Raw genomic sequence first — 57,671 nt, forward strand, 5'->3', positions numbered from 1 at the left:
TCACCTCGCGTCACGGCCTCGAATATTTCCGCGCCATCGCAAAGGGCTGGACACTTAGAGACGTGTGCATGCCGTAGCGAGGCGCGGGCCGGAGGACGGCATTCCCATTTGCCGCGTCCGGCCAGTGGCTTGCTCGCTTGTCTTCAGCGCTTGATTCAGCCGGTGGCGGCACGCCGGCGTCCGATTGCGCGCTCACGGTTGTCGGACGTGAACGGTCGCCGGCGTCGGCTCCGGCCCGCCGCCACCGCCCGAACCCATGGTGGCGGCGCGGCGGTCAATGACATCGTCGCAGCCGCGCTCGTCGATCATACCAGAACCGCCAGGAGGAAACGCGCGGACGTGGCGCGGGTTCGGCAACCACCGCGCCTTTCGGCGCGGTCCCCCCGCCAGCCCCCTCGCCCGAGCTTCTTGTTCGAAACCCGCATGCCCGATTGCATCGGCATGGCGCTCCGACCGACAATCGGGCGCTTCAGAATCGGACCCGCCCATGGCCATCGACTATGTTCAGATCGGGCAGCGCCTGCGGGCGCACCGCATGGGGCTCAATCTCAGCCCCGAGGAGGCGGCCGAACGGCTCGGCGTGTCGCGGGCCGCGCTGTACAATTACGAAAAGGGCGCAAGCCCGGTCAAAGTCGAGACGCTGGAGCGCATGGCCGTGGTTCTCGGCGTGTCGCTGCCGTCGCTGCTCGGTGTCGGAACCGAATATTTCTCCAGCGCCATCGCCTATTTCGAGCGCCTGCGGCAGATCGAGACGGCGTCCGAGCGGGTACTGGTCTATTACGAGCCGGTGACCTTCCTGATCACCTCGCAGGACTATCCGGCGAGCCTGCACCGCATGCTGATCGAGGGCCTGCCCGCGGAACTTCCCGGCCGGGCCGCGGCTCTGGCCGAGATCGACCGCCTGCTCGCCGTGCTCGCCGAACGGCGCGCCCTGTTCGCACCGCCCGGCCCGAATGTCGCGAGCATCGTCGGCGCCACCCAGGTCCGCCGGCTGCTGCGCACCGGTCTGATCGGCAGCTACGACCTGTCCGAGGCCGATCGCGACGCGCGTCGCAAACTGGCCGCCCGCGAGGTCGCGCTGGTTGCCGCGCTGATGGAGAACGAACCGGTCGGCGTGCAGATCGGCGTGGTCGACGACACCTTGCCGAACCAGACCTTCGAGATCTGCCGGCTGAAGGACGGCGGCTCGCTGGTCGCGGTCAGTCCGTTCCGGCTCGGCGAGCTGCCCAATGTCCGGCTCGGCGTCGCCTCGATCACCGGCGCGCCCGAGGCGGTGGCGCTTTACGAGCGGCTCGCCGCCCAGCTGTGGCAGCGCGCCGCCAAGGGCGCCACCGGCGCGGCCCTGCTCCGGCGCTGCATCGCGGAGGCGCAAATGGATGAGTCTAAAAAAATGGAATCGTATTGATTTTTAGATTTAGCTGTGCAAAGGATCATTGCTCAGTCGTGGCGACTGGGCTCCCCGCCCCTTCGTTTTCGATTGATCTCTTCCCGCGCCGGGTCCATTTCCAGCGCGGCAAGCGGCGCCAATGAAGCGTCCCGAAGAGAGGGTGCGACACCCGAATTGACTGGAACAGCATGATCGGCGGCCGTGCGCAGCAATGCGGCGGTCCTATTGCTATTGATCCCGCAGCTCTCACCTTGCGCGCTCCAAAAAAAGTCTCGACGGAGGGAATTCAGGCCATGACCGCCACCGATAACATCAGCCAGGCAGGATCCGCCCCATCCGGGAGCGACGTCGTCGACTCAAAGGCCATGAAGGCGCTCTGGGGCTCGGCGCTGGGTTATGCCATGGACGGCTTCGACCTGCTGATCCTCGGCTTCATGCTGCGCGCGATTTCCGCCGATCTCGGCCTGAGCGGCGCCCAGGCGGCCTCCCTGGTGACGGCGACCCTGGTCGGCGCGGTCGCCGGCGGCCTGCTGTTCGGCATGCTGTCGGACCGGCTCGGCCGGGTGCGCGTGCTGACCTGGACCATCGTGCTGTTCGCGGTGTTCACCGGCCTTTGCGCCTTCGCCCAGGGGTATTGGGACCTCCTGATCTATCGCACCATTGCCGGCCTCGGCCTCGGCGGCGAGTTCGGCATCGGCATGGCGCTGGTGGCGGAAGCCTGGCCGGCCTCCAAGCGGGCCCGCGCCTCGTCCTATGTCGGACTCGGCTGGCAGCTCGGCGTGCTGGGCGCCGCCCTGCTCACCCCCTTGCTGCTGCCGGCGATCGGCTGGCGCGGCATGTTCGCCATCGGCATCCTGCCGGCGATCGCCGCCTATTTCATTCGCCAGTCGCTGCACGAGCCCGAGGTCTTCGTGCGCCGCAGCGCCGAGCAGAAACAGGCCGGCTCGCCGCTGCGCCTGCTGGTCAAGGACCGCGAGACCGCCAAGCTCAGCCTGGGCATGGTGATCCTCTGTTCCGTGCAGAACTTCGGCTATTACGGCGTGATGATCTGGCTGCCGAACTACCTGTCGTCGCGGTTCGGTTACGGCCTCACCCAGTCGGCTCTGTGGACCGCGGTGACCATTGGCGGCATGGCGGCCGGCATCTGCGTGTTCGGCCATGTCGCAGACCGGATCGGCCGCCGCCCGGCCTTCCTCGCCTATATGCTGGGCGCCGCCATCATGGTGGTCGCCTATTCCAGGCTGACCGATCCGATGGTGCTGCTGGTCGCCGGCGCGGTCATGGGCTTCTTCGTCAACGGCATGCTCGGCGGCTATGGCGCGCTGATCAGCGAGCTCTATCCGACGGCGGCGCGCGCCACCGCCCAGAACGTTCTGTTCAATATCGGCCGCGCGGTCGGCGGTTTCGGGCCTTTGGCGGTCGGCGCGGTGGCCATCGCCTATGGCTTCGAAACCGCGATCGCGCTTCTGGCGGTGCTCTATGTCGTCGACATCATCGCGCTCTGGCTATTGATCCCCGAGCGCCGCGGCGCGGAACTCGCCTGAGACCCTAGGTTCTTCCACCTTCCAGGAGGCCATCATGGCCATCGAGCAATCCGTCTCGATGGCAACGGCGAAGGATTCGTTTTTCATCGCCGCTGCCGATGACGCAAAAGCATCAGGACACTGGACCGAGACCGTCGTCGCCGAGCGCGCCGAAGTGGTTCTCAACCGGGCGGTCAATGCCGAGTACCGGCATCTGGTCGTGCGCTGCGGACCGGTCGCCGCCAAGGCGGTCGCCGGCCAGTTCTTCCAGCTGCTCTGCCCGCATCCGGACGGCGAGCAGCCGTTCCTCAGACGGCCGATGAGCCTCTACGGCGTCGACCCCGCCAAAAACGAGGTCGAGTTCCTCTACAAGGTGACCGGCGCCGGCACGCGCGGCCTCGCCCTGATCCGGGCCGGTGACCGGCTCGACATCATGGGCCCGCTCGGCAAGGGCTTCGCGCTCGACCCGGCCTTACGCCATATCGTGGCGATCGGCCGCGGCGCGGGACTTGCGACGCTCGCGCCGCTCGCCAAGGCGGCGCGGGCCAACGGCACCAAGGTCACCGCCATCTTCAGCGCGCGCCGGCCGGACCTCGTGGTCTCGGTCGCGCTGTTCCGCGGCCAGGGCGCAGATGTCGTCACCGTCACCGACAGCGAGGGCACCAGCGGCCCGGCCAATGTCGAGCGCATCCTGCGCGGACTGATCGCCGAGAACGGGGTCGACGCCTTCTTCACCTGTGGCTCCAGCCGGCTGATGCGGGTGCAGCAGCGGCTCGCCCGCGAATTCGCCATTCCCGGCCAGGTCGCCATGGAGCAGCAAATGGCCTGCGGCCTCGGCCTGTGCTTCTGCTGCGTGCGCGACTTCCATGTCGGCGGCGAGATCGTCCATCGCCGGGTCTGCTGGGACGGCCCGGTCTTCGACCTGATGGAGGCCCTGCCATGACGGTCGACCTCGCGGTGAGCATCGGTGGGCTCAGGCTCGCCAACCCGGTCATGCCGGCCTCCGGCACCTTCGCCGAGGGCCTCGACAAGGCCGTCGACTTCGACCGGCTCGGCGCCTTCGTCACCAAGACGATCACGCGCGAGCTGCGCACCGGCAATCCCTTGCCGCGCGTGGTCGAGCGGCCGGGCGGACTGATCAATTCGATCGGCATCCCGTCCAAGGGCGTGCCCTATTTCCTTGCACACACCTTGCCCTATTACGCGCGCTTCCGGCCGCCGCTGGTGGTGAGCATTTCGGCGCCGACGGCGGAGGGGTTCGCCAGCCTCGCCGCCGAGCTGACGAGGCCGGGCATCGCCGCGATCGAGGCCAATATCTCCTGTCCGAACATCGAAGAGGACGGCAAGGCCTTCGCCATGCGCGCGGCCTCGACCGAAGCGGTGGTCCGGCAGTTGCGCGCCGCAACCGCGCTGCCGCTCTGGGTCAAGCTCACGCCCAATACCGGCGATCTGCCGGAGGTCGCACGCGCGGCGGAAGCCGCCGGCGCCGATGCACTCGTGGTCGCCAACACCATTCTCGCCATGGCGATCGACCTTCAGACCTTCAGGCCGAGCCTGGGCAGCGTCATGGGCGGTCTCTCCGGCCCGGCGGTGAAGCCGATCGTGCTGCGCCAGGTGTTTCAATGCGCCCAGGCCGTCGCCATTCCCGTGATCGGCTGCGGCGGCATTTCGACCGCCGAGGACGCGGTGGAATATCTGCTCGCCGGCGCCAGCGCCGTGCAGGTCGGCACCGCAACCTTCGTCCAGCCGGCGGCGATGACCACGATCATCGACGGTCTCAGGCGCTTCTGCGAGAAGCGCGACATGACCCGTGTCGCCGATCTGATCGGCGCCGTCGTGACCGAGGAAGCCGACCAGCCCGATCTCGCGTGGGTGGCGCCGGCGGAATGAGCATCACCCTCGCCAAGGCGACTGAGACGCCGCGCCTGCTTGCCGACGAGCGCGACCGGCGGCTCGCCGAAGGGCTTTTCACCGCGCTGCGCGCAGCCACGGGCGACGGCGTCGGCATTACCCGCGAGAGCTTCGGACCGGGCGAAAGCCGGGCGCTCGACATCGTCGAGACCAAGGCCCGCGCCCTCGGTCTCGCGACCGAGCGCGACGCCGGTGCCAATCTGGTGGTGACGCTGGAAGGCCGCGAACCGGACCTGCCTTATCTCGCCTGCGGCTCGCATCTGGATTCAGTGCCCCAGGGCGGCAATTTCGACGGCGCCGCCGGCTGCATCGCCGGCCTGGCGATCCTGGCGGGCTTGCGCGCCGACCGCATCCGGCCGCGCCGCACGCTGAAGCTGTTCTGCCTGCGCGGCGAGGAAAGCGCCTGGTTCGGCCGGGCCTATATCGGTTCGAGCGCCTTGTTCGGCCGGCTGACGCCCGAGGACCTGAGGGCGCCGCATGCGGTCACCGGCCGGCCGCTCGCCGATGCCATGGGCGATGTCGGCGCCGACATGGCGCGGATCGCCGGCGGCGAGCCGTTGATCGACGCCGGCCGGATCGGCGCCTGGCTCGAACTGCACATCGAACAGGGCCCGGTGCTGGTGGCGCGCGACCTGCCGGTCGGCATTGTCACCGGCATCCGCGGCAATCGGCGCCACCGGGTGGTGGAATGCGTCGGCGAGGCCGGCCATTCCGGCGCAGTGCCGCGCTGGCTGCGCCGCGACGCGGTCTTCGCCAGCGCCGAACTGATCACCCATCTCGACCGTCATTGGCGCACGCTGCTGGAACGCGGCCGCGACCTGGTGGTGACCGCGGGCATTGTCGGCACCGATGCCGCTGAACATGCCATGGCCCGCATTCCCGGCCTCGTCCGGTTCAGCTTCGAGATCCGCAGCCAGAGCCGCGAGACGCTGGACGCCTTCTACGACCTGTTCATTTCCGAATGCCAAGGCATTGGCGAGGAGCGCGGCGTCGAGTTCCGGCTCGATCGCCTGCTGGAATCGGCGCCCGCCGCCATGGACCAGGGCTGGATCGACCGGCTCAGGGCGGCCGCCCGCGCGCTCGGCCTGCCGGACGAGCCGATTCCGAGCGGAGCCGGCCATGACGCCGCCGTCTTCGCCAATGCCGGCGTACCCAGCGCCATGATCTTCGTGCGCAACGCGCATGGCTCGCACAACCCGCATGAGGCCATGGCGATCGACGATTTCCTGGCCGGCGTCGCAGTGATGCGCCATGCGCTGGCGGAGGCCGCGCTATGACGGCGGACATTGTCTTGCCGCGCGGCGGACGGCAGATCCTGAGGGCGAGCGAGGACAGGTCATGATGGCGGGCAAAACGACGCCTGAAGACATCGGCGAAGCCACCGCCCGGCTGCTGCTGGAGGCCGGCGCCGTGCAGGTGAGCCGCGGCCAGCCCTTCGTGCTGGCAGCCGGCTGGGCAAGCCCGGTCTATGTCGATTGCCGGCTCCTGATCGGCAAACCGCAGTGGCGCCGCACCGCGACCGCGCTCGCGGCGGCGGCCGTCGAACAACGCCTTGCGCCGGGCCGGATCCAGGCCATTGCCGGCGCCGAGACGGCGGGCATCGCCTTTGCCGCCTGGCTCGCCGACCGGCTGGACCTGCCACTGCGTTATGTTCGCAAGCGGCCGCTGGGGATCGGCCACAACGCCCAGGTCGAGGGCGGACCGGTCGAGGGCCTCGACGTGCTGCTGACGGACGACCTGACCACCGATGCCGGCAGCAAGGTGGCCTTTGCCCGCGGCCTGCGCGCCGCCGGCGCCACCGTCACCCAGATCCTGACCATCTTCTACCACCAGGCCTTTCCGGGCGCCGCCGAACGGCTCGCCCGGGACGGCCTGACGCTGCACGTCATGGCGAGCTGGGACGACATCCTGCGCGCCGACCGGGGCGAATGGCTGTCGCCCGGCGACCGGGACACGATCGCGGGGTTCCTTGCCGATCCGATCGCCTGGTCGACCCGCCATGGCGGGCGATCGGCGCCCGGACCACGCCAGGCGCTGCGACGAGAAAGCCCGTGAGCTCACAGCCCTGGGCCAGGCCCAGAGTTGCGAAAGCCCGGGCGCACCCCGGTTTCATCGCCCTGCAACGTCGACGGACCAGGGTTCCCGCCCCTTCTCCCCCTCAGGACACCACATCATGAACGACCTGCTCGCCTGGCTGAAGCTGCAGAACACCGGCATCGGCACCTATATCGAATTCCAGAAGCGGACCCTCAGGCTGGCCGCCGCGAGCGCCGACCAAGCCGCCCTGTTCCAGCTCTTCGCCCAGCTCTCGGCGCGCTTCGTCATGACCTATGAGGACATGCCGATGGATGTCGAGATCGCCGACCACGCGCTGGCACGCCTGACCCGGCTGGTCGAAGCCGCCGCGAACAGCCCCGGCCTGCTCCCGGCCGAGCAGTTGCGCCTGCTGAACGAGATCGCTTCGGCCGATCTCGGTCGCGTCGAAGCGCTTGCCGGCGCCAAAGGCTGAGACGGGCTTTCACCTCGGCCCGGTCACGGCAGGGGAAGCGGCGACCGGCGCGGCGAAATGTCAGGGCACCAGCATGATGAATTGCGTGGCCGTGCCCCTCGGTATTCCGGCCCCGACGAGCGCGTCGATCATCTTCGCCTTGTCGGTCAAGCCGCCGGCGAAGGAGAGCGCCTCGCAGATCTCCGGATAGCGGTAGAAATCGGCGATCGGGTTGTATTCGACGTCCGCCAGCTTGTCGCTCAAGGCTTTGGTGAAAATCGGATTGTCGGCGCAGAACTGCTTGACCAGTCCGAAGGCGGCCTTGGACGAGGTAAAGAGCCCGAAGCGCCGGGCATCCTGGGGCGCCATGGCGCCAAAGCCCTGGTGACCGGCGCGCAGCCCGCTCTTGATCTTGTTGGTGCGGTCCGAGACATAGATATTGGTGCAAAGGACGGCGATGAACTCTTCGTTGTCATCATATTGGCGCATGCCGAATGTCAGCTGGCGCGCCTGGTTCCAGGTGCCCGTCGCCGCGCGGAACACATGCATCAATTCATGGAACAGGATCTCGTCCCAGAGCCGCCCGGCCTTCTCCATGGCATGGTCGACGGCACATGAGCCATGGCTTGAAAAGGTGAAGGGCGTGTAGGTGATGACGCCGCTCAGCGTGGCGGCGCCCGGCTTGAGCTCCGAGCCGCCGACGGCGTTGCATTCGGCGCTCGGATGGGGGCGGATCTCGATCGGGAAATTCGGCCTGCGAATGCTGTTCAGCAGGATCCGGCCGGACGTGGTGCGATGGACCCACTTCAGGTGCTCGTGGACGTCGCGCACATATTTTTCGCGCGCGGGAGACACCAGCCCGACCGGGTTGATGGTGGTGTTGTAATAGCGCAGGTCCATGGATCGCCTCCGAGGTCGGGCCTGGACCGGACGGGTCGCGTGGCCCGGCTTCCGGCATTGATGGCCCTGACGATGCCATGCCGCATCGACCATGCCTGTGCCGGCCAGCACATGACGGCACGGCGCGGCAAGGCTTGGACCAACCCATCGAGACTGCCAATGGCGCGCAAGAGGCAGACGGACCGGATTTGCGGAGCCTGCCCCAGACCAAATCCCGGCGCTACGTCAAATTCAGACCGCCATCCGAAAGCAGGATTTCGCCGGTCAGATAGTCCGAGGCGACCAGCATCGATACGGCCTGGGCGATGTCGTCGGGACTGGCGGCACGATGCATCGGTGAACGATCGCGCCAGAGCGCCTGTGCCGCGGTCCAATCGGCCGTCAACGGCGTGTCCACCAGGCCGGGCGCTACGGCATTGACGCGGATATCCGGCCCGAGGCTCAATGCGAGCAATCGCGTAACGTGATTGAGAGCTGCCTTGGTGGCCGCGTAGGGAATTGATGCGCCCTTGGGTCGAATACCGGCGTGTGAGCTGATGTTCACGACACAGCCCGGCCGCCCCCGGCGGGAGGTGTCGCGAAGCGAGGCCTCTGCCTCGCTCACCAGACGAAACGGGGCAATGACATTGACCTCATACAGCTCCTGCCAAATCGCAGGCGTCGCGGCCGCCAGGTCGGCATGGGCGATCACGCGGCTGATACCGGCATTGTTGATGAGGACATCCAAGCGCCCCCATACGGAAATGGCCTCCCGCACGAGCCTGACCCTGTCAGGGTCGTGGGCCAGATCGGCCTGAATGTAGACGGCCCTGCCGAGTTCGGAAGCCAGCGCATGTCCCACATCGGCCGAGCTGCGCGAATGGAGAATGACCGAAAAGCCGTCCCGGACCAGCCGGCGCGCAATTGCGACGCCGATGCCGGATGTGGAGCCGGTCACGAGGGCGACGGGGGCTGAGTTCTGCATGGAACGAAACCTTACATGAGGAGATCAGGGGAGCCCTCCGGCTTTGCCTTGACCATTCCCGACCATCCGCGCGTGGTTCGGGCAGGGACCACGACGGATTTCGATCATGGCGGGATCTTTTGAGTCTCGCCATTTGGATAAGGGTGGTCGCCGGGCGCCGAGGCCATTGCCGACTTTCACGCTGGTTTCACGCCGGCCCTGGTGCATTCTAGCCCGACGCGGCATCCGACCAGCGGGGAGCTATCGATGGCAGGGCATGGAGCCTATCGCGGGGGCCGTTCGGCCCCGAGACCTCGGTTCGACCTCGACGCACGCGTCAGCACGGCGAACCAGTTTCCGGGATCCGGCGTATCCGTCAAAGCCCCGCAGGGGGCACCACGTGATGCCCGACAGGCGGCCATGGCGGCGACGCTCGACCCCTGCCCGCCGGTCAGCCGGGTCGGCGGCGTTGCCGGCTTCCGCCATTTCATGGCGCGCGCCAAACAGGCCGTGCCGGTTCCGCGTGATGCCGATCTCACCCTGATCGACGGCGAACTGCCGCAGCAGTCCAGCGAAAGCGAAGGCCGGCTCCGGCGCAGAATGGCCCATCTGGCCCGCCGCCTGGCCACCGAGAGGGACTGGCCCAGCGCGCTGGCCAAAAACCTGAAGCCCTGGGAAAACCCGCGAATTCCCGCAGGCTATACCTATTTCCTGCAGCTCATCGCCCATGACCTCATCGAGTCCGCCGTGCCGATCGCGGAATCGGGCGATCCGTCGACCAGCAGCGGCAACCTGCGGCGCGCGCCCCTGGTGCTCGAAACGCTCTATGGCGGCGGCCCGATGCAGAGCCCCCTCGCCTATCGCTCGGAACCGGACCGATCGCCGCGCCGCTATCTCAGGCTCGGCCCGATGACGATGCGCGGCGACGGCATCGCGCCCTATCGCGACATCGCCCGTGTCCCCGCTTTTCCCGACTTCGCGGGCGCGCCGATGTTCCGGCCGAAAGATGCCGGCCAGTGCCCGTTCGGCCGCACCGAGGCGCTGATCGCCGACCCGCGCAACGACGAAAGCGCCAATCTCTCGCAGCTTCTGGTGGCCTTTTCCCTGTTCCATAACTGCATCGTCGCGCGGCTCGAGACGACCGACATGCAGGACCACGCCGCCACGCCCGACGAGGCCGATGTCGACCGGTTCCTCTGCGCCCGCACCATCGTCTCGCTGGTCTATCGGCATATCATTCGCAACGACGTCCTGCCGCGCATCCTCCATCCCGACGTGCTCGGGGCCTATCGGAAGCCGAGCCCGGCCTTCATCGACCGGGAGATGGCGGCAGGCGACCTCAGGCCGACACTCGAATTCGCCCATGCCGCGTTTCGCTTCGGCCATGGCATGGTGCGCGACCAATACGCGTTCAGCCACGGCCGCGCCGCCGAGAACCCGGAAGGCTTCGAACTCGCCCAGATCATCCGCCAGAGTTCGGGCGGCAACGCGCCGCACCTGCCGGCGGACGATCGCTGGATCGCGAGCTGGAGCAAGTTCTTCGCGTTTGAAGGCCTTGACCGTCCGGACTTCAGCCGCCGTATCGGGCCCTGTTCGGCGAGCGGGCTCGCCGACGCCGTGGCCTTTCGAAAGCCCCATCCGGAGGGCGAGAACGGTCTCGACTACCGCGACCTGATCAGCGCCGGACTGGTGCGCCTGTGGAGCCTCGATCCGCTGATCGCGGAACTCGCGCAGGCAGCCCCCGGCTTGATCGGACGATCGGAGCTGCTGTCCAATGCCCGGCTCCGGCGCGAGGCTCTCGACACCTGGCTGAGAAAGGACAATTCCGACCCGACGAGCCCCGAGATCGGCAAGCTCGCCATGGATCCGCCGCTGCCCTTCTTCATTCGCTTCGAGGCCGCCTGGGCCGGCCGGGGCGGTGGCGGCGAAGGCCAGCATCTCGGCCTTCTGGGCTCGATCATCGTCGCCGAAACCATTTACGGCGCCTTGGTCCATGCGCCGCTGAAGGCCGAGAACGGCGCCAAGCGACTGTCGGAAATGATCAAGGACACGATCTGCGCGCAACTCGGCGGCAAGGCGCTCGCGGCCCTGCCGGAACTGACCGGCGAGACGGATATCGACACCATGCCGAAGCTGCTCGCCGCCATTCCGAAACTTTATGGCGGCCGCCTGCCCGGCCCCGCCTTCCTGTAGATTGCATTCGACGGCCAGGCGGCGGGGCCATGATCGCCGGCAAGGGATTATCGATCATGCCGATCAAGCGATTGAAGATCACCGATTACGAAGCCCTGGGCCTGCTGGTGAAAACCTGGGCCACCGGCGAGATCCGGCTCGACAGGCCCGGCAAGTTCCTGCCGGTGCCCGCGACCATCGCCGAGTTCACCACCATGCTCGTCCAGGCGGGCGCGACCACCCAGGCGGCCGTCGACGAATGGCTGGCCTCGTTCGAGGGCACGATGCGCAAGATCAGTTTCGTGCAGTCGACGCCCGAAGAGCTGGTCATCCGCCTGCCGATGCGGCAAATGCTTCTGGACACGGAAAAGCAGCTGGAGACGCCGGGCTTCTATTATCCGTTCCCGCCGTTCTATTCGGTCGATTTTTTTGCCGGCGCGCCGGAGGTCATCACCGACCAGTGGCGTTCCCATGCCGAACGGATCGGCGACTATACCATTGCGCAGTGCGGATAGGCCCGGCGGACAGACCGCCTCACCCGCCGCCGAGCGCGACGTGAGCCGGACGCCGCCCGTCGTGGTGAACGAAGGGCGCGCCGGCGCCGTGAACGCCGTCGCGCAGGCGCTCCCAGTCGTCGCGGCGATGGATCGGGAAATTGTGCAGGAACCAGCGGATGACGGCCTCGTCGCTGGCGGCCTCCGCGCCATGCCAGTTGTTGCGGATCAGCATGAGAAAACGCTGCATCTCGGCCTTGGCCTCGTCGTGGCGGCCGAGGTGATGCAGCGTCGCCGCCCGCCATCCCGGCAGGTTCGAGATGATGTCCTGCGCCGCCTTGGCGGCCTCCAGGCTGCCGGCATAGTCGCCGTGCAGGAAGCGGGTGCCGACCAGATAGGCCCATTGGGTGCGCGACGGCATCTGGACGAGGTCGAGCATCTGCCGCTCGAGGAGCCTCGCCTGGTCCATGTCGCCGAGAAAAGCGAAGCCATGGGCGGCCGAGGTCAATGTCCAGGGATCGCCGTCGTTGAGCGCCACGGCCGACTGAAAGCTCGGATGGGCCGCGTCATACATGCCGGCCATGGCCTGCGACCAGGCAAGGCACAGCTGGGCACGCGAATCGATCGGATCGATCTGCGCGGCGCGCTGGGCGAAAGCCAGCGATTCCGCTTCGATCTCCGGCGAGCGCCATGTGCCCGGCGCGGCGAGGTGGCGGCTGTTCTTCAGCTGGGCGAGGCTGGAAAAGGCCGGCGAGAAGCCGTCGTCACGCTCGGTGATGTTGCGGAAGATTTCCTCCGCCTGGCCGAATTCGTCGGCCCGGTAGCCGTTGAACAAGGCCTGGCCCTGGACCCAGCGATCATGCAGCACCACCGGCAGGTTGGGCCGGTGGGAGAGCCGGGTGACGCGCTCAGCCGAGATGTTGATCCTGAGCGCGGCCGCGATCCGGCGCGCGATCTCACGCTGGACGTCGAACCAGTTGGCCGCCGAGAGGTCGAAACGTTCGCTCCAGACGTAGCTCGAATTGACGAAATCGCGCAGGGTCAGCACCAGATGGGTGCCCGACTGGCTGCCATAGGCCGAGGACTCGACGATGTAGTAGCCGCTGTCGCCGCGCCCGTCCGGATCGAGCGCGGGCTGGGCCACGCGCTGCATGTCCCCGTGGTCGACGATCTGCCACTCGCGGAAACGCACCAGGCAGGCCAGCAATTCGTGGCGGAAGCACAACAGGCGGTCGGTCTGCAGCTCGGCCAGTTCAATCATGCGGACCTGCGGCACCGCGATCTGCGGCCGCTCGGTACCGGTCTGCCGGCTTGCCGCCGCCGCGGCTCCAGCGAGAGGCACGAGATCGTCGCCACGCTTGATCGAGACCACCAGAGCCTGCGTCTCCGCGGCCGGCTCGGTGTCGTAATCGGCTTCCAGCAGGTCCCACAGCGTCTTGTAGATCTTCAGCGCGCCGGCGGTGTCGCCGGCATCGGCCCTGGCGCGGATCAGGTGGCGGCAGGCGACCTCGTGGGTCGGATCGAGATTCAGCAGCGCCTGCGCGGCGTCGCGCGCGATGCGCGGCGGGACCGCGCCCTCCATCATGGCTTCGAGATTGCGGATGAGGCGGTCGGTGCTGGTCTGCCGATAGGCCAGGAGCCAGATGCGAAAACCCGGGTCGAGCTCCTCATAGCCGGCCAGCACCGTCTCTCCCAGCCGTTGCTGGTCGAGCAGGGAGGCCGGAATGACGCCCGCCTCGAGGCTGCGGAAGAGGTCGGTCGCATCCACCTTGACCTCGGCGCCCTGGATCTCGAGCCCGAGCCGCTCGGCATTGAAACCCGTGAACCCGACGGCTTCGAACGCGTCGCGCAATTCCCGGATCGTCTGCCTGAGCGAGGCGCGCGCCTTCTCCTCGCCGGTTTCGCTCCACAACAGGCCGACGAGCCGCTCCCGCGACATGGGCTGGCCGTGATGCAGCGCGAGATAGGCCATGCAGGCCTTGGCCTTGCGACCGCGGACATCGACCGGGCGATCGCCGTAGAGCAGAGAGCAACCGCCGAGCATGTTGATTGACAGCATTGCCTCGGGGCCACCCACCTGTTGTCGTCCGAACTGTTCCGTCGCGCTGCCCGCCCGTCCGAACCCCATAAGCCAGCCCCGGTTCGCCGCCAGTTGATCGTTCGTGTCGTCTTGCCGCGACCTATGCGCAGTTCCCACGTGTAGGATTTGCCGCGGTGGCGGGAAAAAGCAATCCGAATCTGGACGGGTGGGGTGCGGCGTGGTCGCCGGCCTCGCCCGCCCTGGGGAAGCGCGGTCGCTGCACAGCGGTAATTTGCTGTAAATATTTAACTTTCCTGGAAAAAGACCGGCGCCGCGCCGGGCGCCCGACGGCTCAAAGCAGCGGCGCGCCGGGCACCGCCTTTGTCGCTTCGCACCAGGCCCGGAGGCGCGGCGTGACCAGGGCCGAGGGCTCGGGCTGAAGCGCCGGCGCGACGACGCGGAAAGCCGGAATTTCGAAGCGCGGGCGCGTCAGATCGATGGCAAAGGCATCGATCCCGCGGGCCGCGAGCCGCACCGCAAGCCTCCGGACGGTCTCCGCCTGGGCTCGACCCGCATTCAAAGGCGCTTCGTCCGGCACGATCGGGGCGGAGGCGCGCCGGACCGGGCCGAGCGCCGCGGCCGGTGGGCCGGCGCGCTTCGCCAGGTGGGCATGATCGAGCGGGTTCAGGCAGGCATCCCCGCCTTGCGCCCGCTTGGCTTCGGCCAGATCCTGGGCGAGCTCCATCTGCAGCATTTCAAGCACGGCCGAGCGGATCGCCTGATCGCGCGTCAGGCGGGCCGCGAGGCCACAGGCGAAGCCGCGGCCATCGGCGCCGGTGGACAGCGCCGCCACCACCGCCACGCCGAATTCACCGGCGATCTCGATCAGCGTCAGCGGCCGTGCCGCTGCACCTTGCCGGGCGTCATGGAGCATCCGCGCGACGGCGGACATAGTGGCATCCCCCGCCCCGATCAGACGCGCCGGATAGCCGCCGCGCCACCACAGCGCCACGGCGTCGCGCTCGATCAGTTCCAGAAGTCCGTGCAGGACGGCCTCCTCGGCGGTCGCGCCGGCGCCACCGCCCAGGCCCAGGGGGAAGGCCGGTTCTCCGTAGGCGAAGGGCGCGGCCGGCCTGACGCAGAGCCCGAGCGGCACCCGGCAGGACGCGTCGTCCCGCAGGCGCCGGCCGGCCATGCTCAGCCCGGTCTCGTCGCCAGCGAGGAAATCACCCGCCGGGACGACGGCCTCGGTCCGGCGCTCGGCCGCCTCGGCGCCGGTTTCGAATTGCGAGAGCAGCTCGACCGCCTCGCCGAGACATTTGACCAGCGCCTCGGCCGGAGAAAACCCCATGCCGGACAGGCTGATGCGCGGGCGGGGCCGGGCGTGCCAGAGCGCGCCATCGGGCCCACCCTCGGCACCGAAAAAACAGGCGCCGGGAGCCCCGGGAGGGCGGATCAGGAAGATCCGGTCGAGCTTGGCGGCGACGCCGAGGAACCGGCCGGCCATGGCCGGGCCCAGGTCGGCGCCAGCGAGTTGGCGCGCCACGTCGTCGAGCGAGACCGGTTCGAGCACGTCACGCAGCTCTCTTGCAAATGGCCGAGGTGGAAGCGCGGTACCGGCCCCGTTCCGGCAGGATCGGAGAATAGCGGGATGGGCGCAAGGTCAGATGGCGCTGGTACCGGGCAGCCGGGGCGATGCACCGCTTCAGTTGACGGCGGACAGCAACAGCCGCGCATTGGCCCGGGCCTGCTCTTCGTCCTGGGCGCAGGAGTTCAAGGTGTAGTTGATCCGGTGAGTCATGACGATCAGGATCAGCGGCGTGCATCGCCCGACCTTGTCGGACAACCGTTCCAGACCGACGATCTCCAGGGCCGAATGGCCGGCCAGGAACAATTCGACCGGTAGCCGGGCGGGGTCGATGACCCGTTGCGCGACATAAGCCTGGGCGGCGAAGAAGGCGTTGAACTGAGCGTCCGCCATGGGCTGGTCACTGGGGTAGCGCCGGGAGCGGGAATTGTCCTGGATCATCAGGTCGAGCGAGGCCGGCCCGCCGCAGTGAGGGTCCGAGCAGGCAAGGCTCGCCCCGCCGGCCATCTCGGCGGTGAGCACCCAGCCGCGCGCCAGGAGAGCATCGAGCCGGAGGTCCTGGGCGGTCGCCACAGAACCGTACCCCGCCGCGGCCAGGAACAAGACGATCGCAGAAAGTCGACGCATCACGGCTCACTCCTCTGGATCGCGACCAGCCATCCGGCGGTCGCCGGATCAGCCGGCATGCATCACCGTCACCAATCGCCGAGCTGGCCCGCCGTATCGATGTGCAGGAAATCGGCATGGCAACCGATGCTGCCGCGGAAGCGCGGATCGCCGGCGCGGACCGCCCGGGCGACCCGGCGCCAATCGGCGACCTTGCCCTTGGCGCAGCGGAAGTCGATGGCATTGAACCAGCGATGCGGGCTGGCGCGCCCGCCGCCGACCCGGGTGTTGTACGGGCCGCAGCGGTAGGTCGACAAAATCTCGCAACGTGCGGCGAGCCGGTGGCCGATTTCATCCAGCATGCGGGCAGTATCGGCGATATTGGGCCAGAGCGCCCGCGGCGGCAGGCAGCCGAGCCAGGCCTGGATGGTCGCCGACGTATCACCGGGGTTGAGGCACAAGAGATCCTCGGCGGTAAAATAACGCAGATCCAGCCCGAGCGCGAAAGCACGGAAGGCCTGGAGATCGAAGCCGGACCGCGCCTCGGCCGCCAACGCCCGGCGGCCGAACTGCCCGTCGACCGGGATCTCGGCAAATTCGCCGGCATCCGTCGCATCGTCGGCGGCCTGCCCCGGCATCTTGCAGGATCGGGGCTGCCTGGTTCGCGCCTTGACCACGGGGCCGTGCTCGACCCGCACCGTGATCAGCGGCACGACCTTGGGCGAGCCGTGGTCCGGGGTACCGGAGCGCATGGTGCCACTGAACGGCCGTGGGTTCGGGCGAAAGGAAAGAAATACGACATTCGTCATTTCCGCCTCCTCGTTCAGGTCACACCAGCATGGCCCATGCCGCGCCTTGCAGCGCAAAAGCACCGGCAACTGTCCCAGGCCTGGGCACCGGGACGACAGGATGCAAGGCCGGCTGCGCCATCCGGGGACGGGACAGCCCGGCAGGCGCGCCGCGAGCCGCCGGAAAGGGTCGGACCGAGGCCCCGCACAGCGTTTCGGTCGGGCAACCCATCCGGCCAAGACCGCCCTCCTCCACGACGGCGGCGGCCGCAGGCACCGGGTCGACGAGATCGAGCAGCGACATGGTCATTGCCTTTCGAACGCAGGGCATCGGCACACCGGACCGAAACGGCGCCGAGCCCTTAACGGCCCCGCTGAGCGCCATCGCGGTGCCGGTATGGCCGGAGCCTCGTCAGGATAGCGTGAAACCACCGTGAAATAGCCGGCTTCTCCGGTGGACGCAGGCGTATTGCACCGAGGCGCGCGCCGTCGACGCCACACTCTGCGCGTGTATTTTCGGATTTCGAAGACCGGCAAGTCTGACCCGGGCTACGCATTCGCGCCAAGCAATACATCAAACGGATGCATATCTGCGCGTCGCGACCAATCAGCGGATGAAAACGACACCGTGAAATCTGGCGCGAGGATATTCTCGCGAAGACCGTTCGAGACCACGATCAGGGCCGTTCGCCATCACGCGCGCGTCCCGGACATAAGCGGAACCCGCGACTGGTCAATCGCATGCACGTCCCTCGACGGCCGTCTCGTCTTGGCCGCGCCTGGCCCTGATGCCTGGCTGGTCATGCGGATCGGAGCGATCCGGGGTGTCCGCGAGGAGCCACCGGCCCAAGGCGTGGATATCGGCGCCGAGCCCGGCCAAGACAAGTGGAAACCGCAGTGAAATCAGCTCTGAAGCGATCTCTCATGCCCCGCCGGCATTTTCGAACGCCCCCAGGGCCGGACGGGCCCGGGCGCCGGCGAGCCCCGCCAATTGCTGCGCCACCGCGCCTCGCACCCGTGTGACCGCCTCGTCCTTGACCGGGCCGAAACCACGGATTTCCATGGGCGCCCTGGCGATCGCCACGGCCAGCTCCAGCGTCTCGGGGCCGAGCTCCTGGACCAGCCGGTCGATGATCGCCTCGAACCAGGGGATCAGCGCGCGTTCGGTACGCCGTTCGGCGAGATAGCCGAAGGGGTCGAACCGGGTGCCGCGCAGGCGCTTCAGCCGGGCGAGCGCGCGCAGGGGATAGGCGATCCAGGCGCCGAATTCGTGTTTGCGCGGCCGGCCACGGGCGTCGCGCCCGAGCGGCAGCAGCGGTGGCGCGAGGTGATAATGCACCTTGAAGTCGCCGTCGAAATCCCGGCGCAGCCGGTCGTGGAAGCCGGCCTGCATGTGAAGGCGTGCCACCTCATATTCGTCCTTGTAGGCCATCAGCTTGAAGAGCGAGCGTGCCGCGGCCTGGGTCAGCGCTTGGGACCCCAGCGGCGCTTCGGCGCGACGTATCGCGTCGATGCGGGCCCGGTAGCGCTCGGCATAGGCCACATCCTGATAGTCGGCGAGGAAAGCGACACGCCTCGCGACCATCTCGTCGAGGGTTTCGGCGGCCGGCGGCCCGTCGCCCAGCGCCCGCGCGACCCGTGCCGGACTGGCGCTGGCCAGCCGCCCCCAGGCGAGGGCCTGCAGGTTCAGCGCCACCGCGACGCCGTTGAGCTCGATCGCGCGGATCAGCGCGCCGAGCGAAACCGGCACCAGGCCCTGCTGAAAGGCAAAACCAAGCATGATCATATTGGCGTAGACACTGTCGCCGATCAGCATTTCGGCCGCCTTGTTGGCGTCGAGCCTGGCGACATTGTCGCGCCCGAGCCGCTGGTCGATCGCACCGAGCCGAAGTGCGGCGCTCAGATCGGCATCGCGCGAGCGCACCACATCACCGGTCGGCATTTCCGCGGTGTTGATCACCGCCCGGGTGCCGTGCCGATAACAGCCGGAGGCCTTGGGCGATGAACTGACCACCATGTCGCAACCGATCAGCGCGTCGGCTGCGCCCTGGTCGATCCTGACCTGGTTGATCGCATCGGGGGTTCCGGCGAGCCGGATGAAGCTCAGCACCGGCCCGAATTTCTGGGCGAACCCGGTGAAGTCGAGCACCGAGGCGCCCTTTCCCTCCAGATGCGCGGCCATGGCGATGAGCGCGCCGACGGTGATGACGCCGGTGCCGCCGACGCCGGTGACGAGCAGGTTATAGGGCCGGTCGAGGGCGACGGGTCGTGGCTCGGCCAGGCCGGCGGCTTCGGCGACCGCGTCGACGCCGGCGCCGGTCTTCTTCGCCCGGACCGCCCCCTCCACCGTGACGAAACTCGGGCAGAAGCCGTTGAGGCAGGAAAAATCCTTGTTGCAGGTCGAGAGGTTGATCTGACGCTTGCGGCCGAAGGGGGTCTCCTTCGGCTCGACGCTGAGGCAGTTGGATTCGACCGAGCAGTCGCCGCAGCCTTCGCAGACGAGGTCGTTGATGACGGCGAAACGGGCCGGGTCGACAGCCTCGCCGCGCTTGCGCCGGCGCCGCGTCTCGGTGGCGCAGGCCTGATCATAGATCATCACTGAGACACCGGGCACCGCGCGCAGTTCGCGCTGGACCGGATCGAGGTCGCGGCGGTGATGCAGTGTCACGCCCTTGGGCAGGTCGACGCCGGCGAACTTGCCGGGATCGTCGGAGACCAGCGCGATGCGGTCGATGCCTTCGGCGCGGACCCCATAAGCGATGGCGGGGACGCTGATGGGCCCGTCGACCGGCTGGCCGCCGGTCATCGCCACGGCGTCGTTGTAGAGGATCTTGTAGGTGATGTTGGTGCCGGCCGCGATCGCCTGGCGGATCGCCATCGACCCGGAATGGTAATAGGTGCCCTCGCCGAGGTTCTGGAAGATGTGGCCCTTGCCGGTGAAACGCGAGGAAGCCGCCCAGTTGACGCCCTCGCCGCCCATCTGGATCAGGGAGGTGGTCTCGCGGTCCATCCAGCTCGCCATGAAATGGCAGCCGATGCCGGCGAGCGCCTTGGATCCCTCCGGCACCTTGGTCGAGCTGTTGTGCGGACAGCCCGAGCAGAAATAGGGCGTGCGGGTGGCGCCCGTGACCGTGATGATCCGATCCGATCGTGGCAGCAGTCCTTGCGCCCGCGCGGTCAGGCCGAGGCCGGGGAAGACCGCGTCGAGGCGCCTGGCGACGATCGGCGCCAGCAGGCGCGGCGACAATTCGCCGATCCAGGACACCAGCCGCTCGCCGGTCTCGTCATGCTTGCCGACCATGCGGTCTGGCTTGGTGCCTGGATAGTCATAGAAATATTCCTTGAACTGGCTCTCGATGATGCCGCGCTTTTCCTCGATCACCAGGATCTCGCGCTTGCCCCGGACGAAATCGAGGGCGTCGTGGAGCGCCAGGGGCCAGACCATGCCGACCTTGTAGATGTCGATGCCGATGCGCCGGCATTCCGCTTCGTCGAGGCCGAGCAGGCGCAGCGCCTCCATCAGGTCGAGATGGCCCTTGCCTGTCGTGACGATGCCGAAGGCGGCGCCCGGGATCTCATAGATGTGCCGGTCGATCGGATTGGCCCTGGCGAAGGCATAGACGGCGTGTTTCTTCGCCTCCATGCGCTCCTCGATCTGCGGCCCGGGCAGGTCCGGCCAGCGATAATGCAGGCCGCCCGGCGGACTTTTGAAATCCGGCGTGCTGAACCGGCGCGGTGGCGCGAGGTTCACCGAGGCGCCGGATTCCACCGTCTCGGAAATCGCCTTGAAGCCGACCCACATGCCGGAGAACCGGCTGAGCGCATAACCATAGGCTCCGAATTCGGCATATTCGGCGACGCTGGCCGGATTGAGCGTCGGCATGAACCAACTCATGAAGGCGACATCCGATTGGTGCGGCATGGACGACGAGACGCAGCCGTGGTCGTCGCCGGCGACCACCAGCACGCCGCCATGAGGCGATGAGCCATAGGCATTGCCGTGCTTGAGGGCATCGCCCGAGCGGTCGACGCCCGGCCCCTTGCCGTACCAGAGGCCGAAGACGCCATCGACCTGGCGATCCGGATGGCCCTCGACCTGCTGCGAGCCGAGCACCGCTGTCGCGGCGAGGTCCTCGTTGACCGCCGGCAGGAATTCGATCCGGTGCTGGTTCAGCAGGTCTTTCGCGCGCCAGAGTTCGAGATCGAGCCCGCCGAGCGGTGACCCGCGATAGCCCGATACGAAACCGGCGGTGTTGAGCCCGGCGGAACGGTCGCGCCGCGCCTGGTCGACGACCACGCGGACCAGGGCCTGGGTGCCGGTGAGAAAGACGCGCCCCTCATCCCTGAGGTAGCGGTCGGCCAGTCGATAGTCGTCGAGCCCGATAGCCATGGCGAAGCCCCCAACAGGATGCGGCTCAAGGTCATGTCACCATCATCTGCCGGTTCATCTGGAAATTCCGTCCAATCCTGCGGCACGGACCGGCACAATCGGAAATTCCTTTCAGCTTTCTAGGAATTGTGGATGATCTGACCGAAGAATTGGGGAAGGGCGTGACCGATGCTGGAACATCAGGACGAGAAGATTCTCCTGCACCTGCAAAAGGATGCGCGCGCCACCAACCAGCAGCTCGCCGATGCCGTGGGCATGTCGGCCTCCGCCTGCTGGCGCCGGGTCCGGAGCCTGGAGGAAACCGGGGTGGTGCAGCGCTACGCCGCGCTGGTCGATCGCCAGAAAGCCGGCTTCACCATGTCGGCGATCATTCATGTCTCGCTGGAGCGGCACGATACGACCTTCGTCGAGCAATTCGTTTCGCGCGTGAAGGCGAGACCCGATGTGCTCGAATGTTTCGCGACGACCGGCGACGCGGATTATCACCTGCGCGTCGTGGCGCGCGACATGGACGCCTATAACCGTTTCCTCGACGAGTTCATGTTCCGCCTGCCGGGCATCCGGCACGTCCGGTCGAACGTGATCCTCAAGGAGATCAAGACCGAGGTGGCGCTGCCGTTCTGAGGGACGAGCGGCAATGCGCAACCGTAGACATCCCTGACCGCGAACCAACCCTCTCCCGGAGGGCTAGCATCCGCACACATCTTTCAGATGAGCCTGAATCCGTCGCCCGTCGAAATCTCAGGCCGGAACCACCCTCCTCACCTCTCCCCGGCGGGGCGAGGTCGGCCGAAGGCCGGAAGAGGGGGAATTGCGGTTTCAGAACAAAGCTTGACGCGTTTCGTATGGTGACATCTCGTCTCGCGCCTCGCCCCCTCTCCCGACCGCTCGCTACGCTCACAGTCGACCTCTCCCCGCCGGGGAGAGGTGAGGAGTGCTGGTTCCAGCCCGAGTCTTGGAGGTCGGAAAAGCGTCACGTAGCTCACTGAAAAGGCGCACATTTTTGAGATGTTCGAACGTTAGCTCCCAGAGGGAGAGGGTGGCGCCGTCAGGCGCCGGGTGAGGGGTCGTCCATATCCGGATGGGGTGGCATGCGGCGCGAGCGGCGGCACCAGTTCTCGGCACTTGCGCCCCTCACCCGCCGGCTGACGCGGGCACCCGCTCCCTCTGGGAGAGGGTTGATTGGGCGGCGCTTTCCGCACCAGAGCCTTGTCATCACCGCCCGGCGCGATCGAAGAATGCGCTCGCTCCGGCTTTCAGACATGCTCTGCATCCGCAGCCCTTTACTTTGGCACGCTCCGCTGTAAGATTTTTTGTGAAATATCAGATTGCTCGGCAGCATTGGACGGACAAGGCATGAGCGACGAAACCCTGGGCCAGATCGGCGACGAGATCATCTTCGAGAACGAATTCGTCCGGGTCTGGGGCCTGCGGCTGGAGCCGGGCGAGCGCCAGGCCTGGCATATCCACCAGCTGCCCTATCTCGTGATCCCGCTGACCGAGGGCAAGAACGAGATGCACTGGAAGGACGGCCGCGTGGTCAACACCGCCGAGGTGCCTGGCCAGGCGCTATGGCGCATGCCGGGGGCCGCCCACGAACTGATCAACACCAGCGACTGGACCTATCGCAACATCCTGGTCGAGCTGAAGACCGCCGGCGGAGCTGCCTGATGAGCGGGATCTCGCGCCGGCATGTCGTTCACGGCCTGGCGCTCGGCGGTTTCGCCGCGGCCGGACGCCCCGCCCGCGCCCAGGCCTTTCCGTCACGCGCCGTCACCATCGTCTCGCCCTACCAGGCCGGCGGCACCAGCGACATCATCGCACGCATGATCGCCCAGAAGCTCGGCGAAACCTGGCACCAGCCGGTGATCGTCGAGAACCGGCCCGGCGCCAATGGCGGCGTCGGCGCGACCGCCGTCGCCCGCGCCGCGGCCGATGGCCATACGCTGCTCGCCACCGCCTCCAGCGCGCTGACGCTCAATCCCCTGCTCTACCGTTCGCTCGGATATGACGTGGCGCGCGACCTGGCGCCCGTGACCCGCACCGGCAGCGTGCCCAATGTCGTGGTGGTCAACCCGGCCGTGCCGGCGGCCACGCTCGCCGAGCTGATCGCGCTGGCCAAGGCGAAGCCCGACGGGCTCACCTATGGCTCTCAGGGCAACGGCTCCAACGGCCACCTGAACGGCGAATTGTTCAAGCAGATGACCGGCACCAGCATGGTGCATGTGCCTTATCGCGGCTCGGCGCCGGCGGTGTCCGACCTGATCGGCGGCCAGATCCAGCTCCTGTTCGACAACCTGCCTTCGGTCATCGAACAGATCCGCGCCGGCAAGCTCCGGGCGCTCGCCGTCACCACCGCCGGCCGCTCGCCCTTCCTGCCCGATGTCCCCGGCATGGCCGAGGCCGGGCTCCCGGGCTTCGACACCAGCGCCTGGTTCGCCGTCATGCTGCCCAAGGAGACGCCGGCCGATATCCGCAACGCCATCGAGACGGCCGTCGTCGCGGCGCTCACCGATCCGGAAGCGCGCCAGAAGCTCGGCAATGTCGGGGTAACCGTCATGGCCGACGGCGCCGCGGCGCTCAGCCGGCAGATCCTGGCCGAGGCGGCGCTGTGGCGCGAGGTGATCGCCAAGGCGCGGATCAGCATCGACTGACCGGCCTGCCGAAGACCCATGAGGCGCCCTTCGCGGCGCCTCTTTTTTTGTCGGATGCACAAAGATATCTCTTGAGAAATATCACGCAGCGCAGCACAGTTCCGCAGCGACAAACCAGACCCACAGAGGGGCACGCATGACGCTCTCGAAGATCAGGACTTTCGCGCTTCTCGGCGCCCTCCTGGCCCCGGTCTTGCCGGCTCCGGCCAAGGCCCAGGCACCCGCGCAGGCTCCGGCATTGACGCCGGTCACTTTCTCGCTCGACTTCCGGGCGCTCGGCCGTCACGCCGCCTGGTATGTGGCACTGGACAAGGGTTATTACCGCGAGGCCGGCCTGAACGTGTCGATCATCGCCGGCCAGGGCACGGCCCAGGCGATCCAGGCGCTCGAATCCGGCATCGTCCAGTTCGCCTTCTCGGATGTCGCCGGCCTGGTCGCCGCGCGCGCCAACAGCAACGCCACCGCCAAGATGGTGGCGGTGATCTACCAGAAGGCGCCCTATGCCATCTTCTCCTGGCGCAGCGGCGTCAACGTCACCCGTCCCGAGCAACTCGAGGGCCTGGAGATCGGCAGCGGCGCCGGCAGCTTCACCCAGAAGGTGATCGAAGCCTTCATGACCGAGCGCGGCCTGAGGCGGCCGGCGACCTATACCAATGTCGACCCCTCCGCGCGCATCGGCATGCTGGCGGCCAAGCGCATTCCGGCGATCGAAACCTTCGTCATGTCGCAGCCGGGCATCAACCGCGCCATCGGCGCCGGCGAAACCAGCACCTTCCTGCTCGCCGACCACGGGCTGATGCTCTATTCCAACGGCATCCTGGTGCGCGAAGACTATCTCAAGGCCAATCCGGCGCTGGTGCGCGGCTTCATCGCCGCCTCGCTGCGCGGCTGGCGCGACACCATCGCCAACCCCGCCGAAGCCGCCGACATCGTCGTCAAGCTCAACCGTGGGCTGGAGCGCGAAGTGGCGCTGGAAGAGATCGCCATCGTCAACAACCTGGTGGTGACGCCATTGTCGCGGCGCGGCGGCCTCGGGGTCATCGATCCCGACCAGATGCAGCACAGCGTGGACCTCATCCTGAAAACCACCGGCGGCGCGCGGGTGACCGCGGCCCAGGTCTATGACGCGAGCTTCCTCCCGCAGCCGCCCATGACCCCGTGACGGTGCACAGCATGATCGATCACGCCCGGGCCCTGCCCGTCGACGCGCCTTTCGGCCTGATCACCAATGCCGGCAAGAGCTTCGGCGCCGACAAGCGCGGCCAGGGCGGCATGGTGGCGCTGCAACAGGTGAACTACCGCCTGGAGCAGGGCTCGCTCGTCGCCCTGCTCGGCCCGTCCGGCTGCGGCAAGACCACGCTGCTGCGCATGGTCGCCGGCATGACCAAGGCCTCGACCGGCAAGATCGAGATCCGCGGCCGCGAGGTCGACGGGCCGCAGGACGATTTCGGCTTCGTGTTCCAGACGCCGAACCTGCTGCCCTGGCGCAGCGTGCTCAGCAATGTGCTGTTCCCGATGGAGATCAAGCACCGGCTGGACAAGGCGGCGCGCGCCCGCGCCATGGAGCTGCTGGCCCTTGTCGGCCTCGACGGCTTCGCCGCGAGCCGGCCGCATGAGCTCTCCGGCGGCATGAAGCAGCGGGTGGCGCTCTGCCGCGCGCTGATCCATCAGCCCTCGCTCCTCTTGATGGACGAGCCGTTCGGCGCGCTCGACGAACTCACCCGCATGGAGATGCACGATCTCTTGCTGAACATCCGCAAGGTCACCGGCGCGACCGTCATGTTCGTCACCCACAGCGTGTCCGAAGCGGTTTATCTCGCCGACGACATCCTGGTGTTCAGCCGCCGCCCCGGCCGGGTCATCGACCAGATCAAGATCGACATCGCTTATCCGCGCCACCACGAGGTTCGCTTCTCACCCGAATTCAACGATTACGAGCGGCGTGCCAGCGCCGGGCTCGGGGTGCTGCACAGCCATGGATAAGATCACCCGCTTCGTCTATCCGCTCGTCGGCCTCGTCGGGCTGCTGGCCGCCTGGCACTTCTATGTCGTCTGGTTCAACGTGCCCATGGCGGTGCTGCCCAAGCCCCTCGCCGTATGGGAGGCCACCCTGAAGAACTGGCCGCTGCTCGTCGACGAGGGCAAGGTGACGCTGATGGAAAGCGTCTACGGCTTCCTGCTCGCCTTTGCCTTCGGCGTGCCCCTGGCGGTGGCGATCTCCTCGTCGCGGGTCCTGAACCTGATGTTCTATCCGCTCCTGATCGCCACCCAGTCGCTGCCGAAAGTGGCGCTGGCGCCGCTGCTGCTGATCTGGCTCGGCACCGGCATCGAATCCAAGCTCGCCATTGCCTGGCTCGTCGCCTTCTTCCCGATCGTCGTCGATACCGCCACGGGCCTGCGCGGCACGCCGGCGGAGTTCCTCGATCTCGCCACGTCGGTGCGTGCCAACGGCTGGCAGACCTTCTGGAAGATCCGTTTTCCGGCCGCCCTGCCCTTCGTCATTTCCGGCTCGAAAGTGGCGATCACGCTCGCCGTCATCGGCGCCGTCATCGGCGAATTCATCGGCTCCAACGAAGGGCTCGGCAACCTGCTTCTGGTGGCCAATTCCCAGGTCAATACGCCGCTGGCCTTCGCCGCCCTGTTCGGCCTCGCCGTGCTCGGCATCGTGCTCTACGCGGTGGTCGCCGGCGTCGAGCTGGCGCTGAAACCCTGGTTCGGTGAGATGCGCCATGGCTGAGACCGGCATGACCTTTGCGAAAGATCCGATCGCCCTCGACGTGCACGCCCACCTGATCCCGGTGGCCGATGACCGGCTCGCCGGCTTTACCGGCGTCACCTGGGACGCAGCCACCGAAAAGCTCGTCGTCGACGGCCATGGCATCGGGTTGAAGAGCCTGTTCCGGCCGGAGGCCCTGATCCGGTGGATGGCCGAAAACGTCGTCGACCACGCCTGGATCTCGGCGCCGCCGCCGACCTACCGGCCGACGCTCGGCGCGGACGAGGCGCTGCGCTGGAGCGACGCGCTGAATGCCGGGCTGCAAGCCATCGCCGAAGCCCATCCGGACAAGTTCTCGGTGCTGTTCCATTTGCCGGTCGAGCATCCCGAGGTCGCCGCCGTGATCGCCTCGGAGTGGATCGCGCGCGGCCACAAGCGCTTCGCCATGCCGGCGGGCGGTGCCGGCATCATGCTGTCGGCCCCATCCTATGCGCCGCTCTGGCAGGTGCTGGACGGCGCCGCGGCCTTCCTGTTCCTGCATCCGGGCGAGAGCTGCGACGCCCGTCTCGACCCGTTCTATCTCGCCAATCTCCTGGGCAATCCGACAGAAACTGCGGTCGCCAGCGCCCACTTGGTGTTTGGCGGCATCTTGCAGCGGCATCCGCGGCTGACGGTCTGCCTCGCCCATGCCGGCGGCACCACGGCCGCGCTCGCCGGGCGCTTCGAACGGGGTTTTGAGACGGATCGACCGGGTCTCGACAAGGAGCTGGAACCACCGCGCCGGACGCTGAAGCGTCTTTGCGTCGACTGCATCGCCCATGACGCGGCGGGGCTGATGCTGGCGGCCGAGGTGTTCGGTCCGGACCGCATCCTGTTCGGCTCGGACTGGCCGTTCCCGATGGGCCTGCCCAAGCCGCATGAACAGATGGCGGGGGTCGAGGCAGGGTTGCGAAAGGCGATCTTCTGCGACAATGCGAGGATGTTGGTGGACGAAGGTTAGACCCTGCGTCATCTACTCCGAAGACGAAAAAGCACCGACATATCAACCCTCTCCCATAGGGAGAGGGTGGCGCCGTCAGGCGCCGGGTGAGGGTCGTGAGCGTACAGGACTGATGCAATGCGCGTCGCGCATGCCGCCTTGTCCGGAGAGGGACGTCCCCTCATCCGGCGCCTGACGGCGCCACCTTCTCCCCATGGGAGAAGGTTGGTTCAGAGGGCGGTGCCGTCAACTGCCGGGGATAGGTCGCAAGCTCTCAGAACTCACGCCAATGCGCGTCGCGCATGCCGCCCTCTCCGGAGATGGACATCCCCTCATCCGGCGCCTGACGGCGCCACCTTCTCCCTATGGGAGAAGGTTAGATCAAGGGCGCCGCCCTTCCCTCACGCGTCCGGCAGGACCGCGATGGCGTTGATCTCGATGAGATAGTCGGGCGAGGTCATCTTGGTGATCTCGACCATGGTGGAGGCCGGCGCGATGCCGGTGAAATATTCGCGGCGAACCTTATGGATCGCATCGAAATGCTCCATGTTGCGGACGTAGACATCGACCCGGCAGATGTCGTCGAGCGTGCCGCCGGCCTCCTCGACCGCCGCCTTCAGGTTCTCGCAGACCTGGCGGGTCTGTTCCGAGACGTCGCCGACGCCGGCGATCGAGCCGTCGGCGCGACGTGCCGTCATGCCCGACAGGAAGACGAGCTTGCCGCGCGCCTCGATGGTGGTGGCCTGGGAGAAATGGCCGTTCGGCTGGCGCAGCTTGGCGCTGGTGATCTTTTGCTTGGGCATGAGAAACTCCGGATTAGCGGGACAGGGATGAGGGCAGCGCGACGCCGAGCTTGGCGGCGGCGGCGGCAAGGGCCGCGGCGGTCGCCGAGGCGAGCGCGCAGGTGCCGGTGAAGGTTTGGTGCGCCTTGATCGCCCGGTCGCCCGGCATGCGCACGGGCACCGCGCCAGGCGCGAGCCGCGAGGCCCTGACCTGGTCGGCGAAACCGCTCGCGGCGGCGGCGAAATCGGCGACCGGCCGGAAACCCGCTATGTCGATCGCCAGGAACAGGTTGGACGAGGCGTACGGCTTGGCGAGGTCGCCATAAAGCGGCTGCACCGCCTGGCCGATGGCGCCGGATGCCAGTCCGCCGGTCATCAGGTCGATCATCACCGCCAAGCCGAATCCCTTGGCGCCGGCGGCCGGCAGCAGCATGCCCTTGATCGCCTCGGCGGGATCGGTGGTCGGCACGCCCGCGGCATCGGTCGCCCAGCTCGGCGGGATCGCGTCGCCCCGGCTTTCGGCCAGCCGGATCTTGCCCATGGCGCCGGCGCTGAGCGCCAGATCGAGCACCATGGGCTCGCCATCGGTCGGCACGGCAATGGCGATCGGATTGTTGCCGACCACCCGCTCCGCGCCCCCCGGCGCCGGCATCAGCGGCCGGGTATTGGCCATGACCATGCCGATGCAGCCCTGCTGCGCCATGCTGCGGGCAAAGCGCCCGGCCGCGCCGAAATGGAAGGCATTGCGCACGGCAATCGCCGCCAGGCCGTGACCGCGGGCACGCGCCACCGCGAGTGCGGCAGCCCGTTCGGCGGTGACGTGACCCAGGCCGTTTTCGGCGTCGAGCACCACCTGGGCGCCGGTGTCCGAGACGATGCGACCTTCGGCGGCCGGCGCCACCGAGCCGGCGGCGATCCGGTCGAGATACATCGGCAGCAGCATCAGGCCGTGCGAGCCGAGGCCTTCGATATCGGCGTCGACAAGCGCTTCGGCGACTATGACGGCATGGGCCTCGGGCGTACCGGAGGCGACCAGCAGGCGCCGGGCGAGATCGACCAGATCGGCGGCGGGAAGCGAGAGTTGGCCGCTCATGCGACGCGGCCTTGAACAGCGGGCGCCATCAATGTGCGTCCCGCTCGTCGGTGTACCAGGCCGGCTTCTCCGGATAATGCGGGCCGTCATACATCTCGACGACCACGGTTTCCTCGTGCGCCAGGGTCGGCCCGTGCACATTGCCCTTGGGGTTGCAGTAGAAGCTGCCGGCCTTCAGCGTCACGCCCGTCGCGGTATATTCGTAATGGCCCGACAGGCAGAACATGAACTGGTTCGAGGCATGCAGGTGCGGCAGCGGAATGCTCGCGCCCTTGTCGAACTTGATCAGCGCAATGGTGGCACCGGTGGCCTCGTCGCGCCACAGCATCTTCTCGTGCACGCCCTTCAGCGACTTCTCGCGCCAGGGCATGGATGCTGTCTGGAGCAGAATCTCCTCCAGCTTGGGGGCACCTTCGGGGAGCTGCATCTTGGGCCTTTCTGCCGCGGAAAACCGCCGTGTTGGTCGCGATGCTCCACATGATATTTCACGTGATGTGTTTTGCAAGCGACATTCGTTCCGGCCAACCGGCGGCGGGGCGCGAAAGGCCGTTGGCAACAGGGCATCGCGCCGACGCAATCGTTTGAAAACTCGGGCTAAAGGCGAAACGCCTCTTGCCTGGACGGCGGCTTTGCGGCGACATCGCCAAAGCGGCGGCGCAAGCCGCGAACCGCCCCACCGGAGTCCATGGATTCGACGATGCCCGGAGCCTCGAAGCGGCCCTCGACCACCCCCGCCGTCCGCGCCGTCGCCGCCGACCTGATCGCCGTGCTGGTGGCGGTGACCGGGGGCGAGCCGCGGGTGGCGACCATTGGCGAGGCCAATGCCCTGCCCTCGGGTCCGTTCGAGCTCAGCCACCGCTCGCTGCAATCCGGCCTGCGGGCCTGGGTCGAGGCGCAGACCGCCCACCCGCTCGGCTATGTCGAGCAGCTCTATACTTTCGCCGACCGCGACCGCAGCGGCGAGGACCCCGAGCAGCGCGTCATTTCGATCAGCTATCTCGGCCTGACCCGCGAGGAGCCGGCGGGAGCCGCCGCATCGGGCTGGCGCAGCTGGTATGATTATTTCCCCTGGGAGGACTTCCGCGCCGGCACGCCGGCCTTATGCGACGCGGTGCTGGCGCCGCGCCTCAAGGCCTGGGCCGATGCCGCAGCCGACACCAAGGCGGCCCGCGATCGCTGGCAGCGCGCGGCGATCACCTTCGGCTTCGACGGCCGCGGCTGGAACGAGGAACTGGTGCTGCAGCGCTACGAGCTGCTGTTCGAAGCCGGCCTCGTTCCCGAGGCCGCCCGCGACCGGCCGGCCAGCAAGACAGCACTGTTGCCCGGCCGCCCGATGCTGTCGGACCATCGGCGGATCCTGGCGACCGGCATTGCGCGGCTGCGCGCCAAGATCAAGTACCGGCCGGTCGTGTTCGAACTGATGCCGCCGACTTTCACGCTTCTGCAACTGCAGCGCAGCGTCGAGGCGCTGGCCGGCCACCTCCTGCACAAGCAGAATTTCCGCCGGCTGATCGAGCAGCAGGACCTGGTCGAGGAGACCGGCGCGATCAGCCAGGACACCGGCGGACGCCCGGCCAAGCTGTTCCGCTTCCGTCACGAGGTGCTGGCCGAACGCGCCGTCGCCGGCACGAAACTGCCCCTTTCCAGGCCTTGACATTCTTTATGCTCAGGATCAGCATAAGCCATCATATGCTCACTGAGAGTATAACAAGATGGCAACGACCTCCTCGGTTCTCGAACGCACGGCTCCCCTCTACGAGCGGGTCAGGCGGGTCATCCCGCCAATGGAATGGCCAGCCTTTGCCGGCGACGTCGACGCCATCCTGGAGCTGAAGCGACGGCGCAACGCGGTGATCCTGGCGCATAATTACCAGACGCCCGAGATCTTCCACTGCGTCGCCGACCTGGTCGGCGACAGCCTGGCTCTGGCACGCAAGGCAATGACCGTCGAGGCCGACGTGATCGTGCTGGCCGGCGTGCATTTCATGGCCGAGACGGCCAAGCTGCTGAACCCTGAGAAGACCGTGCTGATCCCGGATCTCGGCGCCGGCTGCTCGCTGGCGGATTCGATCACCCCGGCCGATGTCCGCCTGATGCGCCAGCGTTATCCCGGCGTGCCCATCGTCACCTATGTCAACACGTCGGCCGCGGTGAAGGCGGAATCGGACATTTGCTGCACATCCGGCAATGCCAGGGCAATCGTCGAATCGCTCGGCGTCGACAGGGTGATCATGCTGCCCGACGAATATCTGGCGCAGAACATCGCAGCCGAAACCGCTGTCGAGATCATCGCCTGGAAGGGCCATTGCGAGGTGCATGAGCGCTTCTCGCCCGCGGATATCAGGCAATTGCGCGAGGACAATCCCGGCGTCACCGTGCTCGCCCACCCGGAATGCCCGCCTGACGTGGTGGCCGAAGCCGACTTTTCCGGCTCGACCGCCGCCATGTCCGACTATGTCGAGACGAAAAAGCCGCCGCGCGTCGTGCTGATGACCGAATGCTCGATGAGCGACAATGTCGCGGTCCAGCATCCCGAGGTCGAGTTCATTCGCCCCTGCAATCTCTGCCCGCATATGAAGCGGATCACGCTCGGCAATATCAGGCAGGCGCTGGAGCTGAACCGTCATGAGGTGACGATCGATCCGGCGCTGGCCGGCCGGGCGCGCCTGGCGGTGGAAAGGATGCTGGCGATATGACCCCCGACATCGCAGACCTTCAGGGCCGGCCGGTGATCATCGGCGGCGGCATGGCCGGCCTGATGACGGCGCTGGCGCTGGCGCCGGAGCCGGTCGTGGTGCTGAGCAAGGCGCCGCTCGGGCAGGACGCTTCGAGCGCCTGGGCACAGGGCGGCCTGGCCGCGAGCCTCGGGCCCGACGACGGCCCGGCGCTGCACGCGGCCGACACGATCGCCGCCGGCGACGGACTTTGCGACGCGCAGGTCGTCGCGCGGATAACCGATGCCGGCCCCCGGGCCATCGAGACGCTGGCGAGGCTCGGCGTCGGCTTCGACCGCGAACCGGACGGCGGCCTGTGCCTGGGCCTCGAGGCAGCCCATGGCCGGAACCGGATCGTCCATGCGCTCGGCGACGGCACCGGCCGTGAGATCATGCGGGCACTGACCGCCGCGGTCGGCCGGACGCCATCGATCACCGTCATGGCGGGTTTCGAGGCACGCCGCCTGCTGGTCGAGGACAATGCCGTTCGTGGCGTGCTGGCCGCCGGCCCGTCGGGGCCGGTGACACTCGCAACGACCCGGGTCGTCATCGCCACCGGCGGCATTGGCGGCCTGTTTCTCGACAGCACCAATCCCCTCGGCTGTTTCGGGCAGGGCCTGGCACTCGCCGCCCGTGCCGGCGCGCGGCTCGCCGATCTCGAATTCATCCAGTTCCACCCGACGGCTTTCGACGGACCGGATCGGCCGATGCCGCTGATCAGCGAAGCGGTGCGCGGCGAAGGCGCCCTTCTGGTCGACGAGACCGGCCGGCGTTTCATGGCCGATCAGCCGGGCGCGGAACTCGCGCCTCGCGATGTCGTGGCCCGCGCCGTCTGGCGCCATCTCGGCAAGGGCCACCGGGCATTCCTGGATGCCCGACAGAAACCCGGCGCGGACTTCGCCCGCCGTTTCCCCGCCATCGCGGCCGTCTGCCGGGCCGCTGGCATCGACCCGGCTGTCGATCCGATCCCGATCCGCCCGGCCGAGCACTATCATATGGGCGGCATCGCGGTGGACGAGGCCGGACGGAGTTCGGTCGGCGGATTATGGGCGCTGGGCGAAGCCGCTTCGACCGGGCTGCACGGCGCCAACCGGCTCGCCAGCAATTCGCTGACCGAGGCCGCCGTGACGGCGGGCTGGGTCGCCGAGAGCGTGGCTGCGACAGCCGAACGACGCATGCCGCCGCCGCGACCGATCGCGCCGCCGCCACCGCCTGATCCCGCCACGGTCAGGCCGATCCTGTCGCGCGCCGTCGGCGTGCTGCGCGACCGGCAAAGCCTGGAGGCGGCGGTGCGCGCCCTTCTGCCGCTCGCCTCCAGTTCCGGCCCGGCCAGCGATCCCGCCGCCGTCGGACTGATGATGGCGGTCGCCGCCCTCGCCCGGGAAGAAAGCCGCGGCGGGCATTGGCGTACCGATTTTCCGCAGACCGGCGCGCTCGCGCGCCACTCCATGCTGACGCTCGACCAGGCCTTCGCGGCGGCATGGGACCACGCACCCGCGGCCCGGAGGTTCGGCTGATGGCCCCTTCCCCTCATCTCGCTCCCCTGGCTTCGGTCCTGTTCGACCCCCTGGTGCGCGCCGCTCTCCTCGAGGATCTCGGCCGGGCCGGCGACATCACCACCGACGCCATCGTGTCGCCGGGGCTCGCTGCGACCCTGACGCTGACGGCCCGCCAGCCCGGCACCGTCGCGGGCCTCGACCCCGCCAGTCTCGCCTTCCGGCTGGTCGAGCCGCGGATCGAGATCGCTGTCGAGAGGCCCGACGGCAGCGCCGTTGCCGCCGGGCAGGTCATCGCCACCGTCAGGGGCCCGGCGCGCGGCCTGCTGACCGCCGAACGCACCGCGCTCAACCTGCTCTGCCATCTCAGCGGCGTCGCCAGCGCCACCGCCTCCGTGGTCGCGGCCGTGTCGGGCCACAAGGCGCGGATCGTCTGCACGCGCAAGACGACACCGGGGCTGCGCGCATTGGAGAAATATGCGGTCCGGGCCGGCGGCGGTTCCAATCATCGCTTCGGCCTCGACGATGCCGTGCTGATCAAGGACAACCATGTCGCGCTGGCCGGCGGCATCCGGCCCGCCATCGAAAGGGCGCGGGCGGGCGTTGGCCATCTCGTCAAGATCGAGGTCGAGGTCGATACGCTCGCCCAGCTCGACGAAGCCCTGGCGATCGGCGTCGATGCGGTGCTGCTCGACAACATGAGCACGGACGACCTGACACGCGCCGTCGCCATGGTCGGCGGCCGCGCCGTCACCGAGGCGTCCGGCCGGGTCACGCCCGTGACCGCGCCGGCGATTGCCGCGACCGGCGTCGACCTGATCTCGATCGGCTGGCTGACCCATAGCGCGCCGGTGCTCGATATCGGGCTCGACTACCACGCGTGAGGCGCCTGACCAAGGATATCCCGGACACGGCACTAGGCCTTGGCGCGAGCTGCGCCCGTCGCAGCAGGCTCAGGTCACGTCGGAGCGCCGGTCTTCAGCTCCTCGACGATGGCCTGACGGAGCTTGTATTTCTCCACCTTGTTGGTCGGCGTCCGCGGAATGTCGGCGACAACCCGCACGTGTCGAGGCCGCATATATTTGGGCATGTTCTCGGACGCGAAAGCGTGAACGGATTGTTCGGTCAGCGGTTCGCCGGCGACAGCGACGACGAAGGCGACGACCTGATCTTCATCGCCCTCGCTGCTGGGTATGGCGACCGCAGCACTCATCTGGATCATCGGATGCTGATTGAGCACATCCTCGACCTGGAAGGATGAGAGATTCTCACCTCGCACCCTGATCCGGTCACCCAATCGATCGACATAGTAGAACATGCCGTCGCTGCCCCGGACCGCCGCATCCCCGGTGTGGAACCAGAGATTGCGATAGGCCTTCACGGTCGCTTCCGGCTTGCGAAGGTAGGAGTGCAGGAAAATCCCGGGCAGCCGCGGCCGCAGCGTGAGGTGGCCGACGACCTCGTCGTCGCACTCCTCGTCCAGTTCGTCGCGAACCGCCACGTCGACGAAGGCGGTCGGGATGCCCATCAGGCCCTTGCGGGTCACGCTCGCTCCGGGGAGCATCGGCATGCCGTAGCGCTGGACGATGTCCGCCACCTCGGCATGGGAGAACCCGCGGTAGAGATCGTCAGGCGTGCCCTCCCCCGGTTTCGTTTCCTCGAGGACGACCGTCAGCCCGGCGCCGGATTCGGTCTGGCCGAAACCGGCGCTGACGAAATCAATGCCGAACCGCTGGGAGAATTCGTGATGCTGCAGCGGCAGCGGCTGCATATGGACCTTGTTCAGGGTGTTCCGCCGGTCATGGTCGGACGGCGGCGCCTTGTTCAGCCAGGGGATCATGACATCGAGCAGGATCGCCGTCGTCACGCGCCGAGCCGCGATCCGGGACCAGAAACTGTCGGGGCTGAACCGGTTCCACGTCGCAACCTCGCAGCCGGCCCAGGCCGCCCGGCAGACGTTCGCGATGGCTCCCCCGACATGATACATGGGAAGATCATTGTAGATCACGTCGTCCTGGTGAATGAACGCGCGGAGACTGAACGTATATTGCGTCATCCACCGGTATGGCAGAACCACACCTTTGGACGGCCCGGTGGTGCCGGATGTGTAGATCAGATTGGCGGGATCGTCGAAGGACACCGCAATGCCGGGGGCCTGCGCCGGCCTGGTCAATTCGGACCAGGCGATTTCCGTGAAGCCGGCGCGAAGGACAGGTGGTTCCGCGATGTAGTCATGCGCTCCGGGCTCGGGGCTGTAGACGATGATGGTCGGCTTGACCTCGACGGCATCCAGGACGTCGTTGAGCACCGGCAGGAGCTGCCCATCCGTGACGACCAGCGTCGGAGCCGTGTCGTTGAGCTGGTAGGTCAGGAGCCGCCCGGTATAGGCGAAATTCACGGGGCAATAGACCGCCCCCGCCTTCCAGATGCCGAACATCATGAGCGCGCTGGTGAGCGCGTTCCGGCAGAAGACGCTGACGCGATCGCCCTTCACGATGCCGAGGCGGACGAGGTTGCCGGCAATGGCATCCGCCCTGCGGACAAAGTCGGCATAGGTCAGCGTCTCATCGTCCTCGCCATAATAGAAGAACGTGCGGTCGCCCGCGACGGCGGCCCAATGATCGAGCCGCGCGGTAATGATCTCGCCGTCCGCCGTCAGCAGTTCCGTCAGTTCCCGCTCGTTCACTGCGTCATCCTCCCATCACGTGTTTTTGGTGTCGTCGCGGTTGCGACCGGCTGTTTCGTTCAAGGCCGCGTTCCGAATTTGGGCCGCCCGAGCACTTCAGGCAGAAGGCGATAGGCGTCCTTGACCCAGTCGCAGAGCAGCGACCGGCTTTCGCGGGGATCGATGACATCCTGCACGCCGAAGCGCTCGGCGGTCCGGAATGGCGAGCCGATGCGTTCGAGCTGGCGGGCGATGCGCGCGATGGCGGCGTCACGGTCCGGAGCCGTCGCGAGTTCCGCGCGAAACGCCGCCTCGATGCCGCCCTGCTGCGGCAATGACCCCCAGGCGCTCGATGGCCAGGCCCAGCTCCGGTTCGCGCGGTGCCGGTTGACGGCTCCGGCGCCGCCGACCCCGAACACGCGTCGCAGGACGAGCTCCGCCTGGGGCACCCGGGCCTGGTAGATGGCCGTGATGGCACGCGCGCCGTAACGGATGGTTCCCTGCTGCTCGGCCACGGTGCCGATCGACATGCCGGCCTGATCGGTCAAGCTCACGATCGGAAGATGAAACGTCTCGCAGAGGTCGACGAGGCGAATTGCGGCCATGGCCCCTTCGGCCGTCATGGTCGCGCCTTTCGAGAGATCGGTGGTGATGACGCCGACCGGATGGCCGTCGAGCCGGGCCAGGGCGGTAAACGTCGACCCGCCATATTCGGCATAGGGAAATACCGAGCCCTGATCGAACACCGCGTCCAGGATCGGGGCGATGGCATAGGGGCGGCGCTCGTTGCGCGGGATCGCGGCCAGAAGCGCCTCTTCGCTCCGCTCGCACGGATCGTCACAGGCCACCACCGGGGGCATTTCGAAGACGCTGCCCGGCAAGTAGGACAGGAAGCGGCGCAGGACGTCATAGGCTTCGCGCTCGCTGCCGACGAAACGCTCGACCATGCCGTTGTTCCGGTGCACGGCCGCGCCCCCCAACTCCTCCTTCGTCAGATTTTCCCGGGTGGCGGACAAGACGATGGGCGGGCCCGCGGTGAAGATCTGGCCGATCCCTTCGACCATGATCGCAAGGTGGGACATGACCAGCCTCGCGGCACCGAGGCCAACCGTCGGTCCGAGACAGGCGGCCACCACGGGAACCAGCGAGAGATTGTCGGTGACGGCCTCCCAGCCGGGATTCACCGGCAGGTAGTGGAAGCCCTGTTCCTGCGCCATCTTGACGCTGCCGCCGCCGCTCGCGCCATCGAGCAGCCGCACGACGGGCAGCCGCATCTGGTTGGCATAGAGTTCGGCGAAGATCTGCTTCTCGTGGATCGCCGCATCGCCCGAACCGGCGCGAAGGGTGAAGTCGTCGGCGCCGATGACAATCTTGCGACCATCGAGCCGCCCCGTGCCGGCAACGAAATTGGCCGGCACCACCGCGGTCAGCTCGCCGTCCTCGTCATAGGTGGCAAACCCCGTCAGCGCACCGATTTCGCGGAAGCTGTCGGGATCGATCAGCGCATCGATCCGATCGCGAACCGTCAGTTTGCCTTCCGAGCGCTGGCGCGCGACCTTTGCCGGCCCGCCCATGGCGCGGGCGAACGCCTTGCGGCGCTCGATCTCCGCGACCTCCTTGGCCCAACCCGCATCCTCTTCGGCCGCCCGGGTTTCTTGCCTTGGCGCGGCGGAAGCGCCTTCGCCCTGGCGGATCCGAACGAGCGCGGCCCCCTCCGCAGCGGCCTCGCCCACTTTGACCGACACGGCGAGAACCGTGCCTCCCGCCGCGGCCCGCACGACGTGTTCCATTTTCATGGCCTCCAGGACCATGAGGCCGTCTCCGGCCCCGACAACGTCGCCCGGTTTGACGGAGACCGTGACGACCATGCCGTGCATCGGAGCCGGTACGAGAACCACCCCCTCCTCCGGCTCGCCGATATCGGCCTCGCCCACGCCGCCCGCCGGCGTCGCCGGCAGGTCCGGGACCGCAGACGCCGGCGGCGCGAACATGACCTGCGTCGCCGCCGCCGCGAGGAGCTCGGGCAGATGCTCGCCGACCAGGGCCGTGTCGAACTCTCCGGACAGGACGGCGGGATGCTGGAGAATGCTGAGAAGAAGCGGGATATTGGTGGGAACGCCGCCGATATGGAATTCCCGCAGGGCGTTGCCCGCATTGATCGCGGCGCTCTTGAACGAGCGCCCGCGCACCACGACCTTCGCCAGCAGGGGATCGTAGCGCAGGCTGGTCGTGTATCCGGCATAACCGTAGCCATCGACGCGCACATGCGGCCCGGAAGGCGGCGTGTAGGCGGTCAATCGTCCCGCCCGCGGAATCGGCGTCCCATTGGGAAGCAGCGTCTCGAGATTGACCCGCGCCTGGATCGCGAAGCCGTCCACCGGCGGCGGCCGCAGAAGACCAAGGTCGGCCAGCGTGGCGCCGAGGGCGATCCTGATCTGGGTCTGGACCAGATCGACGCCGGTCACCTCCTCGGTGATGGTATGCTCGACCTGCAGGCGCGGATTGGCCTCCATGAACCAGAAATCGTCGGCTCGCACGAGGAACTCGAAGGTTCCAAGGCTGCGGTATTCGACGTGTTGCGCGAGTTTCACGGCAACCGCCAGGATCTGCTCGCGAAGCTTCGGTCGCAGCGACGGAGCCGGCGCGATTTCGACGAGCTTCTGGTGACGCCTCTGGATGGTACAGTCGCGCTCCCAGAGATGGCACACGGCGCCTGTCCCGTCGCCAACCACCTGCACCTCGATGTGCCGGGCGGCGGGCAGGAGCGTCTCGACATACAGATTGCCGTTGCCGAAGGCCTGCTGGGCTTCCGAACGGCACCGTTCGAAAGCCTCGTCGAGTTCGCGCGGGTTCCGCACGGCGCGCATGCCCCTGCCCCCGCCGCCGGCAATGGCTTTCAGCATCACCGCGCCATGGGCCTGTGCGAAGGCCCGCGCCTCATCCAGTGTCGTCGGCCGACTGGTCCCGGGGACGACGGGCACGCCGATGCTCTCGGCCAGCCTGCGGGCGCTGATCTTGTCGCCGAACTGCTCGAGCACCTCGCTCGACGGGCCGATGAACCGCAAACCGGCGGCAACGCATCGACGGGCAAAGTCCGCGTTCTCGCTGAGGAACCCATAGCCCGGATGAACCGCGGTGCAGCCGGTTTCCCGCGCGATCGCGATGATCGCATCCTGGGCGAGATAGGCAGCAGCACCCTCGCCGGGCAGTTGGCGCGATTGATCGACATAGCTCTTGTGCAGCGAGGCAGCATCGTCCGCCGCATAGATGCCGACCGTCGACAGCCCGATCTCCCGGGCCGCGCGCGCGATCCGAATGGCGATCTCGCCTCTGTTTGCCACCAATATCGTACTCAAGAAAACCTCCTGGCCTGGCCGCCCGCCATCGGCGGCCGTACCGCATCCGAAAAAGTGTCAGACCGGCCGATCGCCGCCGGTCACAGTCCGCGCATCAGCATGTCGGCCACGACGTCCATGGCCTCCTCCCGTGTCACGCCACCGCCCTCGCGGTACCAGATGGCCAGCGACAGGCAGGTCTGAATGACGGTGAAGGCAGTCGCCTTGGCGTTTCGTCTGACGAAGACGCCCTCCGTCATCCCCTGCTCCAGGAGGCCGATCAGAAGCTTCTCGTAATCGCGCTCGATCGACCGCACCTGCGCCGCGTGCGCCTCGTCCAAGCCGATTGTCGTGGGGGTGAGAATGACGTGCCGGGAGAATTCGTCGAAGCTGGTCGCGCTGAGATCGCGTATGGCCATCTCCACACGCTCTCGGACCGGAATGGGACGCTTCGCGATCACTTCCAGCCGCGTCGCCGCGCCTCCGGACGCCACGCGCCGCGTTTCGACGATCAGATCCTGTTTGCTCTGGAACTGATAGTAGAGGATCCCCTTGCTGCAGCCCATCTCGGCGGCGATGTCATCCATCGTCGCGCCGCCATAGCCATTACGCGCAAACACCTTGCCTGCTGCCGCGAGGATCTGACGGCGCTGCTCCTCCCGTTGCTCTGGATTTCTGACAACGCTTCCGCGAAGCCCAATTCTGGTCATGACCTCACACCTTTTCCACCCGCCACCCGTGCCAGCTGGCCGTCGCGCCCGGCATGATGGCGACCGCATGGGCTCCTGCAAGGTCGGCGGCCGCCGACGCCACCGGATCGAGGCGCGCGCAGATTAGACCAACCGGTTTATTTCTATTGGTATGATTTGCTTTCAAGGCGGTGGCTGCTTTTTCCGGATAAACGAATGTGCTGCGATCTGCGTGACGCCCGGCGTGTCGGCCACGCCTGCCCCACGCCTTGTTCAACTTCGCCGGAAGGTCGGATCGAGTGCCTCGCGCATGGACTCGCCGAGCATGTTGAAGGCCAAGGCCGTGACGAGAATGGCAATCCCCGGCGGATACATGAGTTCCGGCGCGATCTCCATGTTCTGATAGGCACGGGCCAGCATGGAACCCCAGCTGGCATCGGGCGGCTGAATCCCCAGCCCGAGAAAACTCAGACTGGCTTCCGCCAGAAGAGCGGCGGCAAGCAGCAACGTCACCTGGACGATCACCGGCTGTACGGTATTGGGCAGAACGTGCCGCCAGAGGATATGCGCGGTATGGGCTCCGAAGCACCGCGCGCTGTCGACATAGAGTTCGTTGCGAACCACCAGTGTGCGGGCACGCACGAGGCGCGCGAGCTGGGGCGCGAACACGATGCCAACGGCGATCATCCCGGTCGTGAGACCTATTCCAAGAGCCCCCGTGACGGCAATTGCGAGAACGATGGCGGGAAACGAGAGAAAGCTGTCGATGACACGACTGATGACCTCGTCGATCCAGCCGCCGAGATAGCCCGCAACGAGCCCGGTCGGGACACCTATGAGAACGGCGACCGCGACGGCGAGGAAGCTCGCATAAAGCGAGGCCGCGCCGCCGTGGAGCAAACGACTGAACGTGTCTCTGCCGAGATCGTCGGTACCGAGCCAGTGCTGCCCCGACATCGCGGAGAAGGTCGCGTCGAGATCCTGCTGCGTCGGCGAGTATGGCGCGAGCCAGGGCGCCAGAACCGACAGAAGCATGAGCGCCAGGAGGAACATCAGGCTGAGCGCGCCACGAAGGTCGGCGCAAAGCCAGCGCAAGAAGGCGCGTCCCGGCGCGGGCGGTTCAGCTTGCAGGGCAATATCCGCCATCACGCCACCCTCGGATCCAGAACCTTGTAGAGAATGTCGGTGAGCAGATTGATCGCGACGACAACCAGGACCATGGCGAAGACCACCCCTTGCACCACGGGAAAATCCCGATTGAGGGCGGCATTGACCACGATGCCCCCCATGCCGGGGATCGCGAACACCGCCTCCACGACCACGGTTGCGGCGAGCAGACGATTGAACAGAAGACTGGTGACGGTCAGCAAATTGACGCTGACGTTCTTCAGTCCATGCCGCCACAGGATCGCGGATGGCGTCAGCCCCTTGGCGTGAAGCGTCCGGACGTGCTGCGACGAGAGAATTTCGACAAGCGACGAGCGAAGCTGTCGCGTGACTTCGGCCACGCTCCCGGCGGCCAGCGCCAGGGCCGGCAGGATTGCGTGAGTCAGGGCGCCGCCGACGCTCGTGCCCAGTGGCACGGCTCCCGTCGCCGGCAGCCAGTTCATCTGCAGGGCGAAGAACGACACCAGGAGCATGCCGAGCCAGAAATTCGGCACCGCGACCCCGACCGAGGCGACCGACATGACCAGATTGTCCAGCCAGGTCCCCTGCCGGCTGGCGGCCAGGACTCCGAGGGGGATGCCGACCAGCAAGGCGATCGACATGGCCAGCGCCACGATCAGCAAAGTATTCGGGAAGCAACGCAGGATGGTGTCGAGAACCGCCTCGCCCGACAGCAGCGAGCGCGAGAGGTCGCCCTGCAGGGCCTTCCCGATCCAGCTGGCGTACTGGACGAAAAACGAGCGATCGAGACCGTAGAGCGTGCGGATCTCGGCGATCCGCTCCTCCGTTGCGTTCTCCCCGGCAAGTGTCACGGCAACATCGCCCGGAACCAGCTTGAGCAGCGAAAACACGATGAACGTCGCCAGCACGACGACCGGGATCGTCTGTGCCAGCCGACGAAGGATCGCCATCTGCTTGGGTCGAATGGTCATGCGCGCTCCCCGCAAGGAAGCATCGGCGCCATCGCGTGACGGCGCCGATGCCGGCCGTTACCCGATGTGCATATGTTCGAACTTCGGCTTGCCGAGCAGATCCGGCTTATAGCCCTTGGCGCGCGGCGCGATCGCGTCGAGCTCGTACTGGAAGGCGATCGGCACCACCAGCGCGTTCTCCATGACGAACCGCTGGATCCTGCCGAACACCGCCGCACGCGTGGTCATGTCTTCGTTCTGCCGGCTCTCCTGCAGCATGGCGGTCAGTTGCGCATCCGCCTCGCGGCCGGCGTTGTAATAGGATCCTTCGGCGAACAGGGCGCTGTAGGTCATGCTCGGGTCGGGACGGCCGGTCCAGGCCGACAGCAGCGCGTCGAACCGCTTCTCGCTGCCGAAGAACTGCGCGGTGATCTCCGGCAGCGTGCCACGGGTGAATTTGACGCGGATCCCGACCTCTTTCAGTTGCGCCTGAATCACCTCGCTGCGCTGCACCGAATCCTGGTCGTTGTAGGCGCCCATATGCACTTCCAGGCCGTCCTTGAAGCCAGCCTCCGCCAGCAGCGCGCGCGCTTTCTCCGGATTGTACGGGTAGAGGGTGGAGACCGACTTGTCGTAGGCCCAGTGGGGCTTCGGCAGCGACATGGTCGCGACCTCGCCGAGCCCGCCCATGGCGGCGCGCACGAAGGTCTCGCGGTTGATGGCGAAATTGATCGCCTGCCTGACCTTGAGGTTGGCGAGCGTGCCGCGCGCATAGTTGACGTAGAGCTGGACGCAGTAGAGCGTCGGAGCCGCGACGGTCTGCAGTGTCCGCGAACGCTCGATGACGGGCTTCAGCCGGGCCGGCAGCTGATAGGCCATATCCAGTTGCCCCGCGGACACCGCACGCAAGGCGGTCGCCGCCTCGGGGATGATGCTGAACTCGATGCCGTCGAGGTAAGGCCGGCCGGGACGCCAGTAGGTTTCGTTCCTTGTCACGACGACCTTCTCGTTGTCGGTCCAGCTCACGAATTTCCAGGGACCGGCGCCTACCGGCTTGCGGTTGGTATCCGGCCCCAGGGCCGTGACGCTGGCGGGCGAGGCCATCATGCCGGCGCGGTCCGAGAGGATCGCCGGCAGCGAGGCATCGGCCACCTTGAGCTTCAGCACGAGCTGGTGCGATCCGGTGACCTCCACCGTTTCGATACTAACCAGGTCCGCCTTGATGTTGGAGCGCTCGTTCTGGCGGCCGCGGTCGAGATTGAATTTGACCGCTTCGGCGTCCAGATCGGTGCCGTCATGGAACTTCACGCCCTTCTCGATGTCCAGCACCATCCGGGTCGGCTCGGGGAAAGACCATTTGGCGAGCCCCGGCTTGGGCGCCAGCGTCTCGTAATCCCATTCGACCAGCGTGTCGTACATGGACCAGAGAATGCTGTGATCGAAGCCCGAGCCGCCGGTCGCCGGATCCAGCGACGACGGGTTGGAGGGAACGGCGACCTTGAGGACGCCGCCCTTCTTGATGGCTTCCTGGGCGAAGGCCGGCAGCCCCTGGACCGCCGTGAGCGTCGCCGCGCCGGCGAAGCATAGGATGTCGCGCCGCGACAGTCCGGGATCGCTGGCCTGCCTGTTGTCCGTCATCTGATCCTCCCTCTTGTTGAGCCGCCGAGGCCTATGCCTGTTCGAAATGCGGCGGCCCTTGTGGCGTCGCGTAATGGCAGGCCACGGAGTGGCCCGGCCTGAGTTCGCGCCAGCCCGGAGCGGTTGCCGCGCATTGCTGCTGCGCGGCCGGGCAGCGCGTGCGGAAGCGGCAGCCCGATGGGGGCGCGATCGGGTTCGGGATCTCGCCCTGAAGGGCAATTCGCCGCGCGGGTCGCATCGCGGCCGGAAGCGGCAGCGGCTCGGCCGAGAGCAGCGCCCGCGTATAGGGATGCAGCGGGCGCTCGATCACATCCTCGGCCGGCCCAAGTTCCATGAGCTTGCCGAGATAGGTCACCGCGATGCGATCCGAGATGTGCGATACGACCGAGATGTCGTGCGTGATGAACACGTAGGTGAGATCGAACTCTCGCTGCAGGTCCGCGAACAGGTTGAGGATGTTGCCCCGGACCGAAACGTCGAGGGCGGCGACGACCTCATCGCAGACAATGACCCGCGGGCGCAGCATGAGCACACGGGCGATGTTGACGCGCTGCTTCTGGCCGCCGGAGAGCTGATGCGGATACCGGTCCGCGAATTCGGGCGAGAGCCCGACATGGCCCAGCATCGCCAATCCATCCTGGCGACGGGATCCGGCATTGCCGAGGCCAGCGATCTCCGCGGGCTCGACGATGCTGTCCAGGATCGTCATGCGCGGGTTCAGGGCGGCATTCGGATCCTGGAAAATGATCTGATAGTCACGCCGCTGCATCCGCAGGCTCTTGCCGCGCATGGTCGACAGGTCCGCGCCGTCATGCCGGATGCTGCCCGCAGTCGGCTTGACCAGCGAGACCAACGCCCGGCCAAGCGTGGTCTTGCCTGATCCCGACTCCCCGATGATCCCCAGTGTTTCGCCCTTGTGGACATCGAAATCGATGCCATCGACCGCCTTGACCGTGTGCAGGCCATCGCGAGTCGGGAATTCGATCCGCAGTCCCCTCACCGAAATCACCGGGCCGGCCGCGCCGGCGCCGGTGTCGGGCAAGCCACGAGCGACATTCATTGGGCGACAGCCCCCGAGAGCGCGAGCTCGTTCGACCGGCAGCAGCGCGCCGAATGGCAAGCGCCGACGGGGCTCATTCGCTGGGGCCGCCGGCACTGGGCGGAGGCATGGGAGCAACGCGGCTCGAAGCGGCAACCGGTCGGCATCGCCGCCGGAGATGGAACACGCCCCGGGATGGACGGAAGCCTTGCCCGGCGCGGGCTCAATCCCGGCAGCGAACGGAGCAGGCCGGAGGTGTAGGGATGACGCGGCGCCATCAGCACGTCGTCGACGGGCGCGTCTTCGACCACCTCGCCGGCATACATTGTGAGAACGCGCGTGCAGGTCTCCGCGACAACGCCGAGATCATGGGTGATGAACAGCAGCGCCGTGCCCAGGCGCTCGCTCATATCCTGGAGCAGATCCGTGATCTGGGCCTGCACGGTGACATCGAGCGCCGTCGTCGGTTCATCGGCGATGAGCAGCTTCGGCGCGCAGATGAGCGCCATGGCGATCATGGCGCGCTGGCGCATGCCGCCTGAAAGCTGGTGCGGATAGTCGTCGCAACGGCGCTCGGGAGCGGGAATGCCAACCTGCGCCAGGGCTTCGATCGCGCGCTCGCGCCCTTCCTTGCGAGCAACCGGAAAGTGGGTGCGGTAGGCTTCGCTGATCTGATCGCCAATGGTGAACACAGGGTCCAAGGCGCTCATCGGCTCCTGGAAGATCATCGCGATGTCACGTCCCCGGACATCGCGCATGTCTTTCTCCGTCAGGGACAGAAGGTCCCGCCCCTGAAACAGGATCTGGCCGGAGACCCTGACCTTGGCAAAGCCGTGCAGGCGCAGGACCGATAAACCGGTCATGGTCTTCCCGCAGCCACTTTCCCCAACGATTCCAACCCTCTCCCCCTCGGCCACGGAGAAGCTGACATCACGGATCAGCGCAGGAACATCAGGGGGGCCAATAGCCAGCGAGAGGCCGAGCACTTCGAGCAAGGGGCCCCCCGGCGCCGCTTGATGAGAGACGGCCGCCCCGGCGGGACACTGACGGGCGCCCAGCACATTGTCCGTCATCGGGCACCGCGCCGCGGCGGCCGAAGCGCCGCTGACCGGTCGCCGCTGATGGGACCAAAAATTCTCCGCGAGACGGCGTCGTCAGGACACCTCCCCGCCGACCTGCAGCACGACGCCACGATCGCCTCTCCCAAAACGCCAGTCTTATTTTGACCAACTGGTTTATACCGTACCGTATGAAAGCGCCCAACCGCTGTCAAGTCGATGTCTGGGAGCAGGTCATGGAAGACGGAGCACCGCCCGGGGCATGGCGGGCGCGCACCAGTCCGGCGCCGCGGCATCAGAGCAAGCGGCGTTCTCCGGGCTCATCGCGTCATGGATGCCCTTCGGGATTTAGGCGTCGCGGCGCGCCAGGCCGGGGCCGCTCGGCAAGCCTGTCGATGGTTGGCGAAATGTCGTCGCCATCACAGGGAAAGCGCCGCGCCATCAGCAAATGCGTTTGCGTGGAGTTCCATGATCTGCCTCCATCGCGTTGATGACGCGGCCGAAGGCAGGAGGACGCTCGCGGGCGGAGCCACGATCTCCCACACGATCCCCCCGCAAGCGCCGCGGTGCGAGCCGATCAGTGCCCGTGGCCGAGGCCCCGGCGCGGCGCCGTCTGCTGGAGATGGGCGACCCGTTCGCGCAGGCTCATCAGGTGCTCGCGCATGGCGCCCGCCGCCGCCTCCCCGTCGCGCGCCCGGATCGCCGACAGCACGCCGCGGTGCTGTCGATCGGAGGCGGTTGTGTCGAGCGTCTGCCACAGGTGCAGATACCAGGACCGGGTCGAGCGCTCATGCAGCACCTTGGCGAAATCGCCGAGCACATGGTTGCGGGACATCTCGCTGATCTTGACGTGGAAGGCGCGGTCGCATTCGACGAAGGCATCGATGGCACCGCCGCCATGCTGGCCGCTGGAATGATGGTCGAGGATCGCCTCGAGCGCCGCGACATCGAGATCTTCGGCCTTCTCGGCGGCCTTGCGCGCGATCTCGGTCTCCACCACCAGGCGCGCGTCGAGGATTTCGATGATCTGGCCGATCGAATCCGGCTGGATGATCACACCCTTGCGCGGCACGATGTCGACGAGACCCTCGACCTGCAGCCGCTGCAGCGCCTGGTGCACCGGCGTCCGGCCGAGATTGAGCAATTCGCAGATCGCCTGCTCGTTCAGATATTGCCCGGGCAGGAAGTAGAGCGTGATGACCTTTTCCTTGATCGCTTCATAGGCCTGTTCGGTGAGCGAGGCGGCGGCCGGGCGCGCGCGTACCGTCCTGCCCGGCGCCTTCGTCGCGCCGGCCTTGCTCTCGCCGGCCCTGGTGCCGCTGCTCCTGGTGGTTTTTCTGGCCATGATCCCGAGGCTGTCGCGCGGCCCGCCCCCTTGGCGGAGATCCGATAAGGCTCGGTTCTATCAGACCTTATTGCCGCTGGTCGAGGATCAAGCGGGGATGTGGAGATCGGCTCGTCCACCTCAGCGCAGCGCGCCGAACGGCACCGACAAGAGCCGTACCAGATCGACCTGCCGGTGCGTTCCGGTCTTCGACATCAAGGCCTTCACATGCGAGCGGATCGTCTCACGCGACAGGTTCGTGGCGGTCGCCAGACCTCCCACGGTCTCGCCGGCGAGCAAGGCGGTCGCGACCCGCGCTTCGGCCGGCGTGAGGTCGAACAGCCCCTCGATCAGGGCCGCGCTCGCCTGCCCCTTCAGCGACACGGGAACCATGACCAGCAGCCAGTCGAGGCCGGAAAAGACATCATGGCCGGCACCGCTGACCGGCACGAGATGAGCGATGAAGGGCGGCCGGCTTTCGTTCCCGGCGATGGGGAACGATGCGCCGGCGCGGGTCCGCGCATCGCGAAACGGTGCATGCAGCGCCGTTTCCAACAGGCCATCGGCCTTGTCCTGAGCCAATTGGACCCGCGCGCGGCGGTCCAGGACGACGTCGGGAACCAGATGCTGGAACTGGGTATTGGCGACCCGCAGCGCGCCGGTGGTCGTCAGTGCGGCCGCAGGCAGGCCGAGCGCATCCAGCGCCTGAACGGCAGCGCGCGCCTGTTGCAGCTTGAGCTGCCCCGAGATGAAGGCCGACCGGGCGAGATGAGGCCTGATGTCGGTCAACTGGTCCACCGCCGCCCGCGAAACCGGTCCCATTTCATAGGCGCGGTGGATCGACACGATGATCTGGATGTCGAATGGGCCCGATATCAGCGTACCGGTGCCCCAGGACATGCCCTGGGGGCGGAGGAACTCGAGATAATAGGGATCCTGCTCGATCTCCTCGCGCGTGAAGATGTCGAGATCATTGGTGAAGCGCGGCTCGCGGCGGGCCAGTGTGCGTGCACCTTGCGGATTGCGCGCCATCCAGCCGTCCTCGACGAAGACACGCAGCGGCTCCTGGATCGCCTGATTGCCGATCGCGCCAGTGACATTGGCGCCGTCGGTGGTGAACAGGAGCGCGGGGCCGCAGCCGGCAAGCGCGGCAAGCTCGTCAAGCACGCCAGGCCAGAGTTCAGGCAGCGCGGCGGCCTCGTAGATCCGCTCCAGCAGCAGCTCGCTCATCTCGCTTTGCCCATCCGCCGCCTCGCCTGTCCCGCAGCCGACCGGCGACGTGTGTTATCCAACGGACAGCTTTCTCCGGGTCCGATCAATAGCCGGCTTGGCCCATGCCGGCGATGTCAATTGACATGGCTCGCCATGTCTCTCCGGCGCGAATTATCTTTATTTCAGAGCCATATGACGCCCGGAAAATTCGGCGACATGATAGCGCATCGCGACGCGCCGGCCATCCGTCGCTCATCGTGAGGCCGGCGGCCGCGTGATCCTCGATCCGGCCGAGCCGCTGAGCATTGCCTGGAACAGCGGCGACGCCAGCCCTTGGCGACGGTGATCGCCGGGTCAAAAATGCTCGAAGCGGCCGGAACCGAGCGACAATGGCTGCCCGGCCGCATCGACGATGACGCCCCCCTCGCCTTGCTCGACCTTGCCGATCACCGCGACCGGGATGCCGGCAGCCCGTGCGGCGGCCTCGAATGCCGCGAAATCTCCGGGCGGGATCGTTGCCAGGATCTCGTAGTCGTCACCGCCGGTCAGCATCGTCGTCACCAGCGCGGCGTCGCGTTCGAGCGCGGCTCTTGCCGCTTCGGAAACCGGAATATCCGCCAGCCGAGCCCGGCCTGCGACGCCGGAGACCTTCAGCAATTTGGCGAGATCGCCGGCAAGCCCGTCGGAAATGTCCATCGCGGCCGAAGCATGGGCGGCAACAGCCTCGGCGAGCCCGGTTCGCGGCTCCGGCAGCAAATAGCGGCCGGCCAGCACCCGGCGGTGGTCCGGCGCCAGCAGTTTCAGCCAGTCGGGCGCCGAACCCGGCTCCCGCTCGGCGAGACGCGCCCTGAGCCCGAGCGCACCGTCGCCGATCGTGCCGCTCACCACGATCAGATCGCCCGGTTGCGCACCGTTGCGGCGCACGGTCCGGGACGCCCGGCCGAAGGCCGATACCGACAGCGTCAGCGGCCCCGGCATCTTGACGGTGTCGCCGCCGTAGAGCGGGCAGCCGAAGGTCGCGATATCAAGCGCCAGCCCAGCCGAGAAGTCCGCCAGGAAATCCTCGGTCCAATCCGGCGGCAGGCCGAGCCCGAGCAGGAAGCCGACCGGCCGGGCCCCCTTGGCGGCGAGATCCGACAGGTTCACCCGCAAGGCCTTCCGCGCCACCATGCCCGGCGGATCGTCGGCGAAGAAGTGAACGCCGGCGATCAGCATGTCCTTGGTGACGACGAGATCGCCCGCCCCCTCCGGCAGCACGGCCGCGTCATCGGTCAGGCCATCGGCACCCGGCGCGGTCGCCAGCGGTGCGAGATAGCGAGCGATGAGCTGGTCTTCGGAGGGACGGCTCATGACGGGTGAATCCGGAGGGCGAATGGCGAATGGCGAATGGCGAATGGAGGACGGCGAATGGAGGATGAATCGCGACCGCGCCGCGCGCAAGCCTCGCCCGCTTGCGGGAGAGGGTGGCGCCGTCAGGCGCCGGGTGAGGGTTTGAAGAGGGCCGGCCCATCAATGCGAGCGAGAATGCGCGGTACGGGGCCAACGCAACCACCCTCACCTGGCCACTGCCGTGGCCACCCTCTCCCGCGAAGGCGCGGGCGAGGGTCTACGCGCTGCAATGTCTCGGCGAATACTGGCCGGCTGCGCGGCGAACCCCATTCGCCACTCGCTATTCGCCACTCGCACCTCAGCCCTGCGGCGCCTCGCCCATTTCGGCGGGGCGCATGCGCTTGGCGATGCGGTCGAGCACGGCATTGGCCATGCCGACCTCTTCACGGTCGACGAAGGCATCGGCGACATCGACATATTCGGCGATGATGACCTTGGCCGGAATGTCCGGGCGCTCGAACAGCTCGTAGCAGCCGGCGCGCAGCACGGCGCGCAGCACCGCCTCGATCCGCTTCAGCGGCCAGCCGTCGGCAAGGATCGTGTCGACCGCCACGTCGATGCGCTGCTGCTCGCGGACGACCCCCTGGATGATGTCACGGAAGAACTGGTGGTCGGCCGGCAGATAGGTCTCGCCCTCGACCTCGCGGCCCATCCAGAACACCTGGAAGGCGCCGATCACCTCGTTGATGTCGGTATGGGCGACATCCATCTGGTAAAGCGCCTGGACGGCGGCGAGCCTCGCCGTGCCGCGCTTGTTGGCCTGCTTGACCGGGGTGGTCATCGGCGGGTCTCCGCCAGGCGTTTCAGCCGGATCATGGCGAGGCAGGCTTCCGCCGCGCCGCCGCCCTTGTCCATCTCGGAGCGGCGCGCGCGCGCCCAGGCCTGGGCATCGTTCTCGACGGTGAGAATGCCGTTGCCGAGCGGCAGCTTGCGGGTCACCGCCAGATCCATCAGCGCCCGCGAACTCTCGATCGAGACGATCTCGTAATGGGTGGTCTCGCCGCGAATGACCGTGCCGAGCGCCACCGCCCCGTCGAACGGCATGCCGCTGGCGGCCGCGCCATCGACCAGCATGGCGATCGCCGCCGGGATCTCCAGCGCGCCGGGCACGGTGTGAACCTCGCAGGTCGCTCCTGCTGCCGCGATCGCCGTCTTTGCGCCATCGAGCAGCGCATCGGCGAGATCGTCGTAGAAGCGGGCCTCGACCACAAGCACCCGGGCATGGGTCTTGATCGTCTCGGCGGGCGCGGAGCGCGGGGCGGCCATGGCGGATCCTTTGAAATTCGGAGGCGCTTAGTACCCCTCGGCCTTCGCCTCCGCAAGGCGCGCGGAGTAACGGGCCATCATGTCGACTTCGAGATTGACCCGGTCGCCGGCCTTGGCAGCGCCCCAGGTGGTCACCGACAGGGTATGCGGGATCAAGGTGACGGTGAAGGTGTCGTCCTTGACGCCATTGACCGTCAGCGACGTGCCGTCGAGCCCGACCGAGCCTTTTTCGGCGATGAACTTGGCGAGCGCCCGCGGGGCCCGGAAGACGAACCAGGCGGTGCCGTCCTTGTCCTCGCGCGAGACGATCTCGGCGACGCCGTCGACATGGCCGGTGACGATATGGCCGCCGAGCTCGTCGCCGATGCGCAGCGAGCGCTCCAGATTGACCTTGGTGCCCGGCTGCCAGGAGCCGATCGTGGTGCGCGCCAGCGTCTCGCCCGAGGCGTCGACGGTAATCAGCGTGTGGTTGGAGCCGGACTTGAGCGAGGTGACGGTCAGGCAGACGCCCATATGGCAGACCGAGGCGCCGAGCGGGATGGTTTCGGCCGGATAGGCGCAGGCCACCGTCAGATGACGGGCCGAGCCCTCGTCCTGGACGGCGACGACTTCGCCCACGTCGGTAATGATGCCGGTGAACATGGGCTCTCCTAGCGATAGCTCTCGATGATGTCTTGGCCGGACGGCCGGGCTTCCGCAAGGCGGAAGCGGCCGGGCATGGCTTCGGTGAACGCTGGAACGCCCGATCCGAGCACCAGCGGCGCGCGGATGAGCGTGATCTCGTCAGCGAGATCGGTGTCGACAAGCGCTTTCGCAAGGGTCGGGCCGCCCTCGGCGAGCACCCGGGTGATGCCGCGGGTGGCGATCAGCCGCAGTGCCTCGCTGAGATCGAGCACGCCGCCGGGGGTGCGGCCGACACGCATGACCTCGGCGCCGGCCGCCCTCAGCCAGCGCTCGGCCTCGGGCGCGGCATCGACGGCGCCGATGATCCAGGTCGGCACCTCGCGGGCGGTGGCCACCACCCTGGCATCGACGGGGGTGCGCAGGCGCGGATCCATGATCACGCGGATCGGCGAACGGTCGGCCATGCCGGGCAGCCGGCAGGTGAGCATCGGATCGTCCGCCAGCACCGTGCCGATGCCGACCATGATGGCATCGGCCATGGCGCGCATGACATGCACGGCCTCGCTCGCCCGCGGGCCGGAGATCTGCGCCGGCTGACCGCCCTCGCCCGCGACGAAACCATCTGACGTCAGCGCCATCTTGAGCTGAACGAAGGGCCGGCCGAGCCGGATCCGGGTGAAATGGCCGCGATGGTCGAGCGCCGCCTCGGCCTCGCCGAGCCCGGTCTCGACCGCGATGCCATAGGCGCGCAGCATGTTGAAACCCCGGCCATGGACACGCGGATCCGGATCGCCGATCGCGCAGACGACCCTGACGATGCCGGCGCGCGCCAGGGCATCCGAACAGGGCGCGGTGCGGCCGTAATGGGAACAGGGCTCGAGCGTGACATAAGCGGTCGCGCCGCGCGCCGCCGCGCCGGCATGGGCAATTGCGGTGGTCTCGCCATGCGGCCTGCCGCCGGCCCGGGTGGCGCCGCGACCGACGACGACGCCGTCCTTCGCCAGGACGCAGCCCACCGCCGGATTGGGGAATGTCAGCCCCAGCTGGCGCCGGCCAAGCCGCAGGGCATGGTCCATGAAGGCGTGGTCGGCGGCCGAGAATGTCGGATCATTCATGGCTATGCGTTCTTGGCGGGCATTTCCGGCGTCGCATTTGCGCCGGCCTAGAGCCGTTTCGGCACGACGGGCGGTTCTTCGTCCTCGGCCATCTCACCGATCAACTGTTCGAAGTCCTTCGGTTCGCGGAAATTGCGATAGACCGAGGCGAAACGCACATAGGCGACGTCATCGAGCGCCTTCAGCGCCTCCATGACGATACGGCCGATATTCTCGGCGGGTATCTCGCTTTCGCCCGAGGCTTCCAGCTGCCGGACGATGCCGGAGACCAGGCGCTCGACCCGGTCGGGATCGACCGGCCGCTTTCTCAGCGCGATCTGGATCGAGCGCATCAGCTTGTCGCGGTCGAACGGCACGCGCTTGTTGTTGCGCTTGACCACGGTGAGCTCGCGCAATTGCACGCGCTCGAAGGTGGTGAAGCGGCCGTTGCATTCCGTGCAGACACGCCGGCGCCGGATCGCCGAGCCGTCCTCGGTCGGACGCGAGTCCTTCACCTGAGTATCGGCGAAACCGCAAAAGGGACAGCGCACGGCTCGCCCCGCTGATCAGGAATAAATCGGGAAGCGCGCGGTGAGATCCTTCACCTTGTCGCGTACGGCGGCTTCGACGGAGGCGTTGCCCTCTTCCGAATTCGCCTTGGAAAGACCGTCCAGCGTCTCGACGATGAGATCGCCGATGCGCTTGAACTCGGCGACGCCGAAGCCGCGGGTGGTGCCGGCCGGCGTGCCCAGGCGGACGCCCGAGGTGACGAAAGGCTTCTGCGGATCGAACGGAATGCCGTTCTTGTTGCAGGTGATATAGGCGCGGCCGAGCGCGGCCTCGGAGGCCTTGCCGGTCAGGTTCTTCGGGCGGAGATCGACCAGCATCAGGTGGTTGTCGGTGCCGTCGGTGACCAAGTCGTAGCCGGCCGCCTTCAGCGTTTCGGCCAGCGCCTTGGCATTGGCGACCACGGCATGGGCATAGGTCTTGAAGTCGGGCCGCAGGGCCTCGGCGAAGGCCACCGCCTTGGCGGCGATGACATGCATCAAGGGACCGCCCTGGATGCCCGGGAAGATCGCCGAATTGATCTTCTTGGCGATCGCCTCGTCGTCGGTGAGGATCAGGCCGCCGCGCGGGCCGCGCAGGGTCTTGTGGGTGGTGGTGGTCACCACATGGGCATGCGGGAACGGAGAGGGATGGGCGCCACCGGCGACCAGGCCGGCGAAATGCGCCATGTCGACGAACAGGTAGGCACCGACCTCGTCGGCAATCGCACGGAACCGGGCGAAGTCCCAGAAGCGGGCATAGGCCGAGCCGCCGGCGATGATGATCTTGGGCCTGGCCTCACGCGCGATCCGGGCGACCTCGTCCATGTCGATGCGCTGGTCGTCCTGGCGCACGGTATAGGGCGCGACCTTGAACCACTTGCCGGAGACATTGACCGGCGAACCATGGGTGAGATGGCCGCCGGCGGCCAGATCCAGACCCATGAAGGTCTCGCCCGGCTGCATCAGCGCCATGAACACGGCCTGGTTGGCCTGGCTGCCGGAGTTCGGCTGGACATTGGCGAATTTGCAGCCGAACAGGCGGGTCGCCCGCTCGATGGCGACCTCCTCGGCGATGTCGACGAACTGGCAGCCGCCGTAGTAGCGCTTGCCCGGATAGCCCTCGGCATATTTGTTGGTCATCACCGAGCCCTGCGCCTCCATGACGGCGCGCGAGACGATGTTTTCCGAAGCGATCAGCTCGATCTCATGCTGCTGGCGACCGAGTTCTTTTTGAATGGCATCGAAAATGACCGGATCGGAATCGGCGAGCGACGCCGAAAAGAAACCATCAAAGGGCTGATAAGACCGAGAGGTCGAGGCTGACATCGGGCTGTCTCCATCGGATCGCGGCGCATCGCGACGCTGTTTCATGAGCTGCGTTGCCGGTAGCACGGAAGGTTGGTTGAGTCCAAGCCGGACGCGTGGCTGTCCAAGCCGAGTGAACGCCATTGGACCACGAGCGGCCAGATGGCAGCGCCGCGCCTTGAGCGACGTCCGCTTGACGTGTGAAAGCCTTGGGAGCAATGCAAAGGTCTGCGATGCATCGGGCCGAGCGGCGGGACGTCCCTGCCGCGCTCGTACCGATAAGTGCAGCGGGCTATGCGCCCTTTTCCGCCGATACCGAATCTTCATGGGCACCACGCTGATCACGACCATTGGAACTCCGCCAACGATGCTTTTCGTTGCTCATCCTGGACACGAGCTGCGCATTCATGGCTGGCTGCACAAGGCAAGACCCGTACTGTCGATCCTGACCGCCGGGTCGCGATCAACCGGGAACCCGGAACGGATCGAGGCCACCGTAGCCTCGACGACCCGGGATGGCCTGTACCTGGATGCACTGGGTGGCCAGGTCCTTGATCGGGATTTTTACCGACTCGTCGAAGCCGGCGACGTCGCACCTTTCCATACCTGGGTCGATCAACTCGCAAGCCAGTTGACGCATCGGCAAGTGCGCCGGCTCGTCATCGACGGCTACCAGCTCTATTCCATCACGCACGATATCGCCCATGTCATCGGTCGCGTGGCTGCTGCCGAAGCTTCGAAAGCGCTGGGCTGGACCATCGAAGTACTACATTACCCCGTCGTCCCCCTTGAACTCGGCGGTGCGATCGACTTCGGACAACCAAGCTTTGCAGTGGCCCTCTCCGAAGCGGAGTTCCAAACGAAGCTCGCGGCGATCGAGGCCTATCCCGATATCAAGGCCGAGTTCGACGAAGTCGTCAGAATCGAAGGCCTGAACGCCTCACGGACGGAGACCTTCTTTCGTCCGCCACCGATCAGCGTCTTGGTCAGGAGCCCACAATCCAAGCCAGTCTATGAACATTTCGGCGAATTGCGAGTCGCCAAAAAGCTCTACGAGGTCGTCTTGCGCTGGCACCATGTCGAAGCAATCCTTCGGCCGCTTCAGGATCGCCTGAACGACTCGGGCAATCGCTAGGTCGCGGCCCCGATGCGCATTCTGATCACCAATATCCGGATGGCGATGCGCAGCGGAACCGAGATCGTCGTCCGCGACCTGGCACTTCGCCTGTCCGAGCGCGGCCATCAGCCGATGCTTTACACGCCCGATATCGGCGCCCTGGCAGGCGAGTTGATCGCTGCGGGAATTCCTGTGCTCGACGATCTCGGACGCGTCGAGCAGGAACCGGACATCATACACGGCCACCACACCATCCCTGCGGCAGAGGCCATCATGGCCTTCCCGCGCCGGCCTGCGATCTGGCTATGTCACGATGCAACAGCCTGGTTCGACGCAGCACCGCGCTTTGCCCAGGTCAGACGCTATTTCGCCGTGGACGAAACCTGTCGGGAACGGCTGGTCGCTGGCGACGGCCTGGCGCGGGAAGCGGTCGGGATCCTGCCGAATGCCGTCGATCTGCGGCGTATTCCACCTCGCACGCAACCTTTGCCGTCAGCACCGCGTCGGGCCGTTTCGCTGGTCAAGCACTCCGCCCCTATCGCCCTGATCCGTGAGGCGTGCCTGCGTCTCGGCTTGGCCATGGAAGCCCATGGTCAGGGGGTTGGCCAGGAAACGTCTGAGGTGGAGGACCTCTGCGCCAAGGCCGATCTCGTCTTTGCAACGGCGCGCACGGCCCTGGAGGCCATGGCGACGGGCGCGGCCGTCATCCTGGTCGATGGCCGCGGTTTCGGCGGTCTCGTCACGTCGGCCAATTTCGACCTGTTCCGCCGGCTGAACTTCGGCCTCGGCGTGTTGCGGGCGGAGGTGTCGGTCGAGGCGCTGGTTCAGTCCATCGGCTCCTATGACCCGGTCGACGCGGCACGAGTCGGCGCGCGCGTTCGCGCCGAGGCCGACCTCGACAAGGCTGTCGATCGTCTGGAGCAGATCTATGCGGAGGTTATCCAGGCGCATCAGGCCAAGGGCAGTTTCGACGCGGAGCGCATGCGTCAGGAGGTCGTCGCCTTCAACAAACGATGGCTACCGAGCCTGCGTGCGCCGCAGCATCCCTGGATGGACGAATGTGCCGGCCTGATCGAAGAACGGGACATCCTGGAACGCAGGCTGGCCGAATTGGCGAACGACAGAATGAGTGCCGATGGCGACCAGGATGACGTCATGAGGGAGCGCGATCAGGCCCGACTGGAACGCGACGAGGCGCTGCGCCAGACCGCTGATCTGCAGCGATCCCGCGCGCTGCGAGCCGCGCGCTTCATCCGCCGATTTCTGCCGAGACGCTGAGAGCGCCTTTGGCCGCGGCCGAGGAACCGTGCCGGCCGCGCCCTCTCCAGCCGAACCGCCTCCCGCCCGCGACGTCGTTCAAGACACTCCCTGCGCCAGCCGCCATTCGAGCTTGCGCAAGGCCAGCCGCTCCAGATCACGCTGGCTGGCGGTCGCGGGCCCCATGACAATGACCTCGACACCGGTCTCGGCGCAGACCGCGGCCACCCGCACCACCTGGCCGACCGGCGTGAATTCGAAATAGACCTCGCGCGGGCTCGATTCGGGCATGGCGCAAGCTTGCCACAGGCGGGGTGCCGACGGCACCGCCCGTCGCGGCCCGGCCGCCGAAAAAGGGAGCCCGGCACATTGGCCGGGCTTGGAGGCAC

General features: G+C 67.2%; 51 protein-coding genes. 22 read left to right on the top strand and 29 right to left on the bottom strand.

The annotated features are described in order from the left end of the window. The first annotated feature begins 487 nt into the window (after positions 1–487). The 7 genes from AC07WJ_RS25810 (at position 488) to AC07WJ_RS25840 (ending at position 7,330) form a co-directional block, all read left to right on the top strand. Positions 488–1,405 (top strand): helix-turn-helix domain-containing protein, encoded by a 918-nt coding sequence (locus AC07WJ_RS25810; protein WP_494937551.1) that lies wholly within the window; start codon positions 488–490, stop codon positions 1,403–1,405. A gap of 275 nt (positions 1,406–1,680) precedes the next feature. Beyond that, the gene (locus AC07WJ_RS25815; RefSeq protein ID WP_494937552.1) at positions 1,681–2,931 is read left to right on the top strand and encodes an MFS transporter; all 1,251 of its coding nucleotides are present in this window, start codon (positions 1,681–1,683) and stop codon (positions 2,929–2,931) included. 34 nt (positions 2,932–2,965) lie between these two features. Further along, positions 2,966–3,853, top strand: coding sequence for a dihydroorotate dehydrogenase electron transfer subunit (locus AC07WJ_RS25820; protein WP_494937553.1), 888 nt, complete (start codon positions 2,966–2,968; stop codon positions 3,851–3,853). Continuing rightward, on the top strand, positions 3,850–4,800 hold the full coding sequence (locus AC07WJ_RS25825) for a dihydroorotate dehydrogenase (protein WP_494937554.1): 951 nt from the start codon (positions 3,850–3,852) through the stop codon (positions 4,798–4,800). Before AC07WJ_RS25820 ends, AC07WJ_RS25825 begins: the two co-directional genes overlap by 4 nt. Next, positions 4,797–6,098, top strand: coding sequence for a Zn-dependent hydrolase (locus tag AC07WJ_RS25830; RefSeq protein WP_494937555.1), 1,302 nt, complete (start codon positions 4,797–4,799; stop codon positions 6,096–6,098). The genes AC07WJ_RS25825 and AC07WJ_RS25830 overlap by 4 nt, the downstream gene beginning before the upstream one ends. Before the next feature lie 61 nt (positions 6,099–6,159). Next, entirely contained in the window at positions 6,160–6,876 is a 717-nt protein-coding gene (locus AC07WJ_RS25835; protein ID WP_494937556.1) for an orotate phosphoribosyltransferase, read from the top strand. Positions 6,877–6,994: 118 nt separating this feature from the next. Then, positions 6,995–7,330, top strand: a complete 336-nt coding sequence (locus AC07WJ_RS25840) for a hypothetical protein (RefSeq protein WP_494937557.1) — start codon at positions 6,995–6,997, stop codon at positions 7,328–7,330. 60 nt (positions 7,331–7,390) lie between these two features. Here AC07WJ_RS25840 and AC07WJ_RS25845 read toward each other — a convergent pair whose 3' ends face one another. Beyond that, positions 7,391–8,209: a hypothetical protein gene (locus AC07WJ_RS25845; RefSeq protein ID WP_494937558.1), complete on the bottom strand. Its 819-nt coding sequence runs from the start codon at positions 8,207–8,209 to the stop codon at positions 7,391–7,393. 220 nt (positions 8,210–8,429) lie between these two features. Beyond that, a complete protein-coding gene (locus AC07WJ_RS25850; RefSeq protein ID WP_494937559.1) occupies positions 8,430–9,173 on the bottom strand; it encodes an SDR family NAD(P)-dependent oxidoreductase in 744 nt (247 codons plus the stop codon). A 399-nt stretch (positions 9,174–9,572) separates the two neighbouring features. Between AC07WJ_RS25850 and AC07WJ_RS25855 the strand changes: the two genes are divergently transcribed. Together AC07WJ_RS25855 and AC07WJ_RS25860 are read left to right on the top strand one after the other, a co-directional pair. Beyond that, a complete protein-coding gene (locus AC07WJ_RS25855; RefSeq protein WP_494937560.1) occupies positions 9,573–11,345 on the top strand; it encodes a peroxidase family protein in 1,773 nt (590 codons plus the stop codon). A 56-nt stretch (positions 11,346–11,401) separates the two neighbouring features. Next, positions 11,402–11,839, top strand: a complete 438-nt coding sequence (locus AC07WJ_RS25860) for a hypothetical protein (RefSeq protein ID WP_494937561.1) — start codon at positions 11,402–11,404, stop codon at positions 11,837–11,839. Positions 11,840–11,858: 19 nt separating this feature from the next. Here the strand turns inward: AC07WJ_RS25860 and AC07WJ_RS25865 are convergent, their stop codons facing one another. The 6 genes from AC07WJ_RS25865 to AC07WJ_RS25890 all read right to left on the bottom strand — a co-directional run bounded on the left by AC07WJ_RS25865 (position 11,859) and on the right by AC07WJ_RS25890 (position 21,210). Beyond that, a complete protein-coding gene (locus tag AC07WJ_RS25865; RefSeq protein ID WP_494937562.1) occupies positions 11,859–13,877 on the bottom strand; it encodes an AfsR/SARP family transcriptional regulator in 2,019 nt (672 codons plus the stop codon). Between the two features lie 313 nt (positions 13,878–14,190). Then, entirely contained in the window at positions 14,191–15,411 is a 1,221-nt protein-coding gene (locus AC07WJ_RS25870; RefSeq protein WP_494937563.1) for a YcaO-like family protein, read from the bottom strand. A gap of 132 nt (positions 15,412–15,543) precedes the next feature. After that, positions 15,544–16,053: a hypothetical protein gene (locus tag AC07WJ_RS25875; protein WP_494937564.1), complete on the bottom strand. Its 510-nt coding sequence runs from the start codon at positions 16,051–16,053 to the stop codon at positions 15,544–15,546. A gap of 68 nt (positions 16,054–16,121) precedes the next feature. After that, positions 16,122–16,841, bottom strand: a complete 720-nt coding sequence (locus AC07WJ_RS25880) for a D-Ala-D-Ala carboxypeptidase family metallohydrolase (RefSeq protein WP_494937565.1) — start codon at positions 16,839–16,841, stop codon at positions 16,122–16,124. A gap of 19 nt (positions 16,842–16,860) precedes the next feature. Continuing rightward, positions 16,861–17,124, bottom strand: coding sequence for a hypothetical protein (locus AC07WJ_RS25885; RefSeq protein WP_494937566.1), 264 nt, complete (start codon positions 17,122–17,124; stop codon positions 16,861–16,863). Positions 17,125–17,742: 618 nt separating this feature from the next. Further along, entirely contained in the window at positions 17,743–21,210 is a 3,468-nt protein-coding gene (locus AC07WJ_RS25890) for an indolepyruvate ferredoxin oxidoreductase family protein (RefSeq protein ID WP_494937567.1), read from the bottom strand. A 168-nt stretch (positions 21,211–21,378) separates the two neighbouring features. Here AC07WJ_RS25890 and AC07WJ_RS25895 point away from each other — a divergent pair, with 168 nt between their 5' ends. From AC07WJ_RS25895 to AC07WJ_RS25925, 7 genes are all read left to right on the top strand, one after another. Then, positions 21,379–21,834 carry an Lrp/AsnC family transcriptional regulator gene (locus AC07WJ_RS25895; protein WP_494937568.1) on the top strand — a complete coding sequence of 152 codons (456 nt, stop codon included), beginning with the start codon at positions 21,379–21,381 and terminating at the stop codon, positions 21,832–21,834. A gap of 732 nt (positions 21,835–22,566) precedes the next feature. Further along, complete coding sequence (locus AC07WJ_RS25900; RefSeq protein WP_494937569.1) at positions 22,567–22,881, top strand: cupin domain-containing protein; 315 nt, start codon at positions 22,567–22,569, stop codon at positions 22,879–22,881. After that, positions 22,881–23,864 (top strand): Bug family tripartite tricarboxylate transporter substrate binding protein, encoded by a 984-nt coding sequence (locus tag AC07WJ_RS25905; protein ID WP_494937570.1) that lies wholly within the window; start codon positions 22,881–22,883, stop codon positions 23,862–23,864. Before AC07WJ_RS25900 ends, AC07WJ_RS25905 begins: the two co-directional genes overlap by 1 nt. Before the next feature lie 136 nt (positions 23,865–24,000). Next, entirely contained in the window at positions 24,001–25,026 is a 1,026-nt protein-coding gene (locus AC07WJ_RS25910; RefSeq protein WP_494937571.1) for an ABC transporter substrate-binding protein, read from the top strand. Positions 25,027–25,037: 11 nt separating this feature from the next. Then, positions 25,038–25,847: an ABC transporter ATP-binding protein gene (locus AC07WJ_RS25915; RefSeq protein ID WP_494937572.1), complete on the top strand. Its 810-nt coding sequence runs from the start codon at positions 25,038–25,040 to the stop codon at positions 25,845–25,847. Further along, positions 25,840–26,601, top strand: a complete 762-nt coding sequence (locus AC07WJ_RS25920) for an ABC transporter permease (protein ID WP_494937573.1) — start codon at positions 25,840–25,842, stop codon at positions 26,599–26,601. Before AC07WJ_RS25915 ends, AC07WJ_RS25920 begins: the two co-directional genes overlap by 8 nt. A 7-nt stretch (positions 26,602–26,608) precedes the next feature. Continuing rightward, entirely contained in the window at positions 26,609–27,580 is a 972-nt protein-coding gene (locus AC07WJ_RS25925; RefSeq protein ID WP_494937574.1) for an amidohydrolase family protein, read from the top strand. Between the two features lie 380 nt (positions 27,581–27,960). Here AC07WJ_RS25925 and AC07WJ_RS25930 read toward each other — a convergent pair whose 3' ends face one another. Genes AC07WJ_RS25930 through AC07WJ_RS25940 form a run of 3 tightly spaced genes read right to left on the bottom strand, consistent with a single transcriptional unit; the run spans position 27,961 to position 30,011 of the window. Continuing rightward, positions 27,961–28,362 (bottom strand): RidA family protein, encoded by a 402-nt coding sequence (locus AC07WJ_RS25930; RefSeq protein ID WP_494937575.1) that lies wholly within the window; start codon positions 28,360–28,362, stop codon positions 27,961–27,963. Between the two features lie 13 nt (positions 28,363–28,375). Continuing rightward, positions 28,376–29,434, bottom strand: coding sequence for an Ldh family oxidoreductase (locus tag AC07WJ_RS25935; RefSeq protein ID WP_494937576.1), 1,059 nt, complete (start codon positions 29,432–29,434; stop codon positions 28,376–28,378). 28 nt (positions 29,435–29,462) lie between these two features. Continuing rightward, a complete protein-coding gene (locus tag AC07WJ_RS25940) occupies positions 29,463–30,011 on the bottom strand; it encodes a cupin domain-containing protein (protein WP_494937577.1) in 549 nt (182 codons plus the stop codon). Positions 30,012–30,131: 120 nt separating this feature from the next. Between AC07WJ_RS25940 and AC07WJ_RS25945 the strand changes: the two genes are divergently transcribed. The 4 genes from AC07WJ_RS25945 to nadC are packed head-to-tail and all read left to right on the top strand — an operon-like array spanning position 30,132 to position 34,528. Further along, positions 30,132–31,088 (top strand): NUDIX hydrolase, encoded by a 957-nt coding sequence (locus AC07WJ_RS25945; protein WP_494937578.1) that lies wholly within the window; start codon positions 30,132–30,134, stop codon positions 31,086–31,088. Positions 31,089–31,146: 58 nt separating this feature from the next. Beyond that, positions 31,147–32,130 (top strand): quinolinate synthase NadA, encoded by a 984-nt coding sequence (nadA, locus tag AC07WJ_RS25950; RefSeq protein WP_494937579.1) that lies wholly within the window; start codon positions 31,147–31,149, stop codon positions 32,128–32,130. Continuing rightward, positions 32,127–33,665, top strand: coding sequence for an L-aspartate oxidase (locus AC07WJ_RS25955; protein WP_494937580.1), 1,539 nt, complete (start codon positions 32,127–32,129; stop codon positions 33,663–33,665). The genes nadA and AC07WJ_RS25955 overlap by 4 nt, the downstream gene beginning before the upstream one ends. Further along, the gene (nadC, locus tag AC07WJ_RS25960; protein ID WP_494937581.1) at positions 33,665–34,528 is read left to right on the top strand and encodes a carboxylating nicotinate-nucleotide diphosphorylase; all 864 of its coding nucleotides are present in this window, start codon (positions 33,665–33,667) and stop codon (positions 34,526–34,528) included. Before AC07WJ_RS25955 ends, nadC begins: the two co-directional genes overlap by 1 nt. Before the next feature lie 74 nt (positions 34,529–34,602). On the opposite strand, the gene AC07WJ_RS25965 is transcribed toward nadC, so the two are convergent. The 17 genes from AC07WJ_RS25965 to glyA all read right to left on the bottom strand — a co-directional run bounded on the left by AC07WJ_RS25965 (position 34,603) and on the right by glyA (position 54,929). Continuing rightward, positions 34,603–36,330 (bottom strand): AMP-binding protein, encoded by a 1,728-nt coding sequence (locus tag AC07WJ_RS25965; RefSeq protein WP_494937582.1) that lies wholly within the window; start codon positions 36,328–36,330, stop codon positions 34,603–34,605. Positions 36,331–36,389: 59 nt separating this feature from the next. Further along, on the bottom strand, positions 36,390–39,665 hold the full coding sequence (locus AC07WJ_RS25970; RefSeq protein WP_494937583.1) for an acetyl-CoA carboxylase family protein: 3,276 nt from the start codon (positions 39,663–39,665) through the stop codon (positions 36,390–36,392). Positions 39,666–39,745: 80 nt separating this feature from the next. Beyond that, a complete protein-coding gene (locus AC07WJ_RS25975; RefSeq protein WP_494937584.1) occupies positions 39,746–40,354 on the bottom strand; it encodes a TetR/AcrR family transcriptional regulator in 609 nt (202 codons plus the stop codon). A 252-nt stretch (positions 40,355–40,606) separates the two neighbouring features. Further along, entirely contained in the window at positions 40,607–41,479 is an 873-nt protein-coding gene (locus AC07WJ_RS25980; RefSeq protein ID WP_494937585.1) for an ABC transporter permease, read from the bottom strand. Then, positions 41,479–42,432 (bottom strand): ABC transporter permease, encoded by a 954-nt coding sequence (locus AC07WJ_RS25985; protein WP_494937586.1) that lies wholly within the window; start codon positions 42,430–42,432, stop codon positions 41,479–41,481. The genes AC07WJ_RS25980 and AC07WJ_RS25985 overlap by 1 nt, the downstream gene beginning before the upstream one ends. Positions 42,433–42,489: 57 nt before the next feature. After that, the gene (locus AC07WJ_RS25990) at positions 42,490–44,049 is read right to left on the bottom strand and encodes an ABC transporter substrate-binding protein (protein ID WP_494937587.1); all 1,560 of its coding nucleotides are present in this window, start codon (positions 44,047–44,049) and stop codon (positions 42,490–42,492) included. Positions 44,050–44,080: 31 nt separating this feature from the next. Beyond that, on the bottom strand, positions 44,081–45,091 hold the full coding sequence (locus AC07WJ_RS25995; protein WP_494937588.1) for an ABC transporter ATP-binding protein: 1,011 nt from the start codon (positions 45,089–45,091) through the stop codon (positions 44,081–44,083). A gap of 14 nt (positions 45,092–45,105) precedes the next feature. Then, complete coding sequence (locus AC07WJ_RS26000; protein WP_494937589.1) at positions 45,106–46,083, bottom strand: ABC transporter ATP-binding protein; 978 nt, start codon at positions 46,081–46,083, stop codon at positions 45,106–45,108. Between the two features lie 640 nt (positions 46,084–46,723). Then, on the bottom strand, positions 46,724–47,491 hold the full coding sequence (locus tag AC07WJ_RS26005) for a GntR family transcriptional regulator (protein ID WP_494937590.1): 768 nt from the start codon (positions 47,489–47,491) through the stop codon (positions 46,724–46,726). Between the two features lie 120 nt (positions 47,492–47,611). After that, positions 47,612–48,700 (bottom strand): helix-turn-helix transcriptional regulator, encoded by a 1,089-nt coding sequence (locus tag AC07WJ_RS26010; protein ID WP_494937591.1) that lies wholly within the window; start codon positions 48,698–48,700, stop codon positions 47,612–47,614. 336 nt (positions 48,701–49,036) lie between these two features. Then, on the bottom strand, positions 49,037–50,032 hold the full coding sequence (gene thiL / locus AC07WJ_RS26015) for a thiamine-phosphate kinase (RefSeq protein WP_494937592.1): 996 nt from the start codon (positions 50,030–50,032) through the stop codon (positions 49,037–49,039). 337 nt (positions 50,033–50,369) lie between these two features. Beyond that, a complete protein-coding gene (gene nusB, locus AC07WJ_RS26020) occupies positions 50,370–50,852 on the bottom strand; it encodes a transcription antitermination factor NusB (RefSeq protein ID WP_494937593.1) in 483 nt (160 codons plus the stop codon). Continuing rightward, complete coding sequence (ribH, locus tag AC07WJ_RS26025; RefSeq protein ID WP_494937594.1) at positions 50,849–51,337, bottom strand: 6,7-dimethyl-8-ribityllumazine synthase; 489 nt, start codon at positions 51,335–51,337, stop codon at positions 50,849–50,851. Before ribH ends, nusB begins: the two co-directional genes overlap by 4 nt. 27 nt (positions 51,338–51,364) lie before the next feature. Further along, positions 51,365–51,979 carry a riboflavin synthase gene (locus AC07WJ_RS26030; protein WP_494937595.1) on the bottom strand — a complete coding sequence of 205 codons (615 nt, stop codon included), beginning with the start codon at positions 51,977–51,979 and terminating at the stop codon, positions 51,365–51,367. Positions 51,980–51,987: 8 nt separating this feature from the next. Then, positions 51,988–53,076 (bottom strand): bifunctional diaminohydroxyphosphoribosylaminopyrimidine deaminase/5-amino-6-(5-phosphoribosylamino)uracil reductase RibD, encoded by a 1,089-nt coding sequence (gene ribD / locus AC07WJ_RS26035; protein WP_494937596.1) that lies wholly within the window; start codon positions 53,074–53,076, stop codon positions 51,988–51,990. Between the two features lie 47 nt (positions 53,077–53,123). Continuing rightward, positions 53,124–53,606 carry a transcriptional regulator NrdR gene (nrdR, locus tag AC07WJ_RS26040; protein ID WP_494937597.1) on the bottom strand — a complete coding sequence of 161 codons (483 nt, stop codon included), beginning with the start codon at positions 53,604–53,606 and terminating at the stop codon, positions 53,124–53,126. 15 nt (positions 53,607–53,621) lie between these two features. Continuing rightward, a complete protein-coding gene (glyA, locus tag AC07WJ_RS26045; protein WP_494937598.1) occupies positions 53,622–54,929 on the bottom strand; it encodes a serine hydroxymethyltransferase in 1,308 nt (435 codons plus the stop codon). A gap of 304 nt (positions 54,930–55,233) precedes the next feature. On the opposite strand from glyA, the gene AC07WJ_RS26050 reads away from it, so the two are divergent. Together AC07WJ_RS26050 and AC07WJ_RS26055 are read left to right on the top strand one after the other, a co-directional pair. Then, positions 55,234–56,043 carry a hypothetical protein gene (locus AC07WJ_RS26050; RefSeq protein ID WP_494937599.1) on the top strand — a complete coding sequence of 270 codons (810 nt, stop codon included), beginning with the start codon at positions 55,234–55,236 and terminating at the stop codon, positions 56,041–56,043. A gap of 12 nt (positions 56,044–56,055) precedes the next feature. Then, positions 56,056–57,303, top strand: coding sequence for a glycosyltransferase (locus AC07WJ_RS26055; protein ID WP_494937600.1), 1,248 nt, complete (start codon positions 56,056–56,058; stop codon positions 57,301–57,303). 78 nt (positions 57,304–57,381) lie between these two features. On the opposite strand, the gene AC07WJ_RS26060 is transcribed toward AC07WJ_RS26055, so the two are convergent. Beyond that, a complete protein-coding gene (locus AC07WJ_RS26060) occupies positions 57,382–57,573 on the bottom strand; it encodes a DUF6898 family protein (RefSeq protein ID WP_494937601.1) in 192 nt (63 codons plus the stop codon). Positions 57,574–57,671: the final 98 nt, after the last annotated feature.

The organism is Phreatobacter sp. GW821-FHT04C01, from assembly GCF_059420385.1.

Coding starts and splice junctions, on each gene's coding strand:
- AC07WJ_RS25880 (WP_494937565.1), bottom strand. CDS start 16,841: ATGACGAATGTCGTATTTCTTTCCTTTCGCCCGAACCCACGGCCGTTC.
- AC07WJ_RS25925 (WP_494937574.1), top strand. CDS start 26,609: ATGACCTTTGCGAAAGATCCGATCGCCCTCGACGTGCACGCCCACCTG.
- AC07WJ_RS26005 (WP_494937590.1), bottom strand. CDS start 47,491: ATGGCCAGAAAAACCACCAGGAGCAGCGGCACCAGGGCCGGCGAGAGC.
- AC07WJ_RS25865 (WP_494937562.1), bottom strand. CDS start 13,877: ATGCTGTCAATCAACATGCTCGGCGGTTGCTCTCTGCTCTACGGCGAT.
- AC07WJ_RS25835 (WP_494937556.1), top strand. CDS start 6,160: ATGATGGCGGGCAAAACGACGCCTGAAGACATCGGCGAAGCCACCGCC.
- AC07WJ_RS25980 (WP_494937585.1), bottom strand. CDS start 41,479: ATGGCGGATATTGCCCTGCAAGCTGAACCGCCCGCGCCGGGACGCGCC.
- ribH (WP_494937594.1), bottom strand. CDS start 51,337: ATGGCCGCCCCGCGCTCCGCGCCCGCCGAGACGATCAAGACCCATGCC.
- ribD (WP_494937596.1), bottom strand. CDS start 53,076: ATGAATGATCCGACATTCTCGGCCGCCGACCACGCCTTCATGGACCAT.
- AC07WJ_RS25890 (WP_494937567.1), bottom strand. CDS start 21,210: ATGGCTATCGGGCTCGACGACTATCGACTGGCCGACCGCTACCTCAGG.
- AC07WJ_RS25985 (WP_494937586.1), bottom strand. CDS start 42,432: ATGACCATTCGACCCAAGCAGATGGCGATCCTTCGTCGGCTGGCACAG.
- AC07WJ_RS25875 (WP_494937564.1), bottom strand. CDS start 16,053: ATGCGTCGACTTTCTGCGATCGTCTTGTTCCTGGCCGCGGCGGGGTAC.
- AC07WJ_RS25945 (WP_494937578.1), top strand. CDS start 30,132: ATGCCCGGAGCCTCGAAGCGGCCCTCGACCACCCCCGCCGTCCGCGCC.
- AC07WJ_RS26010 (WP_494937591.1), bottom strand. CDS start 48,700: ATGAGCGAGCTGCTGCTGGAGCGGATCTACGAGGCCGCCGCGCTGCCT.
- AC07WJ_RS25930 (WP_494937575.1), bottom strand. CDS start 28,362: ATGCCCAAGCAAAAGATCACCAGCGCCAAGCTGCGCCAGCCGAACGGC.
- AC07WJ_RS25860 (WP_494937561.1), top strand. CDS start 11,402: ATGCCGATCAAGCGATTGAAGATCACCGATTACGAAGCCCTGGGCCTG.
- AC07WJ_RS25935 (WP_494937576.1), bottom strand. CDS start 29,434: ATGAGCGGCCAACTCTCGCTTCCCGCCGCCGATCTGGTCGATCTCGCC.
- AC07WJ_RS25850 (WP_494937559.1), bottom strand. CDS start 9,173: ATGCAGAACTCAGCCCCCGTCGCCCTCGTGACCGGCTCCACATCCGGC.
- AC07WJ_RS25820 (WP_494937553.1), top strand. CDS start 2,966: ATGGCCATCGAGCAATCCGTCTCGATGGCAACGGCGAAGGATTCGTTT.
- AC07WJ_RS26055 (WP_494937600.1), top strand. CDS start 56,056: ATGCGCATTCTGATCACCAATATCCGGATGGCGATGCGCAGCGGAACC.
- glyA (WP_494937598.1), bottom strand. CDS start 54,929: ATGTCAGCCTCGACCTCTCGGTCTTATCAGCCCTTTGATGGTTTCTTT.
- AC07WJ_RS25900 (WP_494937569.1), top strand. CDS start 22,567: ATGAGCGACGAAACCCTGGGCCAGATCGGCGACGAGATCATCTTCGAG.
- AC07WJ_RS25955 (WP_494937580.1), top strand. CDS start 32,127: ATGACCCCCGACATCGCAGACCTTCAGGGCCGGCCGGTGATCATCGGC.
- nusB (WP_494937593.1), bottom strand. CDS start 50,852: ATGACCACCCCGGTCAAGCAGGCCAACAAGCGCGGCACGGCGAGGCTC.
- AC07WJ_RS25915 (WP_494937572.1), top strand. CDS start 25,038: ATGATCGATCACGCCCGGGCCCTGCCCGTCGACGCGCCTTTCGGCCTG.
- AC07WJ_RS26030 (WP_494937595.1), bottom strand. CDS start 51,979: ATGTTCACCGGCATCATTACCGACGTGGGCGAAGTCGTCGCCGTCCAG.
- AC07WJ_RS25905 (WP_494937570.1), top strand. CDS start 22,881: ATGAGCGGGATCTCGCGCCGGCATGTCGTTCACGGCCTGGCGCTCGGC.
- AC07WJ_RS25830 (WP_494937555.1), top strand. CDS start 4,797: ATGAGCATCACCCTCGCCAAGGCGACTGAGACGCCGCGCCTGCTTGCC.
- AC07WJ_RS25815 (WP_494937552.1), top strand. CDS start 1,681: ATGACCGCCACCGATAACATCAGCCAGGCAGGATCCGCCCCATCCGGG.
- AC07WJ_RS25885 (WP_494937566.1), bottom strand. CDS start 17,124: ATGTCGCTGCTCGATCTCGTCGACCCGGTGCCTGCGGCCGCCGCCGTC.
- AC07WJ_RS25855 (WP_494937560.1), top strand. CDS start 9,573: ATGGCGGCGACGCTCGACCCCTGCCCGCCGGTCAGCCGGGTCGGCGGC.
- AC07WJ_RS25920 (WP_494937573.1), top strand. CDS start 25,840: ATGGATAAGATCACCCGCTTCGTCTATCCGCTCGTCGGCCTCGTCGGG.
- AC07WJ_RS26060 (WP_494937601.1), bottom strand. CDS start 57,573: ATGCCCGAATCGAGCCCGCGCGAGGTCTATTTCGAATTCACGCCGGTC.
- nadA (WP_494937579.1), top strand. CDS start 31,147: ATGGCAACGACCTCCTCGGTTCTCGAACGCACGGCTCCCCTCTACGAG.
- AC07WJ_RS25910 (WP_494937571.1), top strand. CDS start 24,001: ATGACGCTCTCGAAGATCAGGACTTTCGCGCTTCTCGGCGCCCTCCTG.
- AC07WJ_RS25845 (WP_494937558.1), bottom strand. CDS start 8,209: ATGGACCTGCGCTATTACAACACCACCATCAACCCGGTCGGGCTGGTG.
- AC07WJ_RS25810 (WP_494937551.1), top strand. CDS start 488: ATGGCCATCGACTATGTTCAGATCGGGCAGCGCCTGCGGGCGCACCGC.
- AC07WJ_RS25840 (WP_494937557.1), top strand. CDS start 6,995: ATGAACGACCTGCTCGCCTGGCTGAAGCTGCAGAACACCGGCATCGGC.
- AC07WJ_RS25975 (WP_494937584.1), bottom strand. CDS start 40,354: ATGACCAGAATTGGGCTTCGCGGAAGCGTTGTCAGAAATCCAGAGCAA.
- AC07WJ_RS25990 (WP_494937587.1), bottom strand. CDS start 44,049: ATGACGGACAACAGGCAGGCCAGCGATCCCGGACTGTCGCGGCGCGAC.
- AC07WJ_RS26050 (WP_494937599.1), top strand. CDS start 55,234: ATGGGCACCACGCTGATCACGACCATTGGAACTCCGCCAACGATGCTT.
- AC07WJ_RS25895 (WP_494937568.1), top strand. CDS start 21,379: ATGCTGGAACATCAGGACGAGAAGATTCTCCTGCACCTGCAAAAGGAT.
- nadC (WP_494937581.1), top strand. CDS start 33,665: ATGGCCCCTTCCCCTCATCTCGCTCCCCTGGCTTCGGTCCTGTTCGAC.
- AC07WJ_RS25825 (WP_494937554.1), top strand. CDS start 3,850: ATGACGGTCGACCTCGCGGTGAGCATCGGTGGGCTCAGGCTCGCCAAC.
- thiL (WP_494937592.1), bottom strand. CDS start 50,032: ATGAGCCGTCCCTCCGAAGACCAGCTCATCGCTCGCTATCTCGCACCG.